Source organism: Cyclobacterium sp. (assembly GCF_014762705.1).
Taxonomy (GTDB): domain Bacteria; phylum Bacteroidota; class Bacteroidia; order Cytophagales; family Cyclobacteriaceae; genus Cyclobacterium.
Window position 1 is genome coordinate 1 of sequence record NZ_JABURL010000076.1, and the last position, 57,671, is coordinate 57,671.

The 57,671-nt window shown below is 41.3% G+C and carries 49 protein-coding genes; 43 read left to right on the plus strand and 6 right to left on the minus strand.

The window, feature by feature from the left end:
* Positions 1-192 precede the first annotated feature (192 nt).
* The 4 genes from HUJ21_RS14245 (at position 193) to HUJ21_RS14260 (ending at position 1,785) form a co-directional block, all read left to right on the plus strand.
* The gene (locus tag HUJ21_RS14245) at positions 193-633 is read left to right on the plus strand and encodes a type II toxin-antitoxin system RelE/ParE family toxin (protein WP_366483695.1); all 441 of its coding nucleotides are present in this window, start codon (positions 193-195) and stop codon (positions 631-633) included.
* Positions 557-847: a helix-turn-helix transcriptional regulator gene (locus HUJ21_RS14250; RefSeq protein WP_291370873.1), complete on the plus strand. Its 291-nt coding sequence runs from the start codon at positions 557-559 to the stop codon at positions 845-847. Before HUJ21_RS14245 ends, HUJ21_RS14250 begins: the two co-directional genes overlap by 77 nt.
* Positions 848-1,184: 337 nt before the next feature.
* Positions 1,185-1,460 carry a type II toxin-antitoxin system RelE/ParE family toxin gene (locus HUJ21_RS14255; protein WP_291370874.1) on the plus strand — a complete coding sequence of 92 codons (276 nt, stop codon included), beginning with the start codon at positions 1,185-1,187 and terminating at the stop codon, positions 1,458-1,460.
* Positions 1,461-1,476: 16 nt separating this feature from the next.
* Positions 1,477-1,785 (plus strand): HigA family addiction module antitoxin, encoded by a 309-nt coding sequence (locus tag HUJ21_RS14260; protein ID WP_291370876.1) that lies wholly within the window; start codon positions 1,477-1,479, stop codon positions 1,783-1,785.
* A 381-nt stretch (positions 1,786-2,166) separates the two neighbouring features.
* Here the strand turns inward: HUJ21_RS14260 and HUJ21_RS14265 are convergent, their stop codons facing one another.
* From HUJ21_RS14265 to HUJ21_RS25100, 3 genes are all read right to left on the minus strand, one after another.
* Positions 2,167-2,601: a hemerythrin domain-containing protein gene (locus tag HUJ21_RS14265; RefSeq protein ID WP_291370878.1), complete on the minus strand. Its 435-nt coding sequence runs from the start codon at positions 2,599-2,601 to the stop codon at positions 2,167-2,169.
* Between the two features lie 19 nt (positions 2,602-2,620).
* Positions 2,621-3,430, minus strand: coding sequence for a DUF1206 domain-containing protein (locus HUJ21_RS14270; protein WP_291370880.1), 810 nt, complete (start codon positions 3,428-3,430; stop codon positions 2,621-2,623).
* A gap of 591 nt (positions 3,431-4,021) precedes the next feature.
* The gene (locus HUJ21_RS25100; RefSeq protein WP_366483696.1) at positions 4,022-4,330 is read right to left on the minus strand and encodes a group II intron maturase-specific domain-containing protein; all 309 of its coding nucleotides are present in this window, start codon (positions 4,328-4,330) and stop codon (positions 4,022-4,024) included.
* A 651-nt stretch (positions 4,331-4,981) separates the two neighbouring features.
* Here HUJ21_RS25100 and HUJ21_RS14275 point away from each other — a divergent pair.
* The 18 genes from HUJ21_RS14275 (at position 4,982) to HUJ21_RS14360 (ending at position 27,489) form a co-directional block, all read left to right on the plus strand.
* On the plus strand, positions 4,982-5,245 hold the full coding sequence (locus HUJ21_RS14275; RefSeq protein WP_291370882.1) for a hypothetical protein: 264 nt from the start codon (positions 4,982-4,984) through the stop codon (positions 5,243-5,245).
* 531 nt (positions 5,246-5,776) lie between these two features.
* Positions 5,777-6,697: a GDSL-type esterase/lipase family protein gene (locus HUJ21_RS14280; protein ID WP_291370884.1), complete on the plus strand. Its 921-nt coding sequence runs from the start codon at positions 5,777-5,779 to the stop codon at positions 6,695-6,697.
* Positions 6,694-9,672, plus strand: a complete 2,979-nt coding sequence (locus HUJ21_RS14285) for a PVC-type heme-binding CxxCH protein (protein ID WP_291370886.1) — start codon at positions 6,694-6,696, stop codon at positions 9,670-9,672. Before HUJ21_RS14280 ends, HUJ21_RS14285 begins: the two co-directional genes overlap by 4 nt.
* Positions 9,673-9,832: 160 nt before the next feature.
* Positions 9,833-10,723: an archaetidylserine decarboxylase gene (gene asd, locus HUJ21_RS14290; RefSeq protein WP_291370888.1), complete on the plus strand. Its 891-nt coding sequence runs from the start codon at positions 9,833-9,835 to the stop codon at positions 10,721-10,723.
* A gap of 1,033 nt (positions 10,724-11,756) precedes the next feature.
* Entirely contained in the window at positions 11,757-11,999 is a 243-nt protein-coding gene (locus HUJ21_RS14295) for a hypothetical protein (protein WP_291370890.1), read from the plus strand.
* Positions 12,000-12,102: 103 nt separating this feature from the next.
* Complete coding sequence (locus HUJ21_RS14300) at positions 12,103-12,366, plus strand: DUF3368 domain-containing protein (protein WP_291370892.1); 264 nt, start codon at positions 12,103-12,105, stop codon at positions 12,364-12,366.
* A gap of 195 nt (positions 12,367-12,561) precedes the next feature.
* Positions 12,562-13,134, plus strand: coding sequence for a Crp/Fnr family transcriptional regulator (locus HUJ21_RS14305; protein WP_291370894.1), 573 nt, complete (start codon positions 12,562-12,564; stop codon positions 13,132-13,134).
* Positions 13,135-13,214: 80 nt separating this feature from the next.
* Positions 13,215-13,898, plus strand: coding sequence for a DUF4386 domain-containing protein (locus HUJ21_RS14310; protein WP_291370896.1), 684 nt, complete (start codon positions 13,215-13,217; stop codon positions 13,896-13,898).
* A 228-nt stretch (positions 13,899-14,126) separates the two neighbouring features.
* The gene (locus HUJ21_RS14315) at positions 14,127-14,303 is read left to right on the plus strand and encodes a hypothetical protein (RefSeq protein WP_291370898.1); all 177 of its coding nucleotides are present in this window, start codon (positions 14,127-14,129) and stop codon (positions 14,301-14,303) included.
* A 62-nt stretch (positions 14,304-14,365) separates the two neighbouring features.
* Positions 14,366-15,475: a sensor histidine kinase gene (locus tag HUJ21_RS14320; RefSeq protein WP_291370900.1), complete on the plus strand. Its 1,110-nt coding sequence runs from the start codon at positions 14,366-14,368 to the stop codon at positions 15,473-15,475.
* A gap of 1,043 nt (positions 15,476-16,518) precedes the next feature.
* A complete protein-coding gene (locus HUJ21_RS14325; RefSeq protein ID WP_291370902.1) occupies positions 16,519-17,157 on the plus strand; it encodes a SatD family protein in 639 nt (212 codons plus the stop codon).
* Entirely contained in the window at positions 17,132-17,935 is an 804-nt protein-coding gene (locus HUJ21_RS14330; RefSeq protein ID WP_291370904.1) for a hypothetical protein, read from the plus strand. The genes HUJ21_RS14325 and HUJ21_RS14330 overlap by 26 nt, the downstream gene beginning before the upstream one ends.
* Before the next feature lie 347 nt (positions 17,936-18,282).
* A complete protein-coding gene (locus HUJ21_RS14335; RefSeq protein WP_291370906.1) occupies positions 18,283-18,777 on the plus strand; it encodes a hypothetical protein in 495 nt (164 codons plus the stop codon).
* A 217-nt stretch (positions 18,778-18,994) separates the two neighbouring features.
* Entirely contained in the window at positions 18,995-20,977 is a 1,983-nt protein-coding gene (locus tag HUJ21_RS14340) for a GDSL-type esterase/lipase family protein (protein WP_291370908.1), read from the plus strand.
* A 403-nt stretch (positions 20,978-21,380) separates the two neighbouring features.
* On the plus strand, positions 21,381-22,646 hold the full coding sequence (locus tag HUJ21_RS14345; RefSeq protein ID WP_291370910.1) for a hypothetical protein: 1,266 nt from the start codon (positions 21,381-21,383) through the stop codon (positions 22,644-22,646).
* Positions 22,647-22,665: 19 nt separating this feature from the next.
* Positions 22,666-24,222 (plus strand): sulfatase, encoded by a 1,557-nt coding sequence (locus tag HUJ21_RS14350; protein ID WP_291370912.1) that lies wholly within the window; start codon positions 22,666-22,668, stop codon positions 24,220-24,222.
* Between the two features lie 233 nt (positions 24,223-24,455).
* Positions 24,456-25,214 carry a DUF5995 family protein gene (locus HUJ21_RS14355; RefSeq protein ID WP_291370914.1) on the plus strand — a complete coding sequence of 253 codons (759 nt, stop codon included), beginning with the start codon at positions 24,456-24,458 and terminating at the stop codon, positions 25,212-25,214.
* Positions 25,215-25,860: 646 nt separating this feature from the next.
* Positions 25,861-27,489 carry an NAD-binding protein gene (locus HUJ21_RS14360; protein WP_291370915.1) on the plus strand — a complete coding sequence of 543 codons (1,629 nt, stop codon included), beginning with the start codon at positions 25,861-25,863 and terminating at the stop codon, positions 27,487-27,489.
* A gap of 363 nt (positions 27,490-27,852) precedes the next feature.
* Here HUJ21_RS14360 and HUJ21_RS14365 read toward each other — a convergent pair whose 3' ends face one another.
* Entirely contained in the window at positions 27,853-28,467 is a 615-nt protein-coding gene (locus tag HUJ21_RS14365) for a DUF2911 domain-containing protein (RefSeq protein ID WP_291370917.1), read from the minus strand.
* A gap of 299 nt (positions 28,468-28,766) precedes the next feature.
* On the minus strand, positions 28,767-28,997 hold the full coding sequence (locus HUJ21_RS14370; protein ID WP_291370919.1) for an RNA-binding protein: 231 nt from the start codon (positions 28,995-28,997) through the stop codon (positions 28,767-28,769).
* 322 nt (positions 28,998-29,319) lie between these two features.
* Between HUJ21_RS14370 and HUJ21_RS14375 the strand changes: the two genes are divergently transcribed.
* The 3 genes from HUJ21_RS14375 (at position 29,320) to HUJ21_RS14385 (ending at position 32,422) form a co-directional block, all read left to right on the plus strand.
* Positions 29,320-30,219, plus strand: coding sequence for a DUF1080 domain-containing protein (locus HUJ21_RS14375; protein ID WP_291370921.1), 900 nt, complete (start codon positions 29,320-29,322; stop codon positions 30,217-30,219).
* Between the two features lie 89 nt (positions 30,220-30,308).
* Positions 30,309-31,439, plus strand: coding sequence for a PepSY-associated TM helix domain-containing protein (locus HUJ21_RS14380; protein ID WP_291370923.1), 1,131 nt, complete (start codon positions 30,309-30,311; stop codon positions 31,437-31,439).
* Positions 31,440-31,633: 194 nt separating this feature from the next.
* Positions 31,634-32,422, plus strand: a complete 789-nt coding sequence (locus HUJ21_RS14385) for a 2-oxo acid dehydrogenase subunit E2 (RefSeq protein ID WP_291370925.1) — start codon at positions 31,634-31,636, stop codon at positions 32,420-32,422.
* A gap of 283 nt (positions 32,423-32,705) precedes the next feature.
* Here HUJ21_RS14385 and HUJ21_RS14390 read toward each other — a convergent pair whose 3' ends face one another.
* Complete coding sequence (locus tag HUJ21_RS14390; protein ID WP_291370927.1) at positions 32,706-33,119, minus strand: MerC domain-containing protein; 414 nt, start codon at positions 33,117-33,119, stop codon at positions 32,706-32,708.
* Between the two features lie 554 nt (positions 33,120-33,673).
* Between HUJ21_RS14390 and HUJ21_RS14395 the strand changes: the two genes are divergently transcribed.
* From HUJ21_RS14395 to HUJ21_RS14480, 18 genes are all read left to right on the plus strand, one after another.
* Positions 33,674-34,123: a DUF5362 family protein gene (locus HUJ21_RS14395; RefSeq protein ID WP_291370929.1), complete on the plus strand. Its 450-nt coding sequence runs from the start codon at positions 33,674-33,676 to the stop codon at positions 34,121-34,123.
* 62 nt (positions 34,124-34,185) lie between these two features.
* Positions 34,186-38,664 carry a PAS domain S-box protein gene (locus HUJ21_RS14400; protein WP_291370931.1) on the plus strand — a complete coding sequence of 1,493 codons (4,479 nt, stop codon included), beginning with the start codon at positions 34,186-34,188 and terminating at the stop codon, positions 38,662-38,664.
* A gap of 118 nt (positions 38,665-38,782) precedes the next feature.
* Positions 38,783-42,796 carry a CheR family methyltransferase gene (locus HUJ21_RS14405; protein WP_291370932.1) on the plus strand — a complete coding sequence of 1,338 codons (4,014 nt, stop codon included), beginning with the start codon at positions 38,783-38,785 and terminating at the stop codon, positions 42,794-42,796.
* A 966-nt stretch (positions 42,797-43,762) separates the two neighbouring features.
* Positions 43,763-44,260: a nuclear transport factor 2 family protein gene (locus tag HUJ21_RS14410; RefSeq protein WP_291370934.1), complete on the plus strand. Its 498-nt coding sequence runs from the start codon at positions 43,763-43,765 to the stop codon at positions 44,258-44,260.
* 156 nt (positions 44,261-44,416) lie between these two features.
* Complete coding sequence (locus HUJ21_RS14415; protein WP_291370936.1) at positions 44,417-46,834, plus strand: TonB-dependent receptor; 2,418 nt, start codon at positions 44,417-44,419, stop codon at positions 46,832-46,834.
* 344 nt (positions 46,835-47,178) lie between these two features.
* Complete coding sequence (locus HUJ21_RS14420) at positions 47,179-47,607, plus strand: nuclear transport factor 2 family protein (RefSeq protein WP_291370938.1); 429 nt, start codon at positions 47,179-47,181, stop codon at positions 47,605-47,607.
* An 87-nt stretch (positions 47,608-47,694) separates the two neighbouring features.
* The gene (locus HUJ21_RS14425; RefSeq protein WP_291370940.1) at positions 47,695-48,699 is read left to right on the plus strand and encodes an NAD(P)-dependent alcohol dehydrogenase; all 1,005 of its coding nucleotides are present in this window, start codon (positions 47,695-47,697) and stop codon (positions 48,697-48,699) included.
* Between the two features lie 99 nt (positions 48,700-48,798).
* Positions 48,799-49,434: a sulfotransferase family protein gene (locus tag HUJ21_RS14430; protein WP_291370942.1), complete on the plus strand. Its 636-nt coding sequence runs from the start codon at positions 48,799-48,801 to the stop codon at positions 49,432-49,434.
* 348 nt (positions 49,435-49,782) lie between these two features.
* Positions 49,783-50,721 (plus strand): NAD-dependent epimerase/dehydratase family protein, encoded by a 939-nt coding sequence (locus HUJ21_RS14435; RefSeq protein WP_291370944.1) that lies wholly within the window; start codon positions 49,783-49,785, stop codon positions 50,719-50,721.
* Positions 50,722-50,873: 152 nt separating this feature from the next.
* Positions 50,874-51,035, plus strand: coding sequence for a hypothetical protein (locus tag HUJ21_RS14440; protein WP_291370946.1), 162 nt, complete (start codon positions 50,874-50,876; stop codon positions 51,033-51,035).
* A gap of 265 nt (positions 51,036-51,300) precedes the next feature.
* Complete coding sequence (locus HUJ21_RS14445; protein ID WP_291370947.1) at positions 51,301-52,206, plus strand: oxidoreductase; 906 nt, start codon at positions 51,301-51,303, stop codon at positions 52,204-52,206.
* 285 nt (positions 52,207-52,491) lie between these two features.
* Entirely contained in the window at positions 52,492-53,472 is a 981-nt protein-coding gene (locus HUJ21_RS14450; RefSeq protein ID WP_291370949.1) for an NAD(P)-dependent alcohol dehydrogenase, read from the plus strand.
* A 124-nt stretch (positions 53,473-53,596) separates the two neighbouring features.
* Positions 53,597-54,091: an RNA polymerase sigma factor gene (locus HUJ21_RS14455; RefSeq protein ID WP_291370951.1), complete on the plus strand. Its 495-nt coding sequence runs from the start codon at positions 53,597-53,599 to the stop codon at positions 54,089-54,091.
* Positions 54,075-54,404 carry a hypothetical protein gene (locus HUJ21_RS14460; protein WP_291370953.1) on the plus strand — a complete coding sequence of 110 codons (330 nt, stop codon included), beginning with the start codon at positions 54,075-54,077 and terminating at the stop codon, positions 54,402-54,404. The genes HUJ21_RS14455 and HUJ21_RS14460 overlap by 17 nt, the downstream gene beginning before the upstream one ends.
* A gap of 17 nt (positions 54,405-54,421) precedes the next feature.
* The gene (locus tag HUJ21_RS14465) at positions 54,422-55,078 is read left to right on the plus strand and encodes a hypothetical protein (protein WP_291370955.1); all 657 of its coding nucleotides are present in this window, start codon (positions 54,422-54,424) and stop codon (positions 55,076-55,078) included.
* A gap of 182 nt (positions 55,079-55,260) precedes the next feature.
* Positions 55,261-55,689 carry a DUF1801 domain-containing protein gene (locus HUJ21_RS14470; protein ID WP_291370957.1) on the plus strand — a complete coding sequence of 143 codons (429 nt, stop codon included), beginning with the start codon at positions 55,261-55,263 and terminating at the stop codon, positions 55,687-55,689.
* 91 nt (positions 55,690-55,780) lie between these two features.
* Positions 55,781-56,497 (plus strand): GDSL-type esterase/lipase family protein, encoded by a 717-nt coding sequence (locus HUJ21_RS14475; protein ID WP_291370959.1) that lies wholly within the window; start codon positions 55,781-55,783, stop codon positions 56,495-56,497.
* A gap of 242 nt (positions 56,498-56,739) precedes the next feature.
* Complete coding sequence (locus HUJ21_RS14480; RefSeq protein ID WP_291370961.1) at positions 56,740-57,135, plus strand: DUF1003 domain-containing protein; 396 nt, start codon at positions 56,740-56,742, stop codon at positions 57,133-57,135.
* The last annotated feature ends 536 nt before the right edge of the window (positions 57,136-57,671 follow it).

The following is a 57,671-nucleotide window of genomic DNA, read 5'->3' on the forward strand; positions in this document are numbered from 1 at the left end:
AGCAGGATGTTGCTCAGTAAGGGGCTGATTGGGGAGCCCTGAGGGACTCCTTTTCGCAAAAATTTAACCGGAAAAACCGCGCATTTTTGCCCGCCACAAACCATATACGCAAACCGTTACAGCGCATATTGAGAACGCCTGTTCACAAAACAATTTTTTGAAAATAGTAACTTTTAAGTTACATTTACGTCCATGGATAAAGTAAGGGAAGTCATAGCCTACCAAGACCATTTTGAGAACTTTCTGAGAAAACAGACAGAAATAGTTCAAAACAAAATTTACAAGGTTATTGAGGCTATTGAGACCCTGGAAAGAGTACCTAAAACCTACCTGAAACCTATCAAGACCAAGAAAGGGTTATTTGAAGCCCGCATCCAGTTGGGATCAAACATCTGGAGGGTGTTTTGTTTTTTTGACGATGGCCAGCTTGTTATCTTATTAAACGGCTTTCAAAAGAAATCGCAAAAGACACCGGCAAAGGAAATTGAAAAGGCGAGTAGGTTGATGGATCAATACTTTGCCGAAAAAAATCAGAAATTAATAAAAAAACGAAGCCATGAATACAAAAAGCTGGAAAGACATAAAAGACGATGTGTATGGAAGGAAAGGCACATCACGAAGAGACGAACTTGAAAGAGATTTTGAATCGTTTAAGATCGGTGTGTTATTGAAGAAAGCCAGGGAGGACAAGAATTTGACCCAGGAGCAATTGGCAGAATTAGTAGATAAGAAAAGAACCTACATTTCAAGAGTCGAAAATAACGGAAGTAACCTGACACTTAAAACGCTCTTCGACATAGTAGAAAAAGGGTTGGGAGGAAAGGTCAAAATTTCCATTGAAGTGTGAAAACAAATAATACGCGCTATAACCTCAACTTGGATCCAGCGGGAGATTCCGGTAAAGATTTTATTTTGTTATTTTAATTAAATCCGCTCAGGGAATGAAGGGTACGGCTCCGAATAACCCGCCGTCCCCAAGCTGAATCCCGCTATAGCAAATGAGGGCTGGCTGCTTAAAAATGAAGATATTGCAACTAATGAAACTTACGGTAGGCAGACAAAAAATCGGTTTCAAATCCCGCACTTGCCATAGCCAGGGCCGGTTAGGCAACATTTGAAAAAAAAATTCTGCATACATTTAAAAATTATACTTATCTTTGACGTTAGTAATGTAGGACGATAGTATGATTGTTTCATTTGGTTCAAAGGATACCGAGAAAATTTGGAATGGAGAATGCGTTAAAAAATTGCCGATTGAGATACAACAAATTGGACGGAGAAAATTAAGGATAATAAACAACTCTCAAAACTGGACTGATTTGAGAATTTCTCCATCCAACAGACTAGAGAAATTACAAGGTTCCGATTTTTGCAGTATAAGGATAAATGACCAATGGAGGATAGTGTTTCGGTGGATTGACAATAACGCTCACGATGTTGAGATTATGGATTATCACTAAAATTAGGAGGATTAAAATGGACAGATTAGCAAATATACATCCAGGAGAGATTTTACTTGAGGAGTTCTTACGTCCTCTTGAGATAACTGCATACAGATTATCAAAGGATACAGAGATACCCCAGACTCGTATTTCACAAATAATTAAAGGTAAACGGAGAATTACTGCCGATACAGCACTGAGATTTTCATCATATTTCGGTACGACTGCAAAGTATTGGCTTGGGCTTCAAGACGACTATGATATCGAAGAGGAGAGAAAAGACAAGCAAGAGATATTGACGAAGATAAAGATAAACGCACCACAGTCGAGTAGCCTGACCTGAGCTAATTTGCTCAGGTTGAAGCTATCACACCAAGCGGCGTACGGGTCTTCCCGATGAATCGGAACAGGCAGTATACCTATTGTTCATAAATTTTCTCCAGCGGGCTACATGGAGTCCTCCTACCGACCCTTGCTACATGGAGATAGACCAAGGCGGTATTGATGTCCACAAGGCAGAGGTCAACGTGGCAGCGATCCTTGTAAAAGTCGCTATATTTCTGAAAATCAGCAAAAAAGTAATTAAACAATGGCTATCCGGCCGGGTAGCCATTGTTAAAATACATTTTCAAATAAGGTTAAGATAGTTGCTTGATGGTGCCCGGCGGACCTGCACTCCACTCTTCCTTTGTGTCATCCGTCGGATCCTGAGAAAATCAAATTCTCAACGCTCACTATCCATCATACTCCTGTAATCTCTGGCCAACGCATTCATCTTGGCATCATCCAGTGATTGGTCGGCTAGTGAAAAGACATCTTCTTCCTCTTCATCCAGATGGTGAATAATTTTTTCCTTTAGTTTTTTGGCAGTGGCCAGCCATCCGGGAGAAGACATATCGGTATTGTCAAGCTCTTCCATCAGTTCGTCCATCTCCTGGTGTTCAGCTACACTGTGCCTTGCTTGATCCTGTGTATTATCGTATTTAAAAAGCGGACGATAAAAATAACGTTCTTCCGCATCGGCGTGAGTTTGCAATTCCCTTTTAAGCCGCTCATACAACTCTTTACGTCCATCGGAAGCTCCATTCGTTTTTATCAATAGGTCACAAAGGGTTCTTTGCTTTTCATGGTCATTTTTGATTTCTTCAAATAAATCCATCTTTATTTGGTCGTTTAAATTAAAAGTACATTTTTCGCTGACTCGCCTTGATTATCATAAAGACGCCATAGGCTAACAATCCAAGTGCGATAATTCCGAAGACAATTGTTCCAAATTCATTCTGAATAAATTCAAAAGCATCTTTTGTTCCTCCCGCCTTCGATGCGTCGTAGGTGATGGCTGCTCTTACCGTCAGATAAGCGATCATTCCGAGAACGAGACCCCGGGCTGTATACCCTACACGACCGGAATTGATCATTAGTTTCTGTTTTTTTTCATCCATGCCGGATTCCTTCAATTTATCCTTAAATTTACCGGAATAGGCTCGGAACATTTGGTAGAGTGCTTTTCCCAGAAAAAGGAGTGCAACTACAGCGACCAACCATCTTCCGTAGTCCTTTTCTAAAAGCTTCTGAATCATGGATTCATTTCCTCCTCCACTTCCTCCACCTCCGCTACCGACCAATAGCTGCACAGCAGTGTAAATAAGGAACATATAAAAAATACCACTCACAAAATAGGCGATTCTTCGTGCTATTCCTTTTGCGTCCAAGCCTTCGTCTTCGGGGTCACCGAAGGTTTGATACATTCGCCAAAAAACGTAACCGGCCAGGCCGAACGTAACGACCCAAAGCATTACCTGTCCGAAAGGCTGGTCAATTAGGAACTTTAAAGCCCCATCACTACCTGTCTTTTTACCACCGCTTCCAAAAGCCGCCCAGGCAGATAAACCGCCAATTAAAACATAAACGACTCCTTTTGTAGCTATTCCGAACCGGGCAACCTTTTTTTTCTTTTCCTTACTCGGATTTAAATCTTCTTTTTCCATAGTTTTTTAATTTCCTTTGTCGAAAATCAATTTTTATGCCAAAAAAAAGAAATATTTTACCATTTATGGCCATAAAATAATTGAAAAAATAGAATATTCAAGAGTTTATTTTCCAATATGGGGAGAAGGGGATCGGCCAGATTACCTTATTGAATATGGGACGGATGGAAAAAGTATGCGTGCTACCTGCGTTCTGTCTGATCGAACAACTTATAGAGATGTGTACGATTTTGGCTTTTCCCGGAAATGGTTTTCGATCTTCGGAACCTTTTGAGCTGTAAATCAAAGCCCGGTACATTTTTACAGGCTCTTTCAATGATAGATTGCTTTTTTTTTAGCTTAAAATGTTTAATAATTACGATAAGTCTAATGTAGGAAGAAACGGCAATAACTACCGGCTTCCTGCCTTAACAGGATTCGTTCAGTCGAGTAGGTAAAGGGGAATTCCACTCCTAAACCTCTCCCAGAACCGTACGTGAACCTCTCAATTCATACGGCTTTTATTATGCAGTCGGTTTTAGTTTATTATTAGACTAATTTGTATCCCAGTCCCCAATGATAGAAAAGGTTTGGATATGAATTCGCAACTTGTCAAAGCCATTTTACTGCTTTGACCTTGCTTCCTTTGAAGCTTTTGTACTTTTTCAAAATCCACCTGATCAATCGATGGTGCAGGTAGTAAAACACAGGTTTTAGACTTCTTCGGCTTATCTTTCCATAATATTGAACCCAACCTCGTATTTTTGGATTTAACAATATTGCCAAATCCTGAATACCTCTTTGGGTTTTATTGTGGAAATTGAGCTTTCGGAGTTCACTATTGATTCGCACCTTGGACTTTCGGCTCATCTTACAATCAAACTGCAGATAACTCCCCCCGTTCCTCTGTCTGTTTCTCATTGGCTGAAAACTGAAGCCGAGAAAGTCAAACTGAACAGGGTACCCATTCAGATTACGGTCTTCTTTCTTACAATAAACAATTTTCACTTTTACAAAAAGATTTCTTGACGCTCAGTCCTCCTTGAACCCTTTCTGGTATGACGGGACAAATGCATGCCCCAGCAGCTCAAAAGTGGAAGATCTTCGGATACCAGCACCACGTGCGCCCCCTTCGCACTCCCGTGCCCGGGCGTGTTCGTCAGTACAGAGACTTCAGTCTGGCTTATTAAAAATCCTGAGACTTCAGGGCTTCACCTACCCTGCTTGCTGGCTCCTTACTAAAAATATCCACTGGATATTTTCTTAACGTTCGGCCCTCTCAGGGCAAACCAGCCCCGCTTTGGCGGGACAGGCTTTGCCACTTGCTTCGCTTCGCATAACGACTCCCACGCAAAAGGGATACCGAAGAAAGTCGGCACAGGCTTTTCACCCATTGAAACGGTCAACATTTTGACCTATATTCACCATATCAAGGCACACACATCATCTTGGAATACAGCGGGCGATTCAGAGTAAATAGAAAGTTTAGTATCTTTAAGAAGTTAGGAGTAGGTTGGAAGAGAATGGCTCCGAAAGTCCGCCGTCTCCAAGCTGAATCCCGTTATCAATAATATGAAAAGGATTATAGTACCTAAACTTAACCAACGAACCATTAAATTTGAAATGGAGAAAACGATAAGAAAGCATCTTAATGGTTTAGATAGTTATAACCAATCTGACTATCAAAAACAATTAGAAATTTGCCAATTAGGGAAACTACTTGTGACCTATTTACCTGATTTCTCAATAGAAGAGGTGAGAGAAAAACCTGATTTTATAATATCGGATGGGAAAAAGAGAGTGGCGATAGAACACCAGTGCATTTTAAGCCAGTAACTAAGAGTTATCAAGGATCCTATGAAAATATTTTTCATAAAGCAAAAAGGGACTTGCGGAATGAAAGTTCGTTACCAAATTTTTTAGCAAACTGCTATTTAAAGAATATTAACTTACTTAGATTTCGGCTTTGAGGCAGGGCAAATAAAGTGCAAAGCGTGTTGCAGCCGTACCTTAGTCAGAATTTAACGAAATGATAAATCCTAAATTAGCAAAGTGGTAGAATTTTCCAATCGATTGGGGGGAGTTCTAAAAATCAAACGCAAGGATATCAGCTAGTAATTCCAGGGATGCAACCAATTTATTGTGGGTAACACTATTTAGTCTTATTTTCAGGATTCAAACCGGCTCATTAGGTGTGAGTAAACTAAAATGGATGGACTGTTCCGTTTTTCAGGAAAACCATTTTTACAACGTCGATTGGAAAGGGCATAAGGAAATTTCACCAGGGCTGGGACCTGTGTTAGCCGGTTAAGTCGAATGTCTTTTAGAACTTAGTAAATTATAAATTATTGAAATGGAATGAATACTATGAAATCAATACACAGCTCAATAATTCTCTTGCTGACATTGGGCACCCTATTTGCAGCCTGTACTCCAGGGGACTCATTTAGTATTAAACAAAATGAAAAAATTGTCTTCCTGGGAAATGCTTTCTTTGAAAATGCCATTGATAAGGGAGAAATTGAAACCACAATCTCCCTTTGCTACCCTAAAAAGAATATCACTTTTCGCAACATTGGCTGGAGCGGAGATAATGTCTATGCACACACACGCACACGGGCACGCGGAGGGGGACGATTTGGAGATCCAGATAAAGGCTTTGGGATATTGACCAATCAGATTATTGATCTTAAGCCAGACAAAATTTTTATCGCCTACGGTTTTAATGAATCCTTTGATGATGAAGGAGGTATTGATTCATATGGCGAAGGCCTAAACCAACTTTTAGAAATGCTCAGTCAGCATTGCCCCGAATTGATCCTTATTTCTACCATACCTATGGAAACAGGCTTTGGAATACCTTCAGAGCATATTGAAGCTCAAAATGAGAAGCTTAAGAATTATGCGGAAATGACTAAAGATATAGCCATCAATAGAGGCCACTCGTATGTTGATTTATTTACTCCCTTAAGTAAGGAAAGTAAATACACAGCCAACGGCATACATCTTACCGCAAATGGATACCGTAAGGCAGGAGAGTTGATTGCACAGGCATTGTCATTTCCGGCGCCAGCGATTGAAATTGACTCTGAAAAGGCTGCTCAAATCCGAAATACTATCATCAAAAAAAACACCCTTTTCTTTCACCGATGGCGTCCGCGCAACGATGCATTTGTATATGGGGAGCGCAAAGATGAACAACGAATTGCGCAGGAAGAACCGGCACAAATTGAACCGTTCATAGCAAAGCAGGAAGCAGCAATTACACTACTACTAGAAGACTTATGATGATGAATAGTAAAAGAATATCCGGGTTATTTATTTGCATCAGTTTGTTAGCTCAAAACGTACACGCGCAAAATGGCCTGCAGGACATACCAAAACCAGACCTCGAGAAGGAGATGGCTTCCTTTTCGGTCCTCGATGGCTTTGAAATCAATCTCTTTGCAGCAACCCCTATGTTAGCAAAACCTACCCAAATTAATTTTGACAGTGAGGGTAGGCTCTGGGTTTCCGGTAGCCATATCTACCCGCAATTAAACGTAAATGAGGAACCCAGCGACCAGATAGTAATACTTGAAGATACTGACAACGACGGGGTGGCCGATAAGTCTTCCATTTTCTACGATAAGCTCATTATTCCAGGAGGCATACTTCCGGACAATCAAGGAGGAGCGTATGTTGCAAATGGTGACAAACTCATTCACTTAAGTGATGTAGATGGTGATGGAAAAGCGGATCAGGTAGATGTTTTACTTACAGGCTTCGGAACAGAAGACACACACCATACCCTTCACCGCCTTGGTTGGGGGCCCGGAGGGAAGATGTATATGCTACAAGGCTACTATATCTCATCACATGTAGAAACGGCCTATGGCCCCCGCCACCTTAATGGTGGAGGCCTATGGACCTATGATATAGATACACGACGTTTGGAAATCTTCACAAAAGGATATATTAATCCCTGGGGGCATTCGATCAATTACTGGGGCCAGTCTTTCGAATCAGATGGAGCTGGTACCGGATTTGGACATAGCTTTCCAAACGCAGTATTCAGGGCTTCTCCCGGCGAAACACTTGCCTTACCATCACTTACTCCTGAAAGGCCCAAAGCCAGCGGCATTGAAATTATCAGCGGAAAACATTTTCCTGCATCATGGAGGGGTGATGTGATTACCCACGATTTCCGTGCGCATATTACAGACCGTTATTCATTGAGAGAAAACGGTAGCTCTTACGAAGCGACCCTTGAGCCTACTTTCTTAAAGTCGGCACACAAATCCTTTCGTCCGGTAGATGTCAAAATGGGGCCGGATGGAGCCCTTTATATTGCAGATTGGTATAGCCCGATTATACAACACGGAGAGGTTGACTTTCGTGATGAACGCAGAGATCATCAGCATGGTAGGATTTGGCGGATTACAGCTAAGGGAAGGCCTTTGGTTCACAAACCTGACTATAAGGAGTCGAGCATCCCTGAATTGTTAGAACTCCTTAAAGCAGAGGAAAACTGGGTGAGGCTGCTGGCCAAACAAACCCTGAAAACAAGAGAAGCCAGCCAGGTGATGTCGGCTTTAGACAAGTGGTTGGGTACCCTGGATCCAAAGAACGCTGATTACGACCATCACCGGCTCGAAGCACTCTGGACCGTACAAACCCTGAATTTAATAGATATCGATTTATTGAAGTCAGTATTACAATCGAAGACGGCAGGTGCCCGTTCTGCCGCTGTCAGGGTTCTCTACTATTGGAATGAAAAAGTGCCTGACGCCCTTGACTTACTCAAAGTAGCCGTTCAGGACCCGGATGCCGTTGTACGACGTGAAGCGATTACTGCTCTGAGCCAATTCAGGTCAATTGGAGCCTTCGATATTGCACTTCTGGCCTATAATGAGGATATGGATGATTCTTACGCGTTTGCATTGCGTCAAACCTGTCGCATCTTATCAAAAACCTGGCTCCCTTCTGTCCTTAACAGTAACCTGACTCCTCAGGCAGACGATTCTGCACTCATATTCGCACTTAAAAGCACAGAAGACCCCAGGGCCACTCAGCCTTTGATTAATTTATTTAAGAATAGTGAAAACCCGGATTCAGATATACTGCTTGTTATTGGTCGTCTGGGTAACGCTGAGGAGCTAAATTTCCTCGCAGATATTGCCAGTACACAAAGCAGTCCCTATACAAGCAAGGCAGCAAATGGTTTACTTACCGCAGCTAGGGATAGAGGTATATTCCCAAATGAAAATCAAACAACGGTGCTTCAAAATCTCTTCGCGTCCACAAGCGATGACGACCAGGCAACTGCCTGCGCTCTGGCTGGTCATTGGAACAGTAAAGAATATACAGATGTACTGAAACAAAATCTCACAAAGCCGAATACAAGTTATGTTATTAAAAATAGTGCTGCGGAAGCCCTGGCCATGTTCGGTACGGAGGATATTCGTGATTTCCTGATTCAAATTATTAGTGAAGACCATCCCATCAACACCACCAGGCTGGCAGTAAATTCCCTGGTACAAGTTGACCTGGAAAAAGGGATTGAAGCAATAGCCAACACGTTGAGCAAAGAAATTGATAACTCTACAATCGAATACCTCATAAGGAGAATAGTTAGAAAGGAAGGCGCCTTTAGGGCATTAAGCGAAGCATTGGAAGGAAAGGAGATAGCTGCCGAAACCGCCAGTTATGCTTCTCGTTATGTGCAGGTATCCGGGCGAGAAGGTGCGGAAGAATTAATAGCTGCTTTGGCCAAAGCAGGCGCTGTAGAAATCAATTCTGCCCGGCCGGGCAGTGACCAAAGGACCATGGACCTCATCTCGAAATTAGAAACGGGTGACGCAGCGAAAGGAAAAGAGATCTACCATAGAGCCCAACTTGCTTGCATTTCATGCCACAAACTCAAAGGAGTTGGCCTATCAGATATTGGCCCGGACTTAGGGAGTATCGGTGCCAGTGCCCCGGTGGATTATATCATTGAGTCTTTAACTGAACCGAGTAAGAAGATAAAAGAAGGCTATAAATCATCTACCATTACCACGGGAAATGGAGACTTTTACAATGGTTCCATAATTTTTGAAGATGCGAATAAGATTACATTAAAGACTTCTACAGGAGTTGAAGTCTCCATCCAAAAAAATAAAATTAAGTCCCGCGAAACAAGTGACGTTTCAATGATGCCAGCAGGTCTGACGGATGCTTTAAATGAGAGCGAACTGATTGATCTTTTTAAATACCTGACTGAACTTGGTAAAAGTCAGTGAGTGGAGTTTGTCTGTACATAGGTGGATTAAAGAAAAAGGGAATAATGTTTGCTCCCAATAACCTGTAGCACTTCCAAAAATTCGTTTTGTACTGTATTGCTCAGTACATTTTGGACGCATGTTGTACGCAGATAAAAAAATAAATTTATAAGCTGATTTAATGGAAATAAAATTTATAAATAGGTCTGACAACAGCATAGAGATCGAAAGACCACCGGGAGAAGAATTATTGGATTTCTTGTATCATAATCCATTCGGCGAAAATGTAGTTTTGCCAATTGTAAAGCAAAAATTCATCTCCAAATGGTATGGGAAAGTAATGGATACCTCAATCTCAAAAAAAAGAATTGAACCATTCGTCAAAACGCTACATATTGATATGAGTGAGTCGCAAAAGAAGATAGATGAATTTGAATCTTTTAATGATTTCTTTTGTAGAAAATTGAAGCCCGGAACCAGAACGATAGAAAAAGGACTTGTATCCCCGGGTGATGGAAAAATGTTGGCATTTGAAAATGTTTCAGAAGTGCAAACCTTTTTTGTCAAAGGCAGGAAATTTACCTTGAAAGAATTTCTACAAAATGATAGTCTGGCGGAAGAACACGCAAATTCGTCATTGGTGATCTTACGATTGGCTCCAAATGATTATCATCGCTATCATTTCCCATATGAGGGAATTCCATCGCGGTCCGAAAATAGGGAAGGCGTTTATTATTCAGTTTCCCCCATTAGTTTAGATAAAAAATTTACCGAAGTTTTTTCTGAAAATAAAAAAGAGGTGTGTAAACTCAAAACAAAGGACAGGGGAGAGATTTTGATTATTCCAGTTGGTGCAACGCTGGTCGGTAGTTTGAATGCGACATTTCAACCTGATTCATTGGTCAAAAAAGGAGAGGAGATGGGTTATTTTACCTTTGGAGGGTCTTCAGTAGTGTTGTTGTTCAATTCCGATTTATTCGAATTAGACAAAGATCTAATCGAGAATACGAAAAACAAATTGGAAACCTACGTTAAAATGGGAGAAAAAATAGCAAAAGCAACTGCTAAATAATACCTAATCGTTCAGGATTAAGGTGTATAAATTGCTTTTATTCAAGTGTTTGTACAGTTTACCTGCACTTTGGTTTTCTTTTTTATATCCTTTATTCTCATTGTAAAAGACTTAAAAAAAGCGTGTCGTAATTAATGGCTAAAATGATTCGAAGTAAGACTTTGATTCATTGGGGTCCCAAACACTCCGGATTGAAAGCATGCTTCTGTAGCATTTCTGGTGGATATCGGATAGCCGATTTGGTGGTTCAGGCAACTACGTCGCCGCAAAAATGAGTAAAAAAGTGCCGGAATAGCCAATGAGCGGATCGATTGTCCTGTTTAGGAATCGCTTTTTTGGTTGTATTGGTAAGGCGCATAAAAAAAAGCATAGGGATTTTTGCGTGGCATTTAGGAGCGGAACAGGTACAGGGGGCATCATCCCATAAAGATGGCGGAAATTTACCTCCTTGTCGCCCTAGGTACTTTTAAACCAGTATAAATTTAGTTAGATTAGGACCTTCGTTCATTACAAATAAGGTGCACGCTGAACTTTGTCCGTACGTTATAATGCATTTTGAAGCTGTATAAAAAACTTCCCAAATCGTTTTAAAAACATCCTCCCAACATCCAAAATAATATATCCCCTACTTTGGGTAACACAATCAAAATATAAAAAATGAAAGGAATCATCATTGGTGTCGTATTAGCAATTATCTTCTTTGTTATATTATTTAACGTCTTAGAATTCTTATTAATAACCTCGCTCGTCATTTCAGTTGCGATAATCATCATCCCGATCCTATACGTCGTGTTCAAAGCAAAAAGCAACTAAAAAATGCTACCATATTCTAGGCAGAGGAATTCCTCTTTATCATTTAGGTGAGGATAGACAGATAGGGAAATCATTTTATAAAGATAGCAGAAATTTACCTGGCTGTTAGCATACCTACTTTTAAAAGAATTGAAACTTAGTTGGGTTAGCACCTAGATGCATGGCGAATAAAGTACACTGTGCACTTTAGCCGGACGTTACAGACCATGAAAAGTTCCAAATGGCAATGTTTGCAATCGGTTTATTCAAAGCATTACTTGGGCTAATTGGAATTGTCGAAACTTTGGGATTCTCAACTTTGCGTGTATTCAAGCGTACCAGAAGAGGAAAACTTCAATACGCAGCAGTAACTTTTGCAACTACAATAGCACTAATTGTTGGAATAACCTTAGTTGAATTTATGATCTTCCCTGAAGACGATAAAATTGATGAACTTGAATTATTAATGAAGATGGGAAGATAAGGTATTTGTGACTCCGATCATTTTAAAGGAGTTTGGAAAAAACCTGCCTGATTGGATTTCGGTATTGCCGCCGGAAAATTTCCATTATCAACAAATTCTAGAAATGGATCTGGATGAGGGTGAAGCAAGTGCAATTGCATTATCCCTGGAAATGAAAAATCCAATCCTAAGGCTTGATGAACTAAAAGGTAGAAAAGTCGCAGAAAAGCTTAATTTAAGGTATTCTGGAACTTTTGGCTTAATCCTTAGAGCCAAACAAATTGGATCAATAAGTAGCGTAAAACCTATACTTGAAAAAATAAAATCCACCAACTTCAGATTTGATGAAAAGCTTTTTGAAAAAGTTTTGGAACAAGCAGGGAAATGAAAATAAGAGTGCCAGAGCCTAACCTCACCTAGGATCCAGCGGGGATTCCGGTATAGATTTTATTTTGTACTTTTAATAATATCCGGTCAGGGCAGGAAGCGTACGGCTCCCTAAGGCCCCGCTGGATCGAAGCTGAATCCCGTTACCACACCTTGTCAGAAGCCAAGAAATGAGCTACTTAAAAGATAGCAAATCATGAAAGACAAAATTTTACAATACCTTTCAAAATACACTGTGATTACCAAAGAATTGGAGAAGGCTATTGCTGAAAGCACCTTTATCCAATGTTTCAAAAAAGGAGAAATTCTGCTCAAGAAAGGAAGTACTTCCAATGAGTGCTACTTTATCATTAAAGGATGCATAAGAAGTTACTACCTTAAAGATGGTGACGAAAAAACCATTGAGTTCTACACAGAAGATGAGGCTGTTATCCCTTTAAACTATGATACGATTATCCCATCAGGTCATTATCTGGAGTGTGTAGAAGAAACAATCGTAAGTGTTGGCAACCCTGAGCTGGAAAGTGAAACATTTCAAAAATTCCCGGAATTAGCGACTCTATCCAGAATTATTGGTGAGAAAATAATGGCTCAGCAACAAGAATCATTTGCAGATTATAAAATGTCCACTCCGGAAGAACGATATTTAAACCTGGTAAAACGAAGGCCAGATTTAATCCAAAGAGTTCCACAACACCAAATAGCCAGTTACTTAAGTATTAAACCTGAGTCACTTAGTCGTATTAAAAGAAGAATTATGAACAAATAATCTATTTCTTAACTAAAGTCAATGCGACGAGAATAAGACCATCCTATTTTTGTGAAAAATATATCATAAACAAAAACGGCATGGATCTTATCAGAAAAAAATCAATTATTGTTGGTGTATTATTAATGCTTAACATAGCTGCAGGCATCCTTAGTATAGATCCGGTAATTGATAATCCAGGTAATCTTGAAAATATTTCTATCAATGCAAAAGCAATATTAATTAGAGCTTTCATGCAGTTTATATTAGCTCTCATTTATGCAGGTATTCCTATTATTTTATACTCATTATTTAAAAAATTCAACAAAGGTCTAACGATTGGTTTCCTTGTTTTTAGAATTATTTCTGTCGTATTCATTTTTATTGGTTGGTTGAGCATACTTTTGCTATTGGAATTAAGTCAGGAATTTGTAAAAGCAGGTAGCCCCGACTTTTCGCATTTTCAAACTTTAGATAATTTAATACGATCAGGCCGTGATTTAATAAACCATGTGGCCATGCCCTTAATTCTGAGCGTTGGCAACTTAATGTTTTATTCTATTTTGTATCAATCAAAACTTGTCCCCCGATGGTTGTCTGTATGGGGACTTATTGCCACCTTGTTGAGCGGTATTTTGGCAAGCATTCTGCTTATGTTTGGTATCATAGACATTATTACTCCTACCTATATTGGATTAGCCTTCCCTACGGCCTTATTGGAAATAGTATTAGCACTTTGGCTATTGGTAAAAGGATTTAAGCCAAATCAAATATCCATGAAATGATGTCCTTTCAATAATAACATACAAGAAATAAATCAAAAAAACCCTAGCAAAGCAAGGACAACTCTTGTTTTCATTTTAACGATCATTATTGGCTATGCTCTTTTGATTATTCCAGATGTATTCATTGGAGTTACTAAAATTAATGGTGGAAAAATTGGTATTAACTTATTATTCATTGCTTTATTTCAATTTTTTTCAATTGTTGCCTTGATATATACTTCTTTAAAAATGTTAAAGAAAGACTTTGGCTATATCGGTCTTCGGTTTGTGAATGTAAAAAAAGACATTTTAACAGGCCTCATTTTCGGTACCTCATGGACTATTCTTCAATTTGCACTCCTCATACCAGGCCCCGGAGGAATAAACCGTTCAGACATCAACGCCTCCTCCAGATTTTTGATATGACTGGCATTTTACTTGTATTTTATTGATAATTAATTATTTTACATTAAAAGAAGTAATGTAATATGACTATACCGGAAGCAATTCGCAACAACCAAGATCAAATTCTAACGCGCTGGAAGGAACGAGTATTCGAGGAAATACCGGAGGCGAGGCGTCAGGAAAAATCGGCTATTGAGAACAGTGTTCCTTGTTGGCTTGAAGCCTTGACAGCCTTGCTGGAAAATGCCGATGACAAGCAAATTGTTTTCAATAGTCAGGAACATGCCCTGGACCGATCCCGCTTTCAAATATATTCCCTCAAACACATCGTCAGGGAGTATAATCTTTTAAAACACGAAATCTTTAAAGTAACCGATCAAAACGGTGGGGTCGATCCTCACAATCGTAACCTGATCATGTATGCAATAGACCTGTCCATTGAAGAGGCCGCGGAAACATTTTATCGAATAAAGCAGGGGGTGCAGGTCAATGCCCGTTCTGTGGCGGAACAAAAAGCAGACGCCATGCAGTTGCAGGACGATAACCGGGAGCAATTCATCCGCTCGATTACCCACGATTTGAATAATCCGCTGATCAATATCAAGGGCTGCATTTCACTGCTGGAAGAAGGTCCGGATGTGAATGAAACGGCGAAAATTTTAAAAATGCTTAAGACCTGTACTGAACAAGCGGAGTCACTTATAAAAAACTTTCTGGACGTCAGCGAAGTAAACCCCACAGAAAAACTCCCTGTACGCAAAGAACTTGTGAAGATCATGGAGGAGTTAGAGAACGAAGTAGCGGTATACAAACTGGCTTACAGGAATCAAATTGATATCCAATGCGCAAATTCAGACCTGGAAGCTGCCTTGGATATTGGTTTGTTTCGCCGGGCGTTCAATAACCTGATGAACAATGCCATCAAACACGGTGCAAAGGCACCAATAGAGGTGCATTGTTCGGCAAAAAACGATGTGCTGGCGATTTCGGTTATCAACCAGGGCAGAACCATCCCGGCAGCTGAAATGGAGCACATTTTTAATCGCTATTACAAAATCGAAGATGGCAGCCGGGGCTGGGGTATCGGATTGGCTTTTGTTAAAGAAGTAGCCCATGCCCACGGTGGGGAGGTCAAAGTAAAAAGCAACGAGGAAGAAGGAACCAGGTTTATATTTCGGATCCCGATAAACTAAATTCTAAAGACACTATTGATCCCGCATTATTCCCCGGTTTTTCCACAGTTTCCACAATAGCGTCGCGGTCTTTTTTATTCTGGTTTCAAGAGGAGCCGGCCTGGTTCCGGGATAATTTTCTATTCATTTGCACCTGCCAGGATTTATTTCCTGGTATCCGATGACAGCTACCCATACCGGGCATCCGACAAAAAAAGTGATGCAGATTTAGTAATTTAGATGGCTGATTAATTCCTACAGCGACGTTTCCCGGGTGGGCTTCTTCTTTGTTTCGTACTTCCAGGCTTTTCTTATGGTACCACCCGAAGGCCGCTGCGACAGCCCCCCTACCCTGTTTCAGCAGAGACACTTGTCAGATGCGTATAGGTCCCTCTTTGGTAACAGCCCGAGTTTGAAAAACAGAAATTTCCCAAACAGTACTCAACAATAGCCATCTGGATTCAAAGCCAAGAAACTTTTTAAAATACTAATAATGGGTGTTTTATATCATAAAACTAATTGACTAAGGTCAGCTATTATTATTAAAATAGTACGTTCCTTTGCCTTGCTTTGACCTATCAAACAGAGCAGGACAAACAGACAACTAATACGCACTTTGCTCTCGCAATGTAAAATAGCTTTTAAGCTAACTATCGGTTAGCCCTCACGGTACACTTGTCAAAATCCGTTTAACCATTTTTGTTGAACCAAGGTGTTACTGGCAATGCCGCTGCCTTTTACCAGAGTCAACGGGGGCATTAAGAATGGCTTTAAAGCATCCTAACTGTTGCCATGCATAGCGGGACAAACCTGTCCGCTTGCTTTTTCGTGGGCATTAGGTATACCGGGAATTCCCGCACATTCTGGACACCATTAGGGTACAAACCAAACCAGGCACAGCGGTCGTTGAAACAGTCGGTCTTACTATTCACCACTCAATGCGCAATTGGTACCGAAAATCGCATTGAGCAGACCCTATACTTCAGATCCATACTACTATATCAGAAGTATATTTATTTTACAACCTATTTGGATGTATTTAATTTTACAACTATATTTGTTGTATGAAACGTACAGAAATAGTCCTTATAGGGGATGTGATTAAATCACGAAAGCGCTTTAACCCTGAAGAATGGAAGTATTTTCACCAATTAATTAAAAAAATTAACAATGAATTCCATTCATCGATAAAAATACCCATCACAATATATTCCGGAGATAGCTTTGGAGGTATTTGCAATAGTGTAGAATCTGCAATTGACATTCTATTAGCAATTCAAGAATACCATAAATACCATAAATCGAGAGTAGTACTGATTGAAGATGAAATTTCTTTTGGTTTGGAAACAAAAAATTTTCTAAATTTAGAAGGGCCTGCGCTTTGGAAAAGTCAAGGTCTATTGGACAATTTAAAAAAAAGCGCGTCTTTTTTCTTGTCTGATCTACAAAATGAATTAAAGACAATTACTGTTAACACTATCCTTAATCTAATCTTATCCATTCGCAATGACTGGAGCGAAATAGAATGGGCAGTTTATAAGCACCAGGGCTTACCTATAACGCAAAAGGATCTTGCCGAAAAGTTGGAGGTTTCACAGCAGTATATTTCGAAGATTTTATACGCATCCAAAATCAAATTGGTCCGGGAAGCTGAAAATAACCTGACACAAATACTACATGGAATCGATACTACCATTCATTAGGGCAAACAGCACTTTGACTCAAGGAGTAGTAATAGTTATCGGATATTTCATTACGTTTATTGCTACGAACTTGTTGATAAAAAAAATAATTCTAAAAGGAAAAGAAAAGATTGATGTAGATAATGATGGAAATATAGACCAAAAGGATGAGAAGATTATTAGAGATGGTTATATAATTGGTAAATGTGAGAACATAATAATAATAACGTTTGTACTGGCAGGAGAGGTCACAGGGCTAGCGCTAATTTTCGCAGCAAAAAATTTAGCAAGACAAAAAGACATAAATGATAATGCTGGTTTTTTTCTTGCCGGAACCATGATAAATTTTACAGCTACATTACTGTTTGCCTTTATTATCAAGTATGTTCTGACGTTGATTCCAGCAGGAAACATGAATCACAAAGCCGCTGATCCAATAGGTAGTAGTCATTTTCGACACCATATCGAAAACTTCAATCAGATGGACAATGAGCTTTATATTCAGCATGTCCCCAATGATTCGGCCTTTTTATTCCTGGCAGAGCATATCCCTCTTATCGAAGTTCCGGAAAAAGACATTGAAGAAACATATTACTTCCGCTGGTGGACGTATCGAAAACACATAAAACATACGGAGGATGGTTTTGTGATTACCGAATTCTTACCCAAGGTTCCCTGGTCAGGAAAACACAATACGATAAATTGTCCGGCCGCTCATCATATATACGAAGGGAGGTGGTTGAGGGACCCGCGGTACATATCCGATTATATTGATTTCTGGTTAAACAATTTGGGATAGGAATGGCACAAAATATAATCTTGGAAAAGGTTTGTTACTTTTTGTGGATGGGGCATTGAAAGCACAAACTTCTCAAGTTGAACGTTTGATCTATAAAATGTAAATCCCCCAAGCGAAGTAAGGTTGCTCTGGCAGATGGTTTCCGGTAAGGGCATTTTGAAACGAACAACAATGTAAACCCCATGCAAAAAAAATCTTTCGAAAATATAAAAGAAATACTAGATTGAAGGATTGTTGCATGGTAAGTCGAGTGCATGATGCAATTTGACCTTACCGTTCCACTTCCCTGAAATAAAATTTGGAAATGCTTCAAATGATTCGGTAACAACTTTAATGCTATATCAATTATGAATATAAAAATCTACCTACTTGCCTTTCTTTTTCTTTGTTCTCTTAAGGGGTATTCCCAAAATAACGACAGCAGGGATAATGATCGATTGGCCGAACTAAACGAGTTCTGGAAAGAAGTTTCACGCACGATTGAAGAAGGAGATTTTGAAGGCTATGCAGGTACTTTTCATGAGAAAGCAACCCTGGTTTCAGGTATTAGCAACAAAGCCTACCCCATTGCCACAGCCCTTACAGGATGGAAAAAAGATTTTGTTGATACCCGGTCGGGACAAAGGAAATCTTCAGTGGCATTCAAATTCAACAAACGATTCGGTGATCCCAGCACTGCATTTGAAAGCGGTATCTTTTACTATTCCTATGAATTGGACGGAGAAAAGAATGGCTATTACATCCATTTTGATGGGCTATTGGTAAAAGAAGGTACCTGGAAAATGATGATGGAATATCAAAAAAGTGCGGCAACAAAAGAAGATTGGGACGCTTTAAAATAGGCTTGTAACAATAGGATTAGCCCATTCCGAGCTTCGGGAGAATCTGGCAAAGATAATCATCTCTAATTGTGCCTTCCTCGTCATGCTTGATTTCATGTGATTCCCTGCTAATTTGAACAGAAAGAGGCCTATTTTTAGCCAATACTGTCTCTCCATTTTGCGAATTGCCTGCACCAATTATTGTAAAAGAACTCCTTACCAAACGTAAATTTAGATAATGAATAAGCACTTCGGAGTAATCCTGTTTTTACTAATGAACTTTGCACTTCAAGACGGGTTTGCGCAAAGTCAGGGAGATTCGGTAGGGGTGCAGCCCAATAAAGAATCGATTTGGAAAGGTTTCCAGCGACATGATTTTACGTTTCTGCAAAGGGAGGCGCGACTAATAGTGCCTAAGAATCCCCTTTATGGAAATCCATGGGTTTGGCGGGCCCGCTTCCCGGACTGGCATACGGAAGCCGATAGCATTCTTATTTCCCGAGGGTTTCATCTGGCTTATATCAATACGGATAACCTATACGGAAGTCCGGGTGCCGTCGCTATTTGGAATGAATTCTACGATTTTTTAACTGTAAAATGGCAATTGCATGAAAAAGTTTCCTTGATGGGAGTGAGCAGAGGTGGTTTGTTTATTTATAACTGGGCCAAGAAAAATCCGGAAAAAGTAGCCAGCATTTATGCGGAGGCACCTGTTTCAGATTTTAAAAGCTGGCCCGGGGGGTTTGGTTCAGGCAAGGGTAGCCCAAAGGACTGGGAAAGACTAAAGGAAGCTTATGGTTTTCTTTCCGATGAGGAGGCAAAACTATACCAAAATAACCCGATCGATAGCCTGGGAGTACTGGCAGAAGCAAAAGTGCCCCTAATGCATATGATTGGACTTGATGATAAAATTGTACCGATAGCTGAAAACACTTTGCCCTTAATTACAAAATACATTGGTCTGGGCGGAAATGTTCGTGTGGTTACCTGTACCCGGGGAGAACAAGCTCTTGAAGGACATCATTTCACCATTGAGACTCCGAAAACCGTTGCCGATTTTATAACCTACCACGCACTTGAGCACCTTCCGCTAGATGCTGCCAATTACCACACCAAGCGGGACGGCCTTAAAAATGCTCAAATCAGGTTTGAACGGGATAAAAAGGGGAAGGTAGCATTTTTGGGTGGCTCGATTACCCATAATCCAGGCTGGCGGGATAGTGTGTCTCTCTACCTCCAAAAGCGTTTTCCGGAAACCGAATTCGAATTTATCGAGGCGGGAATTCCTTCCATGGGTACCACTCCGGCCGCCTTCAGGCTTGTGCGGGATGTACTATCAAAAGGAAAAATAGATTTACTTTTCGAAGAAGGGGCCGTCAACGACGCATCAAATGGAAGAACCTCCCTGGAGCAAATCCGGGCCATGGAAGGAATTGTACGGCATACCTTAATGGCCAACCCGGATGCAGCCATTGTAATCATGCATTTTGCAGACCCTGATAAAATAGAAAGCTATTCCAAAGGAATAGAGCCAGAAGTGATTGCAAATCATACAAAAGTAGCTGAGCATTATCACATCCCAACGATCAACCTGGCAAAAGAAGTTGCCGATAGGATAGCAAAAGGGGAATTTACCTGGGAAGACGATTTCAAGGACCTTCACCCATCCCCATTCGGTCAAGGTATTTATGCCAAGTCCATCAACCACTTTCTTTCCAATGCGTTTTCAAGTCCCCTTGATGCCGATGATAAGGTATTCTCCCGCGTACTCCCCGAGAAAATCGACACCTATTCGTTCGACAAGGGGAGTTTAGTAGATGTTGAGGCTGCCAAATTTGACAAGGGATGGTACATCGATCCATCATGGAACCCTGAAGACGGCTCCGGTACCCGGCCCAACTACGTAAATGTACCCATGTTGCGGAGCGATATACCCGGAAGCACAATGAAATTAAAGTTTAATGGATCTGCAGTGGGTATTGCCGTTGCGGCCGGCAAAGACGCAGGAGATATCGAATACCGAATCGATAAAAAAGAATGGAAAACACTACGGCTTTTCACCAGGTGGAGTGCGGGACTACACCTGCCCTGGTATTATACCCTGGCCTCTGAATTATCCGAAAAAAAGCATCTATTGGAAATCCGAATTGCAAGCACCAAAGACGAAAAAAGCACTGGCAATGCCTGCACCATCCGCTACTTTTATGTTAACAAGTATTGACAAAAAACGACAGGGACCAAAATCAATTTTCATTTGTAAACAGCCCGGGGCAAGGTCAGCTACATACCGCTTCCTGCCTTCAGTTAAATGGACTTTATTAGTGTGACTTTGTTACCACTTGCGCACATTGCCTTTGCTTAACCCCCTTCAATGGACCATACATAGGTATTCGGTTATAGTTTGACTTTCCCGGAAAGAATGAACCCTTCGGCCCATAACAAGCAGACTGAGGAAACTTACACGCAAATGCTGCGCTTTACCTCCAGCTTGTTTATCCCCAATAAGGTGAATGTGCGTTTTAAGGTTGCAGAACAGATTTAATTCCAGGGAAACTTTGAATAATTGGGTCTTTTGGCCTACTTTTAATTTTACTTATTTATCAACCACTAATCAAATCTTTTGAATGAAGCTTATCGCTATCCTGACAATAGTTATTGCATCTACACTGTTCGGTTGCAGTGGGAGTGAAGCAACTTCTGATGAAATTCGTCAAGGCCTGGAAAATTGGTTGGCCACACCAGTTTCGGAAAGGGAGCCCTTGGGAAATCTTGAATTCTCAAAAAGGCCTTTGACAAAGAATGAAGCAGAAAATTTCACAACTATTCTATTTCAAGACCAGCAGCGCCAACTCATTAAGGACTATGGACAACAGTGGGCGTCTCGAGAAATAAGTTATGAGGGAATGAAAATGCCTTTCTTTTATCAGAAATTTGGCGAGGAGCCAGCAGAAGGTAGAAGTTTGTTTATATCCCTGCACGGTGGAGGCAATACCCGGCCTGAAAACAACGACCAACAGTACGAAAATCAAAAGCACCTGTACGATCAGGCCATGAGTAGCCTGGAGGGCATCTACCTGGCGCCCAGAGCCCCTACCAATACCTGGAATTTATGGCATGAAAATCACATTGATGATTTTTTCACCCTCATAATCCGGCTTGCTGTGGCATTGGAAAATGTTAACCCCAATAAAGTTTATTTATTGGGGTATTCTGCAGGCGGTGATGGTGTCTTTCAATTGGCCCCCAGAATGGCAGACAGATGGGCTGCAGCATCCATGATGGCCGGACACCCCAATGAAACCTCACCCCTGAGCCTGAAAAATACACCTTTTGCGCTACACATGGGTGCATTGGATGCTGCTTATGACAGAAATCTTAAAGCTAAGGAATGGAAAACAAGGCTGGACAGCCTGGAAAACAATGCCCCTGGTACCTATGTCCACCAGGTAGTACTTCATGAAGGAAAGGGCCATTGGATGGAACTGGAAGATGCGGCCGCATTATCCTGGATGTCAACCCACAAACGCAATCCCATACCAGAAAAAATTGTCTGGAAACAGGATGACAGGCATCATCCGGATTTTTATTGGCTGGGTGTTCCGGAAGATTTAATTGAAACCGGAGGGGAAGTTATTGCAACATACAGCAGGTCCCGGAATGAGATAAACATCATTTCCAATTATAGCAGCATACTTAAAATTTACATCAACGATGAAATGTTGGATTTGGACGCTCCCATCACCGTGAAATACCAGGGTAAAATCATTGCTGAAAAGACATTTAAAAGATCCCTTTCGGCAATTTACAATACGCTTTCACCAAAGGGAGACCCAGAATTGTCCTTCCCTTGCGTACTGACACTTATCGATAATGATACATTGGGTGAATGAGCAATCGAAGAAAACAACCATGAGAAAGCTATATCTAAACTGCTTACCCTTTTTTGCAGCCTTATCGCTGCTGCTATTCAATAACTGCAAGGCTCCACAAAAAAACACAGAAAGGAAACCAAATATTTTATTCATAGCTGTGGATGACATGAATGACTGGGCAGGATTTTTATCCGGACATGCGGGGATGAAAATCCATACACCCAATATCGATCGCCTGGCTGCATCCTCCATGGTATTTACCAATGCCCATACTCCGGCCCCGGCCTGTGCGCCAACAAGGGCAGCGATACTTACCGGTATACATCATGCCCGTTCCGGAACGCAAAACGTGTACTGGGGAGATGGGCCAAAATGGAGGGAATTTGATGCATTAAAAGAGGTGCCAACCCTGGAGCAATTTTTCAAAAAAAACGGCTATAAAACACTGGGCGCAGGCAAAATATATCACAGTCAGGCACCACCCTGGACTCCTACCAGCCAGGTAGAACCTGCCAACTGGGATTTTTACTACCCAAGCCCTTATATTTCCCATCCCTACCAGATTCGCGCACCTGACGAGGTCATCTATCCCGAGGACGTTGACAATGAGAATCGTCCCGGAGGCGGGGCAGACGGGTGGTGGACATGGGGAGCGATTCCTGTTCCCGATGAAAAAATGGCAGACTACCATGTAGCAGATTGGGTAAGTTACCAACTTGGTCAAAATCACGAAAAACCCTTTTTCCTGGCCGCAGGCATGTGGAAACCGCATGACCCATGGGAAGTTCCCCAAAAATATTTTGACATGTATCCCCTGGAGGATATTGTCCTCCCAGAACGAAAAGCGGATGACTTGGAAGACGCATTTGATCATGGACGTCGTTGGATCATGAAATGGGTCCTGGACAACAAGCAATGGGAAAAAATAATCCAGTCTTATGCCGCCTCCATTACTTTCTCGGATGCAATGGTAGGGAGACTGCTGGATGCCCTGGAAAAATCCGAACATGCCGATAACACGATAGTTGTGTTATGGTCCGACCATGGTATGCACATGGGAGAGAAGGATAATATTGAAAAATTCACGCTTTGGGAACGGTCTACGCGGGTGCCGCTAATCATTTCGGTTCCAGGCATGGCCTCGGCAGGAATGCGGTGCGAGCAGCCGGTGAGTTTGATGGATCTGTATCCGACTCTGGTCGACCTGAGCGGATTTGAGCCTCCCTCCCACCTGGATGGAAATAGTCTGGTACCTCAACTGGAAAACCCGGAAACCAAGACAGCACCGGTTATATCCAGCTACAAGTTTCCCAACAATAAGGAGCAGGCCGTTAGCGGGCATGCCGTAAGAAGCATGAGGTACCGCTACATCTACTATCCGGAGATCAATCTGGAAGAACTCTACGATCACGAAAATGACCCGGATGAATGGGAAAACATTGCTTATAAAAAAACCCATACCCAGGTCATTGAAGCACACCGCAATGTCTTGCGGGATATGCTGCCCCAAATCACCTGGAAGGACGGCCCACCGGATGGTTATTCAGTTGATGGGAATGGGAGGGTAAAAAAGGATAGTTTTGAATCGTTTTAATCCTCTCGAATCGAAACCCTATCCGTTCGTTTAGAGGATCGGAAAAGTATGTTGTCCTTACCCAGTTCACCCCATAGGAAATTGAAAGTTATCCATCAGATGAAGCCATCGTCCCGTGCTGTTTGTTTCGGATAAACCAGTTGAGATAGCTAAATATTTAACCCGCTTGACTGCAGGCAGCTTGGAGAACAGCCAATGGCTTCATGAAACAACATATAAACATTTGAATTATCATGGACGAAATTACCACCATACAGGATGTCCTGGAGGAGCTTGACAATATCATAACCGAAAGTATCAGAACCAATAGCAGGATAGGCTTGTTTGCTTACATCTACAGACGCACTACTTTTGAGATCGCATCAGAAATTGCCCTGAATCATTTTGAGGACAATAGGCGAATGGAAAGGCTTGATGTTGCATTTGCCTGTTTATATCTGGATGCTTACAAGGGGTATAAAAACAACGAAAAGGTAAGTGCCTCCTGGGCCTATGCCTTCGATCAGGTGGACAGGCCGCTTACAATTGTCCAACACATTCTGCTGGGGATGAATGCCCACATCAACCTGGACCTTGCCCTGGCAGCCTCCACGGTAATGCATGGTCAGGATATACACGATATTGAAAATGATTTTAATAAAGTGAACGACATTCTATATCAAATCACAAATGAGTTGCAGGAACGCCTTGGCCGGGTTTCTCCCTTGATGTTTATGTTAGACCTTATGGGTAAAAACAAAGACGAAAAACTTATAAACTTTAGCATGCGAAAGGCACGTCAGCAATCCTGGAATTCGGCAAAACGCCTGTGGTCCCTGGAAGAGGAGGAGGAAAGTATACGGGCCAGAGACAGGATCGACCGGATGGTGCTTCTACTGAGCAAGCACATTAAATCTCCTAAATCACTGACAATATGGCTTTTTCTCAAAATAATTCAAGCGTTTGAAAAAAGCGAAGTTGGTGTTGTAATTTCCAATCTGAAAGCAGATTAAATGAATATGGTGAAAAACCCCCAATGATTGGTTTTATCAAATCTGTTAGCAATAAAAAAATAATATTTTATTGAAAATCGTTTTATATTACTAGCCATGTTTTTGTTTGGCACAGTGACCAAAGAAATGATTCTCAGAAAAACTTTAGAAATTGCTTAACTAAAGGTACTAATATTTAACCCTTTATACCTTATTTATAGGTAAATAATTATTGTCAGTAGACTAGTAAGTTGTGTACTGGGTTACATTGTTTGACCTACCAATGCTACTGTGCAAACTAGGCAACTTTTTCGGATGGACAAGGGTTTATTGGAGAAAAATAAGTTGGAAGTTAAACGGAATACATCAGGAATACACCAAAAATACGTACTATATCATTCCGTGCCAGGCTTTTGCGCTGCCAAGATGGCGAATGATTGCTATGGAACCAGGAGAAAAGAAATATCCAGGAATGGACCAGACTACTCCATATGCGAGACTTAAGGGTTTCATGTATAGAAATCCTAGTGAAGATTTCGGAGCTACCCGAGTTTGGGCACAATAGAAAAATTATTGCCCAAGTACCATCACTAACCTCCCTTCGTTTCTTCCAACGCCTTTTCTGAGGAACTTTTTTTAAATAACTTGGGCTTCAAATCGACCACTTATGCAAAACAACCTGAAAAAAAGAATTCTATTTGCGGTTCTCGTTGTGACCGGAATAATAGTCATTTATGCAAAGATTTTTGTCTGGTCCATGGAATTTTTTGAATACCGGGAAATCACGTTTCCTCAGGGCTTACAGGTTGTCGTAGAGTCCCTTACGACCAGTGGTTATGGAGGTTTTTCTCCCTGGGAAAGTGACTTCATGAATTTCTTCGTCCTCATCATGAACCTCACCGGGGTTGTATTTGTATTTGTGGCCTTTCCTGTTTTTTTTCTGCCGTTTTTGAAAGATGCCATCGAGAAATCTCCCCCAACCAAAGTGAGTAAAAAAGACCACATAATTATTTGCTCGTATTCCACGCATGCCGAAGTACTGGTAAAGGAGCTAACTTCCCGAAATCAGGATTATGTAATTATTGAGGCAGCAGAGAAAAAGGCGAAAGAGCTTTTGCTTGCGGGGCTAAAGGTATTAAAGGGCAATCCTGAATCCGAAGCTACTCTGAAGGCCGCAGGAATAAAACTGGCAAAAGCTGTTGTACTCAATTCGACTACAGACAAGAATATTAGTATTGTTTTTTCGATCAGAAACATCAATAAAACGGTAAAAACCATTGCCGTACTTGAAGATGAAGAAATGGAAACCTACCATAAACTCGCTGGAACGGATACCACCATTTCTCCCAGACAGCTGATTGGAAAAAGCCTGGCTGCCCAAGTTCCGGCGATTTCCATCAACAACAGTGTAGAGATTGATACGGGCGTAGAATTAATTGAAATTGATATACAGGAAGGAAGTGAACTCTGCAATAAATCTATTGAGGAAGCAAATTTACTAGAAAAATACCATCTAAATATTATCGGGGCATGGCAAAATGGCGAATTTCAAAGTCCGGTGTCGACTGACCTGGTTTTGAAAGCAAAAATCCGTCTACTTGTTGCCGGAGACAGAGATGAACTTTCCCGGCTCAATAGGAAAGCGGAAGCCAAAATTCGACACTTCTCACAAAATAAAGTGCTAATATTGGGATACGGTGTGTCAGGAAAAGCTGCATTTAGCCTCCTTAAAACGAAAAGTGTAGCTATAACAGTGATTGATATTCGTGAAAAAGAAGGAGTAGATATTGTTGGGGATATCCGGAAAGCGGAAACACTTCGAGCGGCTGGAATTGACGATGCATCTGCATTGATTATCACCATTCAGGACGATACGATGGCACTTTTTGCTGCCCTGCTGGCAAGGAACATGAATAGCAAGGTCCACATTATCGTACGGGCCAATAATATGGAAAATGTTAAAAAATTGTACGGTGCCGGTGCCGATTATGTTCAGTCTCTCGCAACGGTGAGTGGCCGGATGCTCGCCTCCAATATATTCGAGGACGAGACTTCACTAGCTGTTGAAAAACAAATTAACCTGGTACAATTACCCGCGGGCAAGCTATCGGGAACTACCATATCCAAAAACAACGTAAGGACTGAAATGGGCTGCACAATTCTCGCTGTAATCAGAGAGGGTCAAAAATTTTCAACCATCGACCCCAATACGTTTTCGTTTGAAGAGGAAGATTACATCATTGTGGCCGGAACCGATGAAAGCATCCGGAAATTTGAGAAACGGTTTGGCAACTAAACCCCTTGGCTTAATACCTTCCCACAATTAACCAGCTGTCCCATTTCCTTTTAGTTGGTTGACCATTATACCTGTGCAAAACCAGGCTTTCAATACCTGTGCCGCTGAATTCGCAGTCGGGCCGATTTGGTTTAGGGATTGTCCTTTATGTCTGGGCACTACAGCTACCAGGATTTGTTCGAACAGGACGGCAGCTATAGGGCCACCACCAATCAGGCAAGTGGAAAATTGACCCGGGTGATGACAAGATTATTCCAGGAGCCCTGATTCCAGCTACATCTGGAGACAGCCTTCGCAATGCCCGGGTCAAAATTAATGGATACTTTACTGTACAAAAAAGATGGAGATTTACTTTTGGGCTTCCTATTGAAATGCTGCCTCGAAGGTCTCCATTTTCTGGTCCACTTGTGTATCTACCATGAATGATAGTCTTGTCTTTTCCCATGAAAAAATCACTCTGGCCACCTTATTATCTGCTGCCGATATGGCATAAGAAAGTCTTTCCTGAGTGTCTTCCATCATTTCAGGGCTTACTTTGATTGCAACCGCATCATCCTTTGCCAGGGCGGCAGCATCTACATTTTCACCCTGCATGTATGCATAGATGGCATTTCCTTTACTATTGAAGTGAATGGTCCAGTCACCAGACTGTTCTGGCGTAATAAACACAGAATACTTTCCCGGACTTAGCGTTTTTCCTCCTATGCTAACTGCCGTGCTGAATTCTATGGTTGTAGGCGCATTTGCACCCGCTCTCCAGGGCACACCAAAAGGAACAAGTTCTCCAAATACTGTCCTCCCCTTTACCCCGGGGGAAGAATAGTCTATGCTGATTTTTGTAAAACCCACATGCTGAGACACAAAACTGGCTGGGCTAGGAGCCGGGGCCTGAATCTGGGCCCGGGATTGGTAAAATGCCGAAAAAATCAGCAAAATGGTAAGTGTAGCTGTCAGATACGAATTTCTTGAATTTTTCATTGATTTAGTTTTTTTGAGCTTTTGAAGCAGAAAGATACAAAAGGCTATTGTAAATCCAGCTTATTCATTCGGGGAATTTAACCCTTGACACAGGATATCCAGCACCTACATCCCAAATAGGACAAGTCAACCGGAACGGGTATAATAGCCAAACAAAAAATAGGAGAACGGTAAAAAAAGCAAGCAGGCCTGTTGGAAGCCAGTCAGAAGAAATGAAAGGAAAAATAAAAAAGATCAAGCCTGCATATTCCAATCAGCAAGGCAAAACATTGGCCTAAACAAATGTATTATTGCTTTTCTTATTCTTTTACGACTATTGTACGTCCATCAACATCAGCTCCATCCAGTTGGGCTATCGCCGCTTTTGCCATTCCTTCGTCTGACATGTCTACAAAGCCGAAGCCCCTGCTTCTGCCGGTGGCATTGTCTACTATCACTTTTGTGGAGCGTACTTCACCAAAGGGTTCAAAAAAACCCTTCAACTCGGAATCATCAATTTCAAAAGGAAGACTGGCAACAAATATATTCATACTCATTCTATTTTATAGGTGTTTTTCAGGCGTAATTTGATAAAGCTACAGCAAATTTTGACAATATAAAATCTATTTGATTCAATTAATGCCAAAAGAAGACTACTAACAAACATGGGATAGCTAGGAAAAATGAGGCATTAATTTAAAATTATTAGTACATTCGTTTTTCATCCCTGGCTTGGGAGCAAAACAAAAGAAACTACTCATTTATAAGACAATGAAACATCCTATCTGCCCCATCTTATCGCTGTGTATCCTACTTTGCAGCTTTGGAAACGCCTTTTCTAACAACCACCAGCTAGATAACCCCTTTATTGGCATGTGGGGTCTTGAAATCGAAGGCGGAGGTGTTGGTTGGTTGCATGTCAACGAAGATAAGGGGTATCTCGATGCCGAACTTTTGTGGATTGGAGGGAGTGTTTTGCCTGTGGCGAATGTTTACCTGGCTGACGATAATACACTGGTAGTCACAAGAACCAGCACCTCACGTAAAAGTGAGGAAAGAAGCCATACCCTTACCCATACGCTCCGAATTAAGAAAACCGGAGAGTCCCTGAAAGGAACGATGACAGGACCGGGAAGAAATGGTGAATACCAGTCAAATTTCACCGGTAGCAGGATGCCTCCCATGCCTGAAAAACCAGACCTGTCTAAAGTCACTTTCGGACAACCCATTGCATTATTTAACGGCAAGGACATGAGCGGTTGGGAATTAATGAATCCCAACCAAAAAAATGGTTTTGCAGTAAAAAATGGCACAATGGTAAATGATCCCGTACAACCAGAAAGTGGAACACACATATCCTATGGAAACATTCGTACCCAGCAGGAATTCAAAGACTTCAATCTTACCCTGGAAGTAAACGTACCAGAAGGAAATAACAGCGGGGTCTATCTAAGGGGTATTTATGAAATCCAGGTGGTTGATTCCTATGGAAAACCGCTTGATTCACACAATATGGGTGCGTTGTACAGTCGCATTACACCCAGCATGGCTGCAGAAAAACCTGCAGGCGAATGGCAATCCATGGACATCACCCTGGTTGATCGTCACGTAACGGTGGTGTTAAACGGTAAAAAAATTATAGATAATGAGCCCGCCTGGGGACCCACCGGTGGAGCCATGAGTGCCGATGTACTTGCAGCGGGGCCCATATTTTTACAGGGAGATCATGGAAAGGTCAGCTACCGGAATATCGTATTGACGCCCATTGACTGATCGCACCGGCTGTCGGTAATTTGAAGTAGAATTAGGGATGGCTATACGTTGACCCTTGATTTGCCATTAAACGAATACCATTTAAGTACATGTCCTTTCGAAAGTTCCTGACCAAAATCCACCTTTACCTTGGGCTAGGTATCGGGCTGTTGTTTACTATCATCTCCTTATCCGGCGCATTATACACTTGGGAACCAGAGCTGAGCCGTATTGCCTACAAGCAAGGCGTGGATGCAAAGGACAGTCCCTTTGTTTCTATTTCTCAAGTAAGAAATACCTTGCAAAAAAACTTTCCCGAAGGAGATTTTCGAACAGCCCTATACCGGGACCCGGAAAGCAGTATTGAAGTATTATTGTATGCTCCCGGCACCTATTACCTGGCACAACTCAACCCCTATACCGCAGAACTTATTCATTTACAAGACATGAATAAGGGCTGGCTCAATATTATAAAAAAACTTCACAGGAATTTGCTATTGGGTAATGTAGGAAGAGAAATCGTGCATTGGGTGACTTTATTGGCGCTACCTTTGCTCATTTCCGGCCTGGTGATCTGGTGGCCAATCAGGGGTTGGCCCGGTAAAAGTAATTTCCGCATCAACTGGTACGGTTCCTCCAAAAGAAAGAATCGTGACCTGCATACTATACTTGGATTTTATGCCACCTGGATACTGATTTTTGCGCTTATTACCGGTATTTATTGGGGTTTCAGTGCCGTAAAAGAAACGATAAAGGAGCTAAGTGGCGAAAATAAAATGAACTGGGAAAGCCCTCATTCAGAACTTCCCGATTCCGGGCAATTAGCTGTAAACGATGACGTTTTGAATCGACTGATAGCCGACTACCATAAAACCTTTTCCGAATCTGAGGTAAGGATCAGTATACCTCATGAAAAAGATGACCCCATCCACCTCTCCGTAATTGAGCCAAAAAAAGGAATAAACGCTATCAATCATTATTACCACGACCAGTATAACGGAGAACGAATAGAAGGCCATTTTCTAAATGGGCTATCCACGGAAAAAAGTGCTTTTCAGAGAATAAACGGCATGATTTACGATATTCATTTTGGAAGTATTTGGGGGCTTCCAGGTAGGATGCTGGTTTTTTTAGCGGCTTTGATTGCGGCCTCTCTTCCAATCACCGGCTTTATCATTTGGTCAGGTAAAAGAAAAAAAAGGAAAGGGAAGGAATCCGCTAAAGGTTCTTTTTCTTACTGATAGCCTGATCATATGGTACGAAAGTCCGCTTTTCATCTCGCTTATCCCAAAAATATTTTTTTTATAAGCTTGTTTCTGGTTCGCTGGAAAGTAAGTTGGGTGTTCAGGAATAAAAAAGCCAAATAAATTTACCCAACAAACACCTCAACCGTTTAAATTACAGTTGTTTGTCACCGTAAATTTAAGCCCCATTTATGGAAAATCCCAAAATTCAGAAATTCCCTGATTACAGAATAGCCAGTATTGATATTTGCGAGATTGGAAAGCAAAAACATTACGTCACAGCCTTAATCGAACTTGATGTAACAGAAAGCAAGCAAAAAATTGAAAATTATCACAATTCCCGGGGCACCAAAATATCCATTAATGCCTGGCTGATTAGTGTAATCGCTTGTACAATAAATAAACACCAAACTGCCAGTGCATTTTTGCTAGGTAAAAACAAATTAATGATTTTTGAAAAAATTAACGTTTCCATCATTGTAGAAAAAGATATAAAAGGAATCAAAGTACCCATTCCACTAATCATTGAAGGAGCAAATGAAGTCAGCTTAGAAGGGATAAGCGCACAATTGATGGAGGCGAAAAATACCGCTTTTTCGGAAAATGATATTGTGCTTCATCAAAAAGCCAAACAATTGGAGAAGCTTTATTTTATACTTCCAGGTTTCCTGAGAAGGTACTTTTGGAAATTTCTTTTGAAAAATCCTCCATTGGCTTATAAAAAAATGGGAAATGTAGCTTTTACCTCCATAGGAATGATGGGAAAAGTGAATGGTTGGTTTATTCCAATATCCATACATCCTATTTGTTTGGGTATAGGTTCAATAATGAAAAAGCCTTCTGTCATTGATGATAAAATAGCAATTCGAGAAATCTTACATGTGTCCGTCCTTATGGACCATGATGTGATTGACGGTGCACCCATGGCACGATTTATCAGCCATTTGAAGGATAATATTGAAAATGGGTTAAACCTATGAAAATCTTTTCCTATCCTGGCAACCATTTTACCTTACTTACGCTTCATTTTCAGGTATTTACTATGCATTGGCGCAGCAAGTGAAAACAGATTATTCCTTATCAATAATACCCCATTTACTTGTATGCCTACTAATAGCCTGTTCATCATTCAAGCGCTAACTTGACAATAAAGGAAAATCAGGCATACTGTATTTTTACAGATAGGTTTTTAGGAACAAGCTGGTTTCCGCTAAAATGGTTGCTATAGTGATCCAATTTAAAATCAGACAGGAAGCAAAAAATTCAATGAGCCTGGTTTTCACAATCGGGAAAGTCTACATCTGAACTCCTGATTTTTAGCCAGTTGACATAATGAGCTGCTCCTACCAGCACTGCGCCAATAGGTGTAATGAAGGATTCCAGGTTCTCTGGGCTCCAGAGAAGGCCAAAGCCAATGATTAGAAACCCAATACTTACCAGGACAATTGGCATTGGATTATTATGGTGCCTTTTGTACCCGTGGGATAAGGAAAAAACCGCAAGGATAAAACTCAGGATGATAACGCTGTGTTCGATCCAGGGCTGATCTAAGAACCCCATACCCGCAATAGGAAGCCCACTGACGAGGAAAGGGAGAAATGCACAGTGAATCGCACAAGTTAGGGATGCCGAAAATCCGATAAAATCCAGGTGAATACCGATAAAACTGTTTTTCATGGTTTGCTGTTTTTTTTGAAACTGTATTGCAAATGTAAATGGTCTTTTTCTTTTTTGCAACATATTTGCATTTATGAAATGAGATTGTTTAGTCTGTTCATCTAAAAAATCAGATTACATGCTGACTATCCATTCTCTTCCTTGCGCCTGGACTGGAGCCAATAAACTTAAAGTTCCGGATTAACAGCTGAATGACAGGAAGGATTTGTTTTTCTCAGACCTCATCTTGAAATTAAAGGTAAAAGTAACATGGTCTTCCTAGCAGCCATTTATCTCTTTAGAGGCAAATTCTGACAGGACAGTAAATTAACCGCAGTCCTATACGACCTAAAAAAAATCTACCATCCTGGGAAAAAACTTCCTTGCCAAATATAAATTAGAAATTTCAGCCAATATATTCGATTTAAGGATCTAATCCATTGGAGCAGTCAACATTTTGACTTATATTCATTTTGGTATTACACATTTGGCATCCCAAATCAATTGGTGGATTTACCAAAACTTGTACTATCACCGCATGGTGAAAAGGAACCTTCAAACCAAAATCAGAAAAAATGGAAAATATGGAAGAAAATGAACCGGCCAATTCGTCCCACTTTCCTGTTGAGGTGAAAAATTATCTTTTAGAAACCAGTAAATGGGGCAATTTCCTGGCAATAGTAGGTTATGTGGGCATAGGACTAATCATCCTTATGGCATTGGTGGTTTTGATAGGATTTTCCTTTTTAAACCCCGTAATAGGTAATGACCTGGACATGGGAGGAATCGGGTTAATTTATATAGTGATCGCAGTCGTCTATTATTTTCCCATCAATTATTTGCACAGGTTTTCCAAGCAAATCAAACTAGGCATTACGGGAAATGACGAACATTCCCTTACTTCAGGATTTGAAAATCTAAAATCCCTATTTAAGTTTATGGGTATATTTACCATCATTACCTTATCCATTTATGCCCTGTTTTTATTTATACTTTTACCTGTATCCATGCTTTTTATGAAATAGAATGCCCTTTTTTATCAAAACCATTAATGACAGCTTTTGGACTTCCTGGAAATCAATGCAAAATGAACAAGCCCAAACCCGACTACAGCACTTTTTTTAACTTCAACCCAATACCTTCATGGGTTTATGATTTGGAAACATTTCAAATCCTGGATGTAAATCAAGCCGCAATACATCATTATGGCTATACAGAGAAGGAATTTTTACAACTCACCTTAAAAGAGCTTCGCCCCAGTCAGGACGTTCCAAAATTGATTTCCGCTCATTCAGGTATCGATAAGCAGGAGGGCAATGTTTATTTCGGGATTTTCACCCATAAAAAAAAGAACGGTGAACTTATCCGTATGGATATCAACGGCCACAAAGTGGATTATTTGGGCAAAACAAGCATGATGGTGGTATGCAGGGATGTGACTGAGGAGGAAAAGCAGTTCAAACAGCTAAAGGAAGCTGAACAGAAATTGAAAGCGGTTTCAAGCATCGCCAAATTGGGATACTGGTACTCGGAAGCGGATACCAATAAGCTTATTTGGTCGGATGAAGTATATAGAATATGGGGACGAAAAAAAGAGGATTTTGAGCCGGATGTAGATAAATTTTTCCAAACCATCCATCCCGATGATCGGGAAAAATTCAAAGAATTGCAACGCTCCTCATTCAATGGTGAAAAGGACTACGATTTTGTCCATCGGATCCTGTTGCCCGATGGGACGATCCGTTGGGTCCATGAACTCGGCCGGTTGGAGCAGGATGAAAAGGGAAAACCCAAAGCATTTGAGGGTACGGTACAAGATATCACCAATCAAAAAGAATTGGAGTTGCGGCTAATCGAGACCGGTAGAAAACTGAGTGAAAGCGAGAAACGTTTTAGAATTACTCAGGAAATCTCTCCAGACGGATTTACCATATTACATCCTCTACGCAACAACAAAGGTGATATAATTGATTTTACCTGGGTTTTTGAAAACCAGGCAATAGCCAATATCAACGAAACGGATCCGAATGACGTGATAGGCAGGAAGCTTTTAGACCTACTTCCTTCACACCAGAACACTCCACTATTAAAGTCCTTTATCCATGTTGCCAATACAGGTGAATCCAGGATATTGGAAGAAGTCTATGTAGGGGAAATTATTGCAAAACCAATATGGTTGCGGCTTGTGATTGTACCTATGGGTGAAGACATCGCCATTCTAACCCAAAACATCACGGAACGCAAATTGGCCGAAGAGGCAGTGCGGGAAAGTGAGGGCAGGTTCAGGACCATTTTTGAAATTGCCTCTTTGGGAATTGCACAAGTTGACCCTTCAAATGGCCAAATAGTTCTGGTCAACTCTTATTATGAGTCCGTAACGGGTTATCAAACTGAGGAACTCCTCCAGATGAGTTTTTTAGAGCTGACCCATCCCGATGACAGAGAAAAAGATTGGGAATTATTCAGCAGGGCAGCCCGGGGAGAAGAGGAATACAGAAATGAAAAGCGCTATATTAAGAAAGACGGTACAGTTATTTGGGTCCGCAATCATGTGGCATTCATCAGGGACGAATTGGGCAAACCCATCAGTACCGTAGCCATATGCGAGGATATTACCGAACGAAATAAACTCCAGGAGTTAAACCGACAAACTTCAAAACTGGCCAGAATCGGCAGTTGGGAAATCGATTTTACAGGAAATAAGCTGTTTTGGTCAGATATGGTATACGCGCTTCACGAGACAGATCGGGAAACATTTGTTCCAGACCTGGAAAAAGCTATCAATTTTTACAGGGAGGATTATCTAGGGATAGTAAATGAAAAAGTGGAGCTATGCATATCCGAAGGTATTCCCTTTGATTTTGAAGCCATTATGGTGACAGCCAAACAGCAGGAAAGATGGGTAAGGGTGATAGGGAATGCGGAGATGATCAATGGTAAATGCCATCGGATTTATGGGAGCTTTCAGGATATTCACCAACGAAAAGACACTGAATTGCGGCTGCAGTCACTTGCTGATAATTTACCCGGTGTGGTATTCCAGTACCACCTGTACCCCGATGGAACAGACGCCCTGAAATATGTGTCAAAAGGATCCCGGCCGCTTTGGGGTTTTAGTCCGGAGGCAGTCATAGAAAATAACGCATTGGTATGGAATCAAATCAAAGCCGGAGGTAATTTCGAGGAGGTGCAGGAAAGCATCATGGACGCTGTAAAAACAAAAACCAAGTGGACGGCTAAGTGGCGATACGTTATGCCTGAAGGAGAAGTTAAATCTCATTTAGGTTTTGGCTCACCTTATTTTTTAGCTGATGGATCCGTCATTTTTAACTCCCTGATACTTGATATTAGCCAGGAGGCAAAAAACGAAGAACTTCTGGAACAGGCTACCGAAATGGCCCGGATAGGCAGTTGGGAATTGGACCTGATCAATCAGGAAGGAGACGCAATGTATTGGTCACCAATGACCATGCAAATCCTCGAGGTGGATGAAAATCACCCCCCATCCCTAACCGGTGGATTTGAATTTTATACTGAAAAAAGCAAACTGCGCATACAACAAGCAGTGGACCTCCTGATAAAGGAAGGTAAGGGCTTTGACGAGGAACTGCTCATCATCACTGCTAGAGGAAAAGAAAAATGGATACGGGCCATAGGCAAGTGCGAATTTGTTCAGGGGAAATGTGTCAAAATATATGGCAGTTATCAGGATATCCATTCCTCCAAATCGCTGGAATTTCAAATTCAAGAGATTTTGGGAAGTATTTCGGATGCCTTTTATGCAGTAGATGGTGATTGGAAATTCACCTATTTCAACCGGGAAGCGGAAAATCTGCTGCAAAAACAAGCCTTGGATGTGGTCGGGAAAAATATTTGGCAGGTTTTCCCTGCAGCCATAAACACTCCCCTGGATAAAATTTACCACCGGGTAGTGGCCACAGGAAAACCGGAATCCTTTGAATACCTTTTCCCTGGAGACGGCAAATGGTATGAAGTGAATGCCTACCCGTCCGGGGATGGTCTTTCCGCCTATTTCAAGAACATTGATGAGCGTAAACAGGCTGCAGTAAAACTTGAAAAGGCCTACCAGGAAAAAAACAACATCCTTGAGAGCATTGGAGATGCCTTTTTCAGTGTAAACAAAGATTGGATAGTGACTTATTGGAATAAAGAAGCTGAAAACTTCCTTGGACGCAAAAGAAAGGATATCCTCGGAAAAAATTTATGGGAGGCCTATGCGGATGCCATAGATTCCGACTTTTACCGGCAATATCAGCGGGCAATGGAAACAGGGGAAACCGTCAACTTTGAAGAATACTATCCTACATTGAAGAAATGGTTTGAGGTAGCTGCCTATCCCTCAAAAGAGGGATTATCCATTTATTTCAAAGATGTAACCTTGAGGAAAGAAGCTGATATCCGACTGCAGGAAGCCAATGAACGCTTTGAAAAAGTAACAGAAGCCACCAATGATGCGATTTGGGACTGGGACATTCAATACCGAACATTGTATTGGGGCGGTGGTTTCGAAAAGTTATTCGGATACCGAATTTACAATTCCACTGCTCCACTCGATTCCTGGACAAAACACATTCATCCGCATGACAAGGAAGGTGTCATAAAAAGTAAAGATGAGATACTCGACAAACCCACTCAATACAATTGGTCCTCAGAGTACCGTTATAAAAAAAGTGACGGAACCTATGCAGATGTTATCGACAGGGGGATAGTGATCAGAAACGAACAGGGAAAAGCCATTCGAATGGTGGGTGCCATGACCGATATTTCGGAGCGCAAACATTTTGAACAACAACTTGTTGAACTCAACAAATCCTTGAAGGAGTATGCCCACCAACTTGAGCTCACCAATGAACAACTGGAACAATTTGCCTTTATCGCATCCCACGATTTGCAAGAGCCTTTAAGAATGATTTCCAGTTTCATGGATCAATTGAAACGAAAATATGGTGATCGACTGGATGAAAAGGGACATCAATACATTCACTTTGCCACTGATGGAGCCAGCCGAATGAGGCAGATCATATTGGATCTTTTGGAATATTCCAGGGCTGGAAAATTGATGGAGACTTTAGAAAAAGTAGACCTGAACAAAATAATAACCGACTACGGACTTTTAAGAAAAAGGATCATTACAGAGAAATCCGTCAAATTAAACTCAGGTAAGCTTCCTGTTTTACATTCTTATAAAGTACCCCTTACACAGACATTGCATTGTTTATTGGACAATGCCATCAAATATTCATTTGAAGATCGCAATCCTCAAATTGAACTCTCCGCAGAGGAATTGGATGATTTTTGGAAAATAGGGATCAAAGACAATGGAATAGGCATAGACCCTAAATTATTTGAGAAAATCTTCATTATCTTCCAGCGATTGCATAACAGGGAAAAATATTCAGGCACGGGCATTGGCCTGTCCATTGCCAAAAAACATATAGAATCCTGGGGAGGAAAAATTTGGCTGGACTCCTTCCCCGGGGAGGGATCCACTTTTTATTTCTCCATACCAAAAAATAAAAATCCAAAAGGGAGCTCACAAGCCTAAATCCAAAACAGGGAAGGAAGGAAAAGCACAATTATGGAGATGTCAACTTTTATTGTGTAACTTTATAAAAATCGCCCAGCTACTGTATAATTCTATTATCTAAAAATTCCACCTGAAAATGAAAGTTGATTTCCCTATTGTCGCCATCGGAGCTTCAGCAGGAGGTTTAGAGCCTTTGGAAATTTTTTTTGAAAATGCCAAAACCGATTCATCCTTTGCCTATGTTTTGATACAGCACCTGGCCCCAAACCACAAGAGCTTAATGGATGAATTGCTCGCGAGGCATACGGATTTACCCATCAAAATCATCGAACACCAAATGCCGGTAGAAACAGGGACAATCTACCTCAACCCACCCAAAAAATTTATAGAGCTGCTGGATGGGAAATTTTCCTTAAGCGAAAAAGAAGACCGAAGGCTGAGCTTTCCAATCAGTAGTTTTTTTTATTCTCTGGCAGTGCACCAACATGAAAATTCCTGTGCCATTGTGCTTTCCGGTACGGGAAGTGATGGATCAGAGGGAATCAAGCATGTCAAGGAAAATGGAGGTCTTGTATTGACACAGCAGCCCGAAACAGCGAGGTTTGATGGCATGCCCAAAAATGCCATCAACACGGGAGCCGTGGACAAAGTCTGCAACGTGGAGCAAATGCACCAGGAATTGGAAGCCTATTTTATAAACAGGATTGAATTGAACGGCAAAAAACTGGAATCCAGCAATAGCAAGAATGTGATTTCAGAAATTTTGAAAAGTGTTTTGGATCAGATCCATGTGGATTTTACAGGATACAAATATACTACCGTGTCCAGAAGAATTGGCCGGAGAATGAGCCTTTTAGGTTTTTCAGCTATGGAAGACTACCTTGATTATTTGGCAAATAATCCTTCTGAAGCCCATTTATTGTCTAAGGAGCTATTGATTGGGGTGACGCGGTTTTTTAGAGATGCTGAAGCTTTTGAAGCCCTAAAAAACCAGGTTGTTCCCCAGTTGATTGAAGCCAATAAAGACAACAAAACCATCCGGATTTGGGTGACTGCCTGTTCCACTGGAGAGGAAGCCTACTCCATAGCCATTCTGATTAAAGATTACCTCCGCATGCACCGCTTGCAGTATGATGTAAGTATCTTTGCGACTGATTTGGATAAAGAAGCCATTAAACTGGCTGCCAATCGAATTTTCCCTGAAAATATCGGTGCAGAAATACCCCCTGAATACCTCAGCACCTATTTCATCCCCCATCGGTCTGGTTACACTATTTCAAAAGAAATCCGGGAGATGATCGTATTTTCAGCTCACAATGTTATTCAAGATCCTCCTTTTAATAAAATCGACCTGATCTGTTGCAGGAATTTCCTGATTTACCTCAACGATACCATACAGCAGCAACTTTTTTCCATCTTCCAATATGCCTTGAAAAGCCAGGGTTTTTTGTTTTTGGGATCCAGTGAATCATTGGGTAAATCCGGCGAAGATTTCATTGAATTTGATAAAAAAAACAAGATTTTCATTAACCGGGAAAACAAGAAGTTCATCCAGCAAATCCGCTCACCAAAGGCAAAAGCAGCCTCCGCATATAGCCAGGGCCAACAAGGGAGTACTTTTGGGAATGGACCATCCTCCGGGAGGAATAAATTGATGAATGAAATCCAAAATGCCCTTATTCAGGCTTATGTACCGGATTCCATTGTGACGGATGAATATTTTAATCTGCTCCACACCACTGGAAATGCCAACCGATGGTTGCGGCTTCCCGCTGGTGAAATCAGCTCCAACGTAATGAAAATGCTTCCTGAATCGCTTGCCGTACCCCTGGAAGTGGTAGCCAATAAAGTAATTCAATCCGGCAAGCCCATTACCCTGAATAATGTAGCTCCTACCAAGGTCATTGGTGAATATTTCAAAGATCAGGCATCTCTCAAAGTCACGGTTCATAGAACAAACCTTATAGATAACAGTGTGCATCTATTTATCACGTTCGAGCCGGAAAACACTGCTAAACCCCAATCTGAAACCGCAAAAATAGACATGGGTACGGCATCTATGGAGAAAATTGCTATTCTGGAACGGGAACTGCGCATCAATAGGGAAACGCTACAAACCACAATAGAGGAACTGGAATCCAGCAATGAAGAACTACAGGCGGCAAACGAGGAGCTCCAAAGCTCCAATGAAGAATTGGAATCCGTCAATGAAGAACTCTACACAGTGAATGCGGAATACCAGCAAAAAAACCTGGAACTCTCTGATTCGAACAATGATCTCAACAACCTGATCCAAAGTACGGAGATTGCCTTGCTTTTTCTGGACTCCCATCTGAATATCCGCAAATTCACGCCGGAAATCAAAAAAATCATGAACCTTATGCCCCATGATATTGGCCGAAACATCAGTCACTTTAGGGGAAAAGTACAGTTGGAAGATTTCCTTGACCGGATCGAAGAAGTCTTTACCAGCCTGGTCCCCTTTCAGGTTCAGGTGAAAGACAATAATGAAAAAGAATATTTGCTTAAAATATCACCATTCAAAACTCCTAAAAAGGAAATTCAGGGGGTTGTATTGGTGTTTGTGGATATTTCCCAAAGCAACCGCATGGAAAGGGCGCTGGAAATTTCTGATCAAAGCCTGGCAGCATTAAAGCAGCAACACCACAACCAAAATGAAATTTTCGAACTCATCACCAACAACCTCAGGGATCTGGTAACCATTATTTCACCTGAGGGAAAGGTAGAATATTGCTCTCCATCCGGCTTTGACATCACCGGTTATAGCCTTGAGAAAATGTATGAACTTAACTTTCTCCAACAGGTAGCAGGCCCCATTCACCAGGAGCGCTGGCAAAAAGCCATTACCGACCTCAGCAAGCACAAAGATCCCGGTTTGATTCATTTTAAATTCAAAACTGCAAAAGGAAATTTCAGGTGGATGGAATCCAACTTAAAACAACTGAATCACACTAATCCCGAAAAATCAAGAATCCTGGTCACCACCCGTGATATTCACCAAAGGATGCTTGATGATATTGAAAAATACAAATTGGCCCTTATTGCCGAGCAGACAAGCAATGCCGTCCTGATCACCGATCCAGCTGGCCGGATTACCTTTGCCAACCAGGCCTTCGAAACCATGACAGGATTTGAGGCCGCCGAAACAATGGGAATGATCCCGGGGCGGTTACTACAGGGCGAGGAAAGTGATTCCGAAACCATCAGAATCATGTCCGATGCCATCAAAAAAACACAGCCATTTGATGTGGAATTGATCAATTATTCCAAATTTGGAAACAAATATGTAGTCCGGATCCAGGCCGAACCCATGTATGATTACGAAAAACAATTTATCGGATTTTTTTCTATTCAGACAGATGTCACCCACCAAAAGGATCAATTTGAGGAGATCCATAAGCTGAACTTAAAAATAAAAGAGCAAAACTATAAATTGGAAGAAGTCAACACGGCATTGGAGGAATTTGCGTATGTGGCCTCTCATGACCTGAAGACTCCTGTTCGAAACATCCGGGGCCTCCTGGATCTAATCAGGAAAAAGGGAGAAGCATTAGATTTAAAGAAAAGAGACCATTATTTTGATATCATTTTTTCCTCTGCAGGAGAATTGAACAGAATGATTGATAATCTGCTGGAATATTCCAGAACCGGCAGGTCCCAGGAGGATTTAGAACTTGTCAATCTGCCCAGCTTGATGAATGAAATTACCCGGCAGTTTGACAGCGATTTGAAAGAATTGGATGGTAGCATCCAGGTGAATCTACAGGTAGACGAGATCCAGGTGTATCCAATTCTTTTCAAGCGATTGGTCACTAACCTGATCAGCAATGCCATTAAATACAGGGACGGCTCCCCTCCGGAAATATTGATTTCCTGTCAGAAAAGCGATCCGCAGACAGTTAATTTCCAGGTCAGAGACAATGGTATGGGAATTCCAGAGGACCAGTATGAGCAAATTTTTAAAATATTTAAGTCCCTGAACCCCAACAAAGACAGCAACGGAATAGGGCTTTCAGTCAGTAAGAAAATTGTGGAACTGCACGGAGGAACGATCTGGGTGGATTCCAAAGTCGGTGAGGGAACAACTTTTTTCTTTACAATTAAAAATAATCATCGGGAAAAAAATTAAGGTAATTAATACAGTTTTAAATACCTTTCGTCCTAAATTGAATTTTTTAAAATAGATAGGTAGTAACCTGAGTTCGAATTAAGATCGTCAATAAAAACCAATTGAATCGTCACTGCGAACCCTTTGTCGTGGGTATAGGCGCTGGGAAAGGGTGTGGCAGTCTCGTTTGGCCAGAGATTCCCACGGCTTTCACCGCTCAACCCCCTGCCTCGGAATGACGGATTTTTAACAAAATTCAGTCGAACTCAGGTTAGAATATTGTTTATAAAACAGAATATAAAATTATTATAACTACTGTTTATAAAATTTTACTTAAAATAGAATGTTAAATCCATAAGTTTTTTGATGCAGCCAATGGTTGGACGTAAATGAGGATAGGAATGGAGGCAAATGCGCGTTTTGCAGATTCCATAAATCCAAGGCTGAAATTGAAGATTCGGTGAATTCCCAAATTTGACTGTCTGATGGCACAAACATCTGCGGCAAAAATGCTTTTGGCGGGGGCATACAATTGGATGCTGCAAAATATGTAAAGTTCTCCCTGATATTTGACAGACGAAGCGGCCTTATTTTTCCCCCGCTTTTTGGTGTTTGGATGTTTATTTTTCTAAATGGGGCTTAGGGCCCATGCTTCAAATCCTGCTCGGAAAAGAACTCCATGGACTCCGGACAGTAAACACATCCTTTCGTCCTGGCCTACTTTCCTATCAATGATAATCTATTTACTTTCAAGTCTACCAGTGTCATGTAAAGCGTAAACCTACAGTTAATCCAGTGCTTCTTTTAAGCCATCTCAGCATTACAAAAAGCCTCAAATAGATATTTCTATGCTCGTTTTTTGTGTCTTGACCTAACTCAAACCCCACTACCGCCTTAACCATCATTCAAGCGTTGACATGACACTAGATAAAACTCTCCTTTTCTAAATAATCAAATACAATCCTAATGAAAAATTTCAAAACAATTTTGGCATCTGTATTCTTGCTGTTGCTGACGACACTTGTTTCAATGGCACAGGAAGCAAGGTTGGAATTTCAAAATGCCACAAAAGCGTTGGAAGTAGCCCAAACCTACGCACAAGCACTTCAAGAAGGGGACGTGGCCACGATGAACGCCCAATTCGAAGCAGGAGCCATGATTTATGGTTTGGGCGGAGGCTTGGACTCCCTAACTGTAGCTCAGCACAAAGCATATTACACTGAAAGCACCAATACCTACACGCACAGCCTTTCGCAAGAGCTTTATCTGCCGGTCAAGGTTACCAATAACTGGAATGAGGGCGAATGGATCCTGTCATGGGGGATAAACACGCTTACAAACAAGGCAAGTGGGAAAATAATTGAGGTTCCATACCACTCTGCCTCCCGTATGGAAAATGGTAAAATTACTTTTATGAGATACTGGTATGACATGCTCAATATTCTAGAAACGCAGGGTTTTAAGTTGAATCCACCAGCTAATTGAGTAAATCAACCACTCCGAAATGTCATATTTCCTTCGGTGATCTACGATCGCCAAGGAGATTTATCTCCCCTATCCCGATTAAGAGGTATTTTTTGGCTTGTCTTGAAGAGTTAACGCTGAAAAAACGTACCCCACTAAAAATTTTATTATAACCTAATGAAGGCCCCATTAATTACCATACTGTTTTTTTTATTGGCTTCTGGCGTTTTTTCCCAAGGAATAATCCAGGGAAAAGTACTTGATTACCAGTCAAAAGGAATTTCCTATGCCAGTATATTGCTCAGGAACGAACCGGATTCCTCCCTGATAAAAGGGGCTATTTCCGACGCAAACGGAAACTATATTTTTTCGGATATTCCTAAGGGGCAATACTTTATAGAAGTAACGATCATGGGATATGCCAAAAGTTATTCCGCTCTGTTCCCTTTCTTGGGGACTGAAAAAAATGAGTTGGCGGCTATCCTATTGAAAGAGGAGGACCAGAACCTGGATGAAGTGACCGTAACTGCCACCCGGCCACTATTTGAGTTGGAACAGGGAAAAATGGTGGTCAACGTGGCGAACAGCATTTCCGCTTCCGGCTTATCGGTCATCGATGTATTGGACAGGTCTCCCGGTGTAATGGTAAACAGACAAGGTAATTCGCTTTCTGTCTTAGGGAAAAACGGCGTGGTTATCCTGATGAATGGCCAACGGTTCAGAATGCCCCTAGATGCTGCATATCAGATGCTGGCAGGGCTGAATTCGAGTGATGTTGAAAAGATTGAAATCATCACCGTCCCACCTGCCAACTATGATGCGGATGGTGATGCCGGATTTATCAATATCGTGATGAAAAAGGACAATGATATGATTGGCACCAATGGCTCTCTGACCATCGGACAAGGCTATGGATCAGGCTATAATGGCAATATGAGCTTCAATCTCAACCATCAAGGGCCAAAATTCAGTTGGTTTGGTCTTTTGTCCACGGCTTATGTAGATCAGGTTCAGGAATGGGAACAATTTAGAGGCAACAATAACGGATTTGAAGACATTGGTATTGATACAAACACCGATAGGTTTTCCACTAGAAAGTCTATCAATTATCAGGCAGGATTTGACTACAAATTAAGTACAAACACCATCTTCAGTGGCTTGGTCAGTGGCTATACTAACCGTTGGGATATGACCGCACCCAATGTCACAAAATCCAATTATTCCATCTCCCCGGATACCCTTTTTAGAATGACAACGGTAGAAGTTAATAAATGGAGTCATATCATGGGCAATATCAATCTTCAGCATACATTCCAAAATGGTCAGGTCATCAGTACCAATGTAGATTACCTGACCTACAAAAATTCCAACCCGTCCGGGTATACCATTATCAATTATGATGAATCCAATGATTTGATCGGATCAGAGGAATTCAGAATAACCAAAGATACCCCAATTGAGCTTTGGGTGACAGATCTTAACCACTCCATGAAAATCGGGGAATCAGTAGCCGTAGAATCAGGTGTCCGGGGCACTTTTTCAAAATTCACCAATACAGTTACTTTCGAAGAAAAACTTGGTTCAGATTGGATAATTAATCCCAATTTCAGCAGCGATGGCCTTCTCAATGAAGATATTCTGGCAGCTTTTTCCACAGCAAAAATTGAATTTGATGAAAAAACTACCTTAAATGCCGGGTTAAGGTACGAGAACACCAAAACCAACCTGACGACCGTTTCAGGAGAAAAAATCGTTGACAGGCATTACGGGGATTACTTTCCAACGGCATTTTTATCCAGAAAAATAAATGATGACAACCTGGTACAGGTATCCTATGGACGCAGGATTACCCGCCCTACTTTCAACGAAATGGCACCTTTCGTGTTTTTTTCTGACCCTTTTACCTTTTTCGCCGGAAATGAAAACATCCTCCCTACCTATACCAACACCCTCAAAACAGATTATTCCTACAAAAGTTGGATTTTCTCGGTGCAGCATAGCATGGATAAAGATGTAATTGCACAATTTCAACCTACCCTAAATGAAGATACCAACACCGTATTCCTTAAAACAGAAAATATCGACCAAAGGCAGACGGTATCCATGATTGTCGCTTTCCCCTTGCAATTGACTTCTTGGTGGGAAACCCAAAACAACTTCACGGCAAATTATCAGAAAGTCAATTCAGAACTGAATGGAGAGGCTTATGATGTTGATCAGAAAGGTATTCAGGTAGTGCTCACAAATACTTTTACACTTCCCAAAAAATACACGATTGAGTTGATGGGGTATTATATGTCTCCCAGTATCATGGGATATTACAAGGTACTTTCGCGGGGCTTTCTCAACCTGGGAATCCAAAAAGAATTCCAAAAGGCAGGAGTGTTGAGGTTATCCTGCAACGATATACTCGAAACCAGTCAACTCAGGTGGAGATCATTTGATGGTGCTGATTTAGAATTTTCGGGCAGGTTAAAGTTTGAAAAAAGAGTATTTATGGCTACCTACACCTACAAGTTTGGAAACAGCAAGATCAAAGGTACCAGAGACAGAAATGTAGGCTCCCAGGAAGAACAGAGAAGGGTGACCAATTGATCAAAAGAAAATAAATTGATGCAATCGGACAAAAAAGGAGTGGCCTCGTCCTTTATGCCTTTCATTTCATAAATATAAAGGTTAAATTTTAATCTGCTTTATCACTGAAAGCCAGACCTTAGTCCGTCATTGATTTTTCCAAAATCAAAAAATAAACGATCCCTATGAAATCAGAAAAACCAGAATACTACTGATCGAGACCTATAGCCTACGGATATTTCCATGCCGGAATTCTTAATTGAAATCGAATTGGAAGAACATAAACCTTACTAACTAACTTTTCCAAAGTTTAAAACTTTGGAAAAGTTAGTTAGTAACTTAACAAGTTAAACAGAAAGAATTTAATGAAAACACATAAAGATGATTTAAAAAATGTCACCCAAAATAGGGCTGTAATAGATTCACTCTATAAGGCCTTTGCCGTAGGTGATATCCCTACAGTCCTAGGTATCATGGATCCAAATATCATTTGGAATGAAGCCGAAGGCAATGTGTATGCAGATGGCAATCCGTACAAAGGACCGGAAGCGGTATTGAATGGTGTTTTTGCGCGCATTGGTGAGGAACATGAATATTTTAACTTGAAGGATATCGAGTTGCACGAGATGTTCAATGATAAGGTGTTGGCCACCTTACGCTATGATGCCAAATACAAAAATGGGGGAAATTATGACGCCCAAGTAGCGCATTTTTGGACACTTAAAGGCGGGAAAGTGATTGGTTTTCAGCAATATGTGGATACGAAAAAATTACATGATGCCTTAAGTAAGTAAAAAAAAAAAGCATCATAATAGGTTAAAATCAAAAAATTTAATTTACACCCATTCGACAATACCAACAAGTAAAACTAAATCAAAAATATGAACGTATCCGCATATGCCGCCAATGGCCCCCATGAAAAGTTAAAACCCTTTTCTTACGAACTGGGAGAATTAGGTACTGAGCAAGTCGATATCAGGGTAATCAACTGTGGCATTTGCCACTCAGATCTTAGTATGATGAATAATGACTGGGGAATGACGGCCTATCCCATTGTTCCCGGCCATGAAATCATAGGTGAGGTTGTCGCCGCAGGCAATGCTGTCAAAAATGTAAAAGTCGGGGATAAGGTCGGTTTGGGTTGGCTTTCTGGTTCCTGCATGTCTTGTCATGAGTGTATGAATGGCTCCCATCACCTGTGCTCTACAGCCGAATTCACTATTGGTGGCAGACATGGTGGCTTTGCTGACTACGTTAGAAGCCATTGGTCCTGGGCAATACCGCTACCAGAGGGTATCGATCTGGACAAAGCCGGTCCCTTGCTCTGTGGGGGTATTACCGTGTTTAACCCGATCATTATAGCGGGAGTCAAAGCAACGGATAAAGTTGGCGTCATTGGCATTGGAGGCTTGGGCCATATGGCACTCAAATTCCTGAACAAATGGGGTTGTGAAGTCATTGCTTTTAGCTCCAACCCTGATAAAAAGAAGTCCATCCTGGAAATGGGGGCCACGCAGGTTGTGGATTCCACAAATCCAGAGGAACTGGCCAAAATTGCGGGAAGTTTGAGTTTCATTCTCAATACGACCAATGTTACATTGGATTGGAATTCGTATTTGACAGTTTTAGCCCCAAAAGGAAAGTTTCACAATGTGGGAGCGGTATTAGAACCGATGGCTATTCCTGCATTTTCTCTGATTATGGGGGAAAAGTCTGTTGCAGGAAGTCCTCTCGGAAGCCCGGCCTTGACACGAACCATGCTGGAATTCTGCGTACGACACGACATTTATCCGATTACAGAAGAATTCCCCATGTCTCAAGTCAATGAAGCGATGGAACATCTGGAATCAGGGAAGGCCCGTTTCCGAATAGTACTGAAAAATTAAAGGGTAGCAACATCGCAGGATTAAGCAGTTGTCGTCAAAAAGGGGTACGCCGAAAACCGATTTAGTGTAGTCAGTTAGTAAACAAAAAAAAAATTAATTATGGAATTGAAAGTTATTGGATTAGGCTTGGGAAGAACCGGCACTTATTCGTTGAAAACAGCACTCGAACAACTACAACTGGGTCCTTGCCACCATATGGAGCGTGTGGCGCAAAACATGCCCGTTCAACTGCCACTTTGGAATGAGCTATTGAATCATCCGACCAACTTTGACGCTGTTTATGAAGGCATGCAGAGCGCCGTTGATTGGCCTACCGCTGCCTTCTACCAAGAGCTGTATGCAGCGTATCCGAATGCCAGGTTTATTTTAACACACCGTAGCAAAGAATCGTGGGCAGAAAGCTTTGGTTCTACAATCTACAAACTGCTTAGCGAGCGGGAAAACACACCAGCTCCGGTTCAGGAATGGCTCAATATGGTGGTGAAGGTGATTGAAAAATCAGGTTTTCCAATGGGCCTTGATTTCGACGGCCTGGCAGAAAGATATGAAGCACATAATAAAGCGGTACAGGATTTAATCCCACCCGAGCAGCTACTGGTATATCAGGTAAAGGAAGGATGGGAACCTTTGTGCCAGTTTTTAAACGTAGAGGCCCCTAAAGCAGCATTTCCCCGCACCAATAACCGTGAAGAATTCTGGGATTTGGTGAACGCTGCCACAAAGCCAGCATCTTGATGCTTGCTTTATTCCACTGATCATGTATTCTACAAAAGCAATGGATTCGTATTGCTTGAATCCATGATAGCTAATACGGTTTTTTCACTTACAAGAATTCTAGTTCTTCCGTGAATTCTAAATGAAAAATATACAACAGCCACCGAGAAGAAAAACCAACTGAACTTACAGTAACATAAGCAGAAAAGTCGAAAATAGAACAGACGTAAAACCAAATTTAACAATTATGAAATCGACACGATTAAAATCATCATTAAACACGCAGGGCAATGATTTTTTTATTCGTCAAAGATTCCATAGCCTGCCCCGACTAATCGGAGTGACCTTTAAAAAACAAAATATAAACCCATGAAAAAAGTAGGCATCATCGGGGGTTCAGGCTTTATTGGAAGCTATAACACCCAAAAGTTTTTGAATGAAGGATACCAGGTAAAAGTAACTACAACAGACCTTTCCAAAAAAGAAAAGTACCAGCATTTGCTCGGACTCGAAAAGGCCGGAAATTTGGAAATTGCACAACTTGATGTTGAAAACAAATCAGAGTTGCTTGATTTTTTGAAAGACTGTGAAATCGTTATTCACGGAGGAACACCCTTTCAATTGGATGTGAAAGACCTTCAGAAAGAATTGTTTGATCCTACCATCAAAGGAACGGAAAACTTTCTTGAAGCAGTCCTAAAAACTCCCGGAGTTGAGAAAGTTGTATTTATTGCATCCGTAGCAGCTTACAACACAAACTTTCCATTTTTACCTAAGGGAAAAATGGAAAGTGACCAAATCAGTGAAATTGATACACCATTTATGAGCGATGAAGGCATTCCTTATGCCCAGGCAAAGTTCATTGCTAATCAGACCGTTGATAAATTTATTTCTGACCACCCCAGGCTAAATTTTGAAATCACCTCTGTTTCTCCGGTGGGTGTCATGGGAAAATCAATGTCAAACAGGGAGGATTCCACTTCAACGGGTATTCAATTTTTGTTTAAGAATAAAATCGCCCCAAACCCATTCATCCAAATGATCTATGACATGGATGTATTGTGGGCATTGGTAGATGTAGAAGATGTGGCTGATGCCATTTACAAAGCGGCTACAACCAAAAACATCCATGGGAAAAATTACCTTTTGTCAAGCGAAAGTTATAAGGTATCGGATATCACATTGATGCTGAATAATCAAGCTCCTAAAGACAAGCCTCAAATCGTTTACAGTTCCGATTTGGCACTAAAAGACTTGGGGATAAACTTTAAACCGGCAAGTATTCCTTTAAATAACTATTCCTCTTAAAAACCGCAATTGGTTTTATGTCTGCAAAACATGAGTCCAACCACAACGGTCAATTCAATTACATCAAAAGTAGGCTACTGTGCTAAATGGATTGCGGTGCCTATGAGGAGAAAGGATAGTGTTAAACTAACCTTCATGAATAAACTGGGTGAATGAAAAGAATTGAAGAAATTGACGGGCTTACTGCCTTCTTCCGGAGCAGAGCTGCAGGCCGGAATATTCCCCAAAAGGACACAGTATCCATTCCCAAGCCTGGGAAATATAGCTTAACCCCGAATAGCAAATCACCCCAATTTACCTTAAAAGCAGGGTAGATGGCGGATGGACAGCTAGACATGTGAAATGGAATCAGACAAAAACGCTTTGGTAGTCCATTTTTTAGAGACAGCGTAAAAAATTATACTAATGGCCTGAGTTTAATTTAAATGCTCAACAAATTCCCAATAGTATATCATCTAGAAAATGATGCCCTTTTTTCATTAAAGTATTGTCACTCGATTTGTGATGAAATGCCTCAATCCTTTTTCAAACAATGCGGTTGGTAAAAGGTTACCTACCTTTAAGAAAAACCACAAAAACATGAACCAGACGCATAATTTACCAGAACAAAATGGGCGCATTTTTATCGTTACAGGAGCCAATACAGGCTTGGGTTATGAGAATAGCCTATCATTGGCTAAAAAAGGAGCGAAAGTGATTATGGCCTGCCGGAGCCTGGAAAAAGGCAACGCCGCTAAAGAGATAATAAAAAAAGAAGTACCAAAGGCAGATGTAGAAGTGATGGAAATTGATTTAAGTAGTCTGAATGCTGTGCGGAATTTTGCCAAAGCCTATCAATCAAAATATGACCGCTTGGATGTTTTGATTAATAATGCTGGCGTCATGATGCCTCCTTATACCAAGACAAAAGATGGCTATGAATTACAGTTCGAGGCTAATTTCCTGGGACATTTCCTTCTTACTGGCCTACTATTGGATACAATCCTAAAAACACCCAATTCCAGGATAGTAAACTTAAGCTCAATCGCTCACAAAAATGGGAAGATCAATTTTGACGACCTGCAAAGCGAGAAAAAGTATTCCGCATCAGCCGCTTATGGTCAGTCCAAGCTGGCATGCTTACTATTTGCTTTTGAATTACATAGAAGGCTAAAGAAAGCAGGGCATGATCAAACGATATCAACGGCTGCACATCCAGGTATTGCCACTACCGAGTTGGCCAGGCATATGCCCAAATTAGTTTATGGTATTTTGAAATACACAGTGGCACCACTACTGACGCATGCGCCAAAAGAAGGTGCGAAACCTACCATGGTAGCGGCAATTGGTGATGCAGCAGGGGGTGACTATTTTGGCCCAACAGGATTTCAAGAGTTCAAAGGAAAGCCGGGTAAAGTATCCGGCACAGCATTAGCAAATGATGAAGATGTGGCAAAACGGCTCTGGGAAGTAGCAGAAGAATTAGTGGGAATGAAATATTTATAATAGTTGCCGTAATCCAAAACACTATGATTTTTTTCCTCCTTAAATGAAAAACCTACTTGTTTTGAGCTAGCGCACAGGTAATCGTCTTAAAATACCCTACTTTTAATGTATGTAACCGTTTTCGGCTTATATTTCCAATAGATCAGTGGGAGATGGCCAAATTGACTGGAAAATGACCTTCGATGCGGTAGGTATGCAAGTTTGAGCATAAATGCGGTTGCAGTTCTCATGCTTCAGACAATCGGGTTTCAACAGACTTGTGTAAACGAAAAAGCCGCTTAGAAAATGAAAGCCGCAGGATTTATAAAATACGGAAAACCGGAAAAAGTACTTGAAATCAAAGAGGTGGATTTCCCAATTCCAGGAAAAGGAGAGGTATTGGTTAGCATTGTGGCTACAGCAATAAATGACTACGATTGGAGCCTGGTAAGGGGCAAACCCTACCTCTACCGACTATTATTTGGCCTGTTTAAGCCCAAGGCGCAAATCCCTGGAATGGAATTAGCAGGAATTGTGCAGGAGGTCGGTTCAGACGTGACAAAATTTACTGTTGGAGATGCTGTTTATGGGGATATTTCGGCATTCGGCTTTGGAACCTTTGCCGAAAACGTCTGCATTGATGCAAATGCATTGGAAAAAAAAACTGTTGACCTTGGTTTCGATGAGGCAAGCGCCGTTCCTCATGCATTCTGCCTTGCCATCCAGGCGCTACGGGACCTGGGAAATATTAAAAAAGGGCAGAAAATCCTTATCAACGGTGCCGGTGGTGGTGTAGGAACCTTTGCTGTGCAGTTGGCCAAACTGGAAGGTTGTGTGGTAACCGGAGTTGATTCAGGAGAGAAACTGGAGCAAATGAAAGCCAACGGGTACGATTACGTCATGGACTTCAAGCAAACCAATTTCACAAGGAGGGGCGAGACCTATGATTTGATCCTGGATTGCAAAACAAACCAATATCCCTGGTCTTACTTAAGGGCGTTGCGCCCCAAAGGAAAATACATTACCATCGGAGGCAAACCGGCAAGCTTAATAAATACGCTCTTTTTCAGCAAAATACTATCCTTATTTTCCTCCAAAAAGCTTCAAATACTAAGTTTGAAATCCAACAAGGATTTGAGCTATTTTCAGGAACTCTTTAACAAAAAAAACATTAAAATCGTCATTGACGGACCTTATTCACTCGAAGACATCCCAAGACTCATACAATACTTCGGTGAAGGAAAGCATCAGGGCAAGGTGGTGATCAGGCTGGAGCATACTAAATAACTGCGTGCAGATTTGCTTTTTAGACGTCTCCCAAATCCCCGAAAAACGAAATACTCGATTTTTTTTTTGCTTTTTTCTACGTTCAAGTCATATATCTGGGTTTAGAAGACACCAATAGGCAACAATGACAAGAGACCAACTTGAAGCACTCGTAAAATACCTTCATAAGGACGCGTTTCTATGGGCAAGGCAATGTTGCGGCTTTGATGGGGAAATGGCCCGGGATGTTCTGCAACATGTTTACCTCAAGATCCTGGAAGGAAAGGCAACTTTCCACCAGCAATCGGCAGCGAAGACCTGGTTGTTTGCCGTCATCCGCTACACTTCCCTCGAATGGATACGAAAAAAACCCGTTGAAAATTCGCTTCCGGAGATCATTGAAATAGAAGACCAAATACCGGAACAGGAGGAACGGATCTCTCACGAAGCACTTATACAACTGCTTCCTGCAAGACAAAAAGAGGTGCTATTACTCGTTTTCTACCACGGCCTTACTTTGGAAAAAGCAGCCGGCATCATGCAAGTAAGCCTGGGTACCGCCCGCACACACTATGACCGGGGTAAGAAAAATCTAAAATGTTTGATAATAAACCAAAGGGAACATGAAGACAGCAAATGAATTAAAGGATCCGGTGCTCGAAGATTTCTTCGCGGCATACAAACGGCATGACGGCCATTTGCCGATTCCGGAATTTCCAAAACGTCACAAGAAAACTAAAAAAAGAGTACTTGCCATTTTAGGGATAGCAGCTTCCCTGGCTGTTGGGGTATTCTATTTTCAAAAGGGAGAGGAAGAAATTTCCCTTGAACGGGACGTGTTGGTAATCTCCCTGGAGAAAAACGAAAATCAGGACCCAACTATTGTTGTGACGGCGACTACTTCCATGGATATCTGGGAATCGCCCACCTCATCTCTATTAACCGAATTCTAACAAAACCCCTAAATAAAATGAAGACTGTATTTATATTTCTCCTGGTGTTGTTTGCTGATTTCGCCCAGGCACAGGACCTGTTTCACAATCACCTCTACGCTGCCGACCTGGTTATGCGTCATCGCGATAAAATTAAACTTACCGATCAACAGGCAACTACCATTAAGGAAATCCATAGCAAAAATGCAGGGGAATTCAGCACCCTCAAGTGGGATCTGGAAGAAGCGACCTCCACGCTAAAGGACTTGGTGGATAATCCAAAAGTGAGCCTGGACGCAGTTGAAAAGCAAATGGACCTGGTACTCTCCTTGGAAAACCAACTGAAAAAACTGCAGCTTGCAACGCTCGTAATCATTAAAAATGAGCTCACTGAAGTGCAACAGCAGCAGTTGGATGAAACCAAATCCATGGGAGGAGCCACAAATGTAATCGGGTACGGAACAAACCAGTCCAGCAATAAAAACCAATCCATCCGCATCGTGGATAGCAATGCAGGCAAGGATAACCCACTTTTTCTCCTTATCGAAGATGGAAAGGAAAAAATAGTCGAAAATCCGGCTGACATACATCCGGATTCTATCGAAAGCGTTTCGGTGCTAAAAGGACCAAACGCAGTCAAAAAATATGGTGAGAAAGGGAAAAACGGAGTCGTGGTTATTACTTTAAAGCAGTAAACCGTTCTACCCTAATCCTTCCCCTAGAAAAAACCGGGTAGTAATGTGATTTATTAGCTAACTTTAAATCAAGTACAGTTAACCGACAGCGGGTTTCGCTCACTGTTGGTATTGAAAGGGTTATAAAAAAGGCCAATCGAAATACAGTTTTAAATTTACCCTCCGCCAACTAAAAACAGACCATGGGAAAGCTAGTACGAAAAACAAACCCAAAAGTAAATGAGCTATTTGACAGGTATCCCGAAGCCGTTCAGGAAAAAATGGCTTTCTTACGGGAATTGGTTATCGAAACGGCGGAAGAAATGGAGGGTGTAGACGAACTGGTGGAAACGTTAAAATGGGGCGAACCTGGTTTCCTGACAAAAAATGGCAGCACCATCAGGATGGATTGGAAAGCAAAAGAACCGGATCAGTATGCGCTGTATTTCCAATGCACCAGTCGCCTGGTAGATACCTTTAGAATAGTATTTGACCATACCTTTCAATATGAGGGTAATCGGGCAATTGTGTTTCAGTTGAACCAGCAAATCCCGGTACCGGAACTGAAGGAATGCATCAAAGCAGCTTTAAGGTACCACAAAGTAAAGGACCAACTGACTTTGGGAATTTGATTTGAAGAAATCAACCTGCAGAAAGTCAAAAGCCGGTAGATTCTCCTTATATTCAGAAGATGGACAAGCAGAGCATACTGTCACTATTTCAATGAAAATCTCACTACTTAGCATTTTATTAGGCTTCATGGTATCGTACCATTCGGTATGGGGCACCACCGACAGCCTGCCGACAAGCTCCGGTTACCTGGAGGAAATAAAAAATGAGTTACGAAAAGAATGGCCCAGCAACCGGACCATAAATCTGGTATTTCACGGTCATAGCGTACCGGCAGGTTATTTCAAAACGCCGCTTGTCAACACGATTGATGCCTACCCCTATCAGGTTCTCAGGCAATTGAAAGACAGGTATCCCTTTGCCGTAATTAATATTATCAATACATCTATAGGCGGGGAGAACGCTGTAAGTGGCCAAAAAAGGTTTGAAACCGAGGTTCTTAATCATAATCCTGATGTTTTATTTATAGACTATGCACTGAACGATAGACGAGCAGAACTAGGAGAAGCCAGGAAGGCCTGGGAAAAAATGATTGAAAGTGCGAAGCGGAAAGGGGTGAAAATTATTTTATTGACTCCATCCCCGGATCTGGGTGTGGACCTGTCCGAAAAAGACAATGAGCTAGAGAAACATGCCAACCAAATTACAGAGCTGGCTATGGAATATGAAACAGGCCTGGCAGACAGCTATTATCATTTCAAACAACTTCAGACGGACTGTGACTGTGTAGCCGACTACATGTCTCAAAGCAACCACCCGAATGCGGATGGGCACCGCCTCATTGCTTTGGAAATCATGAAGTACTTTTAAAATAAGTAGCAGATTCAAAACCCGGAAAAACACATAAACTCCTTAAATAAGGAACTGAAATGGAACAAACCAGCCCCTGCTTATTTCATGCCAATAGGGTCTTCAAATCCTTATCCGAAACAAGGATCTTCAACAGAAAACAACTCCCAACGACATTTCCACTTTAGGCATTCCTGGCATAAAGCAAAAATATTGAGATGCATTCAAACAAAAACTGCTGTAAATTCAAATGAAAAACGCATATGGACAAAGAAATAGACAAACTACTCTCAGCTAAAACAGCTCAAATCAAGAAGCTTCAGGACATCGTAAAAAAAGCCATCGAAGATGAAAACCTGATCACTACAAACTTGTTGAATCCTCCTAAGGAAATGTTAACTAAAGGAGAGAGTTTCTCTGATCATGTGGCAAAATTTGGAGGAAGCTGGTCATTCATCATCCTGTTCTTTACACTATTGGCGGCTTGGATTCTTTTTAACAGCTTATCTCCGGTAAAGGACATCTTTGACCCCTATCCGTTCATATTGATGAACCTTATTCTTTCCTGTATTGCCGCCTTACAAGCTCCGGTAATCATGATGAGCCAAAACCGGCAGGAAGAAAAAGACAGAAAACGAAGCGAAACGATTATCTTATAAATTTAAAGGCAGAATTGGAAATTAACGCGTTAAATCAAAAAATTGACCTTATCATTGAAGAACAAATACAATCATTAATGGATAGTCAGGCAGCGCAGTTGGAAATATTAAAAAGAATTGAAAAGAAACATCGACAATAAGCGGTTATGACCAGATCATCGCTTACTGGAAAACCAATTTTGGAATAAGTGGAGCCGGGTACGATTTTTTCCCAGACTACAAAACTACCCAATTAACCTACCCCTATCTGAGGTGAGGGTACTTCAGTTATATGTCTCTATTTATTTACCATCTCAACTATTGAGTAAAATAGGATCGGTATTCAACGAAAAAATTTCCGCATACAGGCCTTAAAATTATAAGGTAAGGGTAACCTCATTTACTGTTGCTTTATCACAATGGTCAAGAGATTTTAATTCAGGGCTAAAAGCGAATAACGAAAATTTATTATATATCACATCACACTGTATTTTTGACTTAATATAAGCAATTTTCCAAACTTAGAACAACCTGAATTTGGAAATTCCCAACTGTTG

Excerpts from the sequence above, each read along its gene's own strand:
- HUJ21_RS14245 (WP_366483695.1), top strand. The coding sequence starts at position 193 with ATGGATAAAGTAAGGGAAGTCATAGCCTACCAAGACCATTTTGAGAAC.
- HUJ21_RS14450 (WP_291370949.1), top strand. The coding sequence starts at position 52,492 with ATGAAAGCCGCAGGATTTATAAAATACGGAAAACCGGAAAAAGTACTT.
- HUJ21_RS14455 (WP_291370951.1), top strand. The coding sequence starts at position 53,597 with ATGACAAGAGACCAACTTGAAGCACTCGTAAAATACCTTCATAAGGAC.
- HUJ21_RS14465 (WP_291370955.1), top strand. The coding sequence starts at position 54,422 with ATGAAGACTGTATTTATATTTCTCCTGGTGTTGTTTGCTGATTTCGCC.
- HUJ21_RS14470 (WP_291370957.1), top strand. The coding sequence starts at position 55,261 with ATGGGAAAGCTAGTACGAAAAACAAACCCAAAAGTAAATGAGCTATTT.
- HUJ21_RS14275 (WP_291370882.1), top strand. The coding sequence starts at position 4,982 with ATGAAAAGGATTATAGTACCTAAACTTAACCAACGAACCATTAAATTT.
- HUJ21_RS14310 (WP_291370896.1), top strand. The coding sequence starts at position 13,215 with ATGGATCTTATCAGAAAAAAATCAATTATTGTTGGTGTATTATTAATG.
- HUJ21_RS14385 (WP_291370925.1), top strand. The coding sequence starts at position 31,634 with ATGGAAAATCCCAAAATTCAGAAATTCCCTGATTACAGAATAGCCAGT.
- HUJ21_RS14305 (WP_291370894.1), top strand. The coding sequence starts at position 12,562 with ATGAAAGACAAAATTTTACAATACCTTTCAAAATACACTGTGATTACC.
- HUJ21_RS14395 (WP_291370929.1), top strand. The coding sequence starts at position 33,674 with ATGGAAAATATGGAAGAAAATGAACCGGCCAATTCGTCCCACTTTCCT.
- HUJ21_RS14335 (WP_291370906.1), top strand. The coding sequence starts at position 18,283 with ATGAATATAAAAATCTACCTACTTGCCTTTCTTTTTCTTTGTTCTCTT.
- HUJ21_RS14285 (WP_291370886.1), top strand. The coding sequence starts at position 6,694 with ATGATGATGAATAGTAAAAGAATATCCGGGTTATTTATTTGCATCAGT.
- HUJ21_RS14265 (WP_291370878.1), bottom strand. The coding sequence starts at position 2,601 with ATGGATTTATTTGAAGAAATCAAAAATGACCATGAAAAGCAAAGAACC.
- HUJ21_RS14270 (WP_291370880.1), bottom strand. The coding sequence starts at position 3,430 with ATGGAAAAAGAAGATTTAAATCCGAGTAAGGAAAAGAAAAAAAAGGTT.
- HUJ21_RS14255 (WP_291370874.1), top strand. The coding sequence starts at position 1,185 with ATGATTGTTTCATTTGGTTCAAAGGATACCGAGAAAATTTGGAATGGA.
- HUJ21_RS14330 (WP_291370904.1), top strand. The coding sequence starts at position 17,132 with ATGGAATCGATACTACCATTCATTAGGGCAAACAGCACTTTGACTCAA.
- HUJ21_RS14365 (WP_291370917.1), bottom strand. The coding sequence starts at position 28,467 with ATGAAAAATTCAAGAAATTCGTATCTGACAGCTACACTTACCATTTTG.
- HUJ21_RS14480 (WP_291370961.1), top strand. The coding sequence starts at position 56,740 with ATGGACAAAGAAATAGACAAACTACTCTCAGCTAAAACAGCTCAAATC.
- HUJ21_RS14405 (WP_291370932.1), top strand. The coding sequence starts at position 38,783 with ATGAAAGTTGATTTCCCTATTGTCGCCATCGGAGCTTCAGCAGGAGGT.
- HUJ21_RS14435 (WP_291370944.1), top strand. The coding sequence starts at position 49,783 with ATGAAAAAAGTAGGCATCATCGGGGGTTCAGGCTTTATTGGAAGCTAT.
- HUJ21_RS14425 (WP_291370940.1), top strand. The coding sequence starts at position 47,695 with ATGAACGTATCCGCATATGCCGCCAATGGCCCCCATGAAAAGTTAAAA.
- HUJ21_RS14440 (WP_291370946.1), top strand. The coding sequence starts at position 50,874 with ATGAAAAGAATTGAAGAAATTGACGGGCTTACTGCCTTCTTCCGGAGC.
- HUJ21_RS14445 (WP_291370947.1), top strand. The coding sequence starts at position 51,301 with ATGAACCAGACGCATAATTTACCAGAACAAAATGGGCGCATTTTTATC.
- HUJ21_RS14315 (WP_291370898.1), top strand. The coding sequence starts at position 14,127 with ATGTTAAAGAAAGACTTTGGCTATATCGGTCTTCGGTTTGTGAATGTA.
- HUJ21_RS14300 (WP_291370892.1), top strand. The coding sequence starts at position 12,103 with ATGGATCTGGATGAGGGTGAAGCAAGTGCAATTGCATTATCCCTGGAA.
- HUJ21_RS14460 (WP_291370953.1), top strand. The coding sequence starts at position 54,075 with ATGAAGACAGCAAATGAATTAAAGGATCCGGTGCTCGAAGATTTCTTC.
- HUJ21_RS14325 (WP_291370902.1), top strand. The coding sequence starts at position 16,519 with ATGAAACGTACAGAAATAGTCCTTATAGGGGATGTGATTAAATCACGA.
- HUJ21_RS14380 (WP_291370923.1), top strand. The coding sequence starts at position 30,309 with ATGTCCTTTCGAAAGTTCCTGACCAAAATCCACCTTTACCTTGGGCTA.
- HUJ21_RS14475 (WP_291370959.1), top strand. The coding sequence starts at position 55,781 with ATGAAAATCTCACTACTTAGCATTTTATTAGGCTTCATGGTATCGTAC.
- HUJ21_RS14295 (WP_291370890.1), top strand. The coding sequence starts at position 11,757 with ATGGCAATGTTTGCAATCGGTTTATTCAAAGCATTACTTGGGCTAATT.
- HUJ21_RS14320 (WP_291370900.1), top strand. The coding sequence starts at position 14,366 with ATGACTATACCGGAAGCAATTCGCAACAACCAAGATCAAATTCTAACG.
- HUJ21_RS14415 (WP_291370936.1), top strand. The coding sequence starts at position 44,417 with ATGAAGGCCCCATTAATTACCATACTGTTTTTTTTATTGGCTTCTGGC.
- HUJ21_RS14400 (WP_291370931.1), top strand. The coding sequence starts at position 34,186 with ATGAACAAGCCCAAACCCGACTACAGCACTTTTTTTAACTTCAACCCA.
- HUJ21_RS25100 (WP_366483696.1), bottom strand. The coding sequence starts at position 4,330 with ATGAGAAACAGACAGAGGAACGGGGGGAGTTATCTGCAGTTTGATTGT.
- HUJ21_RS14420 (WP_291370938.1), top strand. The coding sequence starts at position 47,179 with ATGAAAACACATAAAGATGATTTAAAAAATGTCACCCAAAATAGGGCT.
- HUJ21_RS14260 (WP_291370876.1), top strand. The coding sequence starts at position 1,477 with ATGGACAGATTAGCAAATATACATCCAGGAGAGATTTTACTTGAGGAG.
- HUJ21_RS14360 (WP_291370915.1), top strand. The coding sequence starts at position 25,861 with ATGCAAAACAACCTGAAAAAAAGAATTCTATTTGCGGTTCTCGTTGTG.
- HUJ21_RS14350 (WP_291370912.1), top strand. The coding sequence starts at position 22,666 with ATGAGAAAGCTATATCTAAACTGCTTACCCTTTTTTGCAGCCTTATCG.
- HUJ21_RS14375 (WP_291370921.1), top strand. The coding sequence starts at position 29,320 with ATGTGGGGTCTTGAAATCGAAGGCGGAGGTGTTGGTTGGTTGCATGTC.
- HUJ21_RS14340 (WP_291370908.1), top strand. The coding sequence starts at position 18,995 with ATGAATAAGCACTTCGGAGTAATCCTGTTTTTACTAATGAACTTTGCA.
- HUJ21_RS14345 (WP_291370910.1), top strand. The coding sequence starts at position 21,381 with ATGAAGCTTATCGCTATCCTGACAATAGTTATTGCATCTACACTGTTC.
- asd (WP_291370888.1), top strand. The coding sequence starts at position 9,833 with ATGGAAATAAAATTTATAAATAGGTCTGACAACAGCATAGAGATCGAA.
- HUJ21_RS14355 (WP_291370914.1), top strand. The coding sequence starts at position 24,456 with ATGGACGAAATTACCACCATACAGGATGTCCTGGAGGAGCTTGACAAT.
- HUJ21_RS14370 (WP_291370919.1), bottom strand. The coding sequence starts at position 28,997 with ATGAATATATTTGTTGCCAGTCTTCCTTTTGAAATTGATGATTCCGAG.
- HUJ21_RS14430 (WP_291370942.1), top strand. The coding sequence starts at position 48,799 with ATGGAATTGAAAGTTATTGGATTAGGCTTGGGAAGAACCGGCACTTAT.
- HUJ21_RS14390 (WP_291370927.1), bottom strand. The coding sequence starts at position 33,119 with ATGAAAAACAGTTTTATCGGTATTCACCTGGATTTTATCGGATTTTCG.
- HUJ21_RS14280 (WP_291370884.1), top strand. The coding sequence starts at position 5,777 with ATGAAATCAATACACAGCTCAATAATTCTCTTGCTGACATTGGGCACC.
- HUJ21_RS14250 (WP_291370873.1), top strand. The coding sequence starts at position 557 with ATGAATACAAAAAGCTGGAAAGACATAAAAGACGATGTGTATGGAAGG.